Consider the following 54,751-nt stretch of genomic DNA (forward strand, 5'->3'; position numbering starts at 1 on the left):
CCGCCATCGCCCCGGTGGCCGCCACGCCCTACATGCTGGTGGTGCATCCCTCCCTGCCGGTGCGCAACCTGGCGGAGCTGGTGGCCCTGGCCAAGGCGCAGCCGGGGCAGCTCAACTTCGCCTCCACCGGCATGGGCACCGGCCAGCATCTGGCGGGGGAGCTGCTGAAGCGCCTGGCGGGGATCGACCTGCTGCACGTCTCCTACCGCGGCAGCGGCGCGGTGCGGGCGGATCTGCTGACCGGACGCATCAACCTGATGTTCGAGAACCTGGCCCTGACCCTCGGCATGGTGCAGCGGGGCGAGGTGCGCGGCATCGCCGTCACCAGCCCGGAGCGCAGCGCCCTGGCACCCGAGCTGCCGACGCTGAAGGAGCTGGGCTATCCCGGCGCGGAGGTCGAGGGCTGGTTCGGGCTGCTGGGCCCGGCGCGCTTGCCGGCGGAGCAGGTGGTGCCGTTGAACCGGGCGGTGAATGCTTGGCTGGCCACGCCGGCGGCAGGGCAGAAGCTGGCCGGGCTGGGCGCCCGGGTGCTGGGTGGCGGGCCGGAAGCGCTGGCCGATCTGGTGCAGCGGGAGAAGGAGAGGTGGGGGCAGGTGATCCGGGAGGCCGGGATCAAGCCGGAATAGGCCGAGGCGGGCGTCGCGGCGGTGCGGCGCGCGCCCTCAAGCTCCCGGTTTCCAAAGGTCCTTCGGCCTTTGGTGGGGTTGGACGCATTGCGTCCAACCGCGAGAGGGCAGAGCCCCTCTCGGCTATTCGGCCCTGACCCCCGTCTCCTTCACCACCGAAGCCCACACCGCCATGTCCCGCGCCGCGAAGCTGGCGAAGTCTTCCGGGCTGCCGCCCATCGGCTCATGGGAGAACCCCGCCATGCGCCGCCGGATATCCTCCGAGGCCAGCCAGCGATTGGCCTCCGCATTCAGCATTGCGATGATGCGCGGCGGCGTGCCGGCGGGGGCGGAGACGCCGAACCAGATCTCCTCATCGAAGCCCGGCAGCCCTTCCTCCGACAGCAGCGGGATCTCGGGGCTGTCCGGCGCCCGGTTCCGCCCGGTCAGCGCCAGCCCGCGCAGCCGCCCCTCCCGCCGCAGCGGGGCGGAGGCGCCGACATTGTCCATGATGTAGTCGCACTCGCCCTGCGCCACGGCCAGCAGCGCCGGCGGGCTGCCGCGATAGTGGATGGGCTCCGCCGGGAAGCCGCCGCGCAGCTTGACGCGCTCGCCCATCAACTGCCCGCCGCTGCCCAAGCCCACGCTCGCCATGTTCACCCCGGTCCGCTTGGCCCGCGCCCAGGCGAGGAATTCCTGGGTGTTGCGCGCCGGGATGCTCGGCGTGATGAGCAGGAACATGCCGTATTTGTAGGCCAGCATGATGGGCGCGAAGCTCTTCAGCGCCTCGAAGCCCGGGTCGCGCATCACCTGCGGCGCGATGGTCTGGGCGGTGTTGGAATTGAAGGTCAGGGTGTAGCCATCCGGCGGCGAGTTCGCGACATGCGCCAGGCCGATGGTGCCGGAGGCGCCCGGCCGGTTCTCCACCACGAAGGTGCCGCCGAGCGTCCGGGACCAGTGCTCGCCGAGCGAACGGGCGTAGAAATCCTGCGGCGTGCCGGGGGTGGAGGGCATGATGATCCGCACCGGCCGGGCATTCGGATAAGCGGCCTGGGCGCGCAGCAGGCCGGGCGTGGCGAGCAGCCCGGCACTGGCCAGGATGAGCCTGCGTTGCATGGACGTGTCCCCCGTGGCGGGCGCGCGGCGGCGCCGTTCCGGGGAAATATAGGTCAATCGACCAAGCTGGGGAATCGACGCGGCTCGTGCCCCGGCGGCGGGGTCTGAGGGCCGCAGCGATGACATCTTGTGTGCTGTCCCGGCCGGGACCTGGGCCATGGGTAGACGCCCAGGAAGCCGGCCTGCGCCCTTGCCCATGGCCAGCCGGCCGCTCCCGGCCCGCCCGGGCTGCTTCAGTGCAGCGTCTGCGGCATCCGCCCGGGCACCGGCCCCATCAGCCCGCGGTCGATCGCCGCCCGGTAGAGCCGGGCTGCGAAGCCGGGCTTCTCCAGCAGCGCGGCCAGCACCTCCCGCGCCCGGGGCTCGGCCAGGATGCTGTCGATCTCCGCCAGATCGTCGACGCGAAGCTGCCGCGGCACCACCGGCCCGCGCTCCGGCACCGCCCCGGCGAGGAGCTGGCGCAGTACCCAGCCATCCAGCGGCGCCAGCACGCCGCAGGTCATGGCGAGGTCCGGGTCCGGCCAGGCGAGCCGCGCGCCGAAGATGCGGCCGGGCGGCGTGCGCCCGGCCAGGAAGCTGTCCCAGATGACTAGGCGCTCGCCATCCGGCAGGCGCTCCACCGCCGCGCCGCCCGCCGCCTCCGGCCCGACCAGGCGGAAGATCCCGAAGCGGGCGGATTGCAGCGCGGCCAGCATGCGCGCCTCGTCGCCGCCCTCGGCCGGGGGCGCCGCCTTGGCCTGGCGGTCGATGCCCCGCCCATGCTCCCCCAGCGGGTCCAGCACGCCAAGGTCGAAAACGGCGGCGAGCTGGGCTTCCTCCCCCGGCGCCACCGCCTTGCCATCCCACAGGGACAGCGCGCGGGCCTGCTGGGCGATGCTGGCCAGCGGCACGCGCTTCGCCGCGGCGTTCAGGATCTCGCCGCGCAGGCCACGGTAGCGGAGGTAGCGCGCCGAAGCGGGCTCCTCGCTCAATTCGGCACCGTCACGCCCAGGCTCCGGGCGCAGCGGATGATGCTCTCCCAGGTGTCGGGCTGCAGCGGCACGCCATTGGCCAGCCGTTCCTTGCGCAGCTTGGCCTCCTTCTCTCCGGGGGCCAGCACCTCCTCGCCCGGCGTCGCGGGGCGGCAGGACTTCACCCAGGCGACGTAGTCCTGCGCCGCCTGCTTGAAGGCGGCTTCCGTGCCGAAATGCCGCGGCGAGATGTAGATGGAGAGCATGCCATTGGCGATGCGCCCGCGCGCCGTGATGGGCCCGGCGCAGCCGCCACCGGTGAACGCGCCGGCCAGCAGCTCGCACATCAGGGCCAGGCCGCTGCCCTTGTGCTCGCCGAAGGCGCGGATGGCGCCGAGGCCGTTGCCCGGGCTGCGTGGGCCGACCTGCGGATAGTCGCCGTAGAGCGTGTGCGGGTCGCTGGAGAGGGTGCCGTCCGGCTCGATCAGCGAGCCTTCCGGCAGCGGCTTGCCGCCATTGGAGGCGACGAGGACCTTGCCCTCCGCCACCAGGGAGGTGGCGAAATCCAGCACCACCGGCGGGTCGGTCGGGATGCCGATGGAGAAGGGCGCGGTCGAGAAGCGCCGCTCCGTCCCGCCGAAGGGCGCCACCAGCACGGAGCCGGCGACGTTGACGAAATGGATGGAGATGAGCCCCTCGGCCAGGGCCTGTTCGGAATAGGCGCCGATCCGGCCGACATGGCCGGCATTGCGCAGCGCGATCACCGCCGTGCCATGCTGCTTCGCCCGCTCGATGCCGAGCGCGGTGGCCTGGGGCGCCACGGTCTGGCCGAAGCCGAACTGCGCGTCCAGCAGGGCGAAGGCGCCGCCATCCATGACGATCTCGGCCTGCCGGCCGGCGACGACATAGCCCGCCTGCTGCCATTCGACGTAGCGCGGCACGCGGACCACGCCATGGCTGTCATGCCCGGCGAGGTTGGCGCCCAGCAGATGGTGGGCGATGCGGCCCGCCTCCGCCGCGTCGCAGCCGGTGGCGCGGAAGATGCTGGCGACCAGGGATTCGAGCGTGTCGGCGGCGACGAGCACCGGAGGGAGCGTGTCCATGAGGGGCAGTTTTCCCGCAGGGGGGCTGGGATGTCCAGGTTGCGGAAGGGCACGGCCCTCCCCGCCCCGAATGCGCCCTGGAAGGCTGTGCGAGAGCCCAGGGATCCGGCCAATCCGGGGCGCCCGCGAACCACGCAGCGGTTTGCAGGACTTCCAGGCCCGGTCAGCGCCTGAGGAATGCCCCTTCATGGTCCCCCTCGGGCATGGTTCCCCTCGGGCAACGGGGCCCCGCTCGCCATCCGGCGGGCTTGACCCCGTCCTGGCGCCCCCGGCACCTATCCCCCATGGATCAGCAGAGCGAACTGGCCAAGGTGAAGGCCCGCATCCGGGCCCTCGCCGCGAAGACCGTGGAGCGCGGCTGCTCCGAGGCCGAGGCGCTGGCCGCCGCCGCCAAGGTGGGGGAGCTGCTGGAGGTCTATGGCCTTTCGATGAGCGAGGTGGAGCTGCGCGCGGAGGAATGCGTGCAGCGGCGGCTGGATTGCGCCGGGCCGCAGCGCCTCGCCCTGCGCTGGCTGTACCCGGCCCTGCTGCGCTTCTGCGAATGCCGCGGCTGGACCGATGGCAAGGCGGATTTCGTGCTCTACGGGCTGGAGCCCGATGTGCAGATGGCGGAGTACCTGCTGCGCGTCATCGAGGGCGCGCTGGCCTGGGAGGAAGGGCAGTACCGCACCAGCGCCGACTATGCCCGCAGCCGTGCCACGCCACAGACCAGGCTGCGCAGCTTCCGCTACGGCTTCGCCGACCGCATTTCGAAGCGGCTGGAGGCGATGGTGGAGGAGCGGGAGGCGGCGGCGGAGGCACGGCGCGCGGCGGCCGCGCCGGAGATGGCCAGCGCCTCCACCGCCCTGGTGCTGGCCAAGGAGAAGAAGCTGGAGGAGGGGTTCCGCGGCCTCGGCGTGCGGCTGCGCACCGTCTACAGCACGGCGACGGTCAGGGACCGCGGCGCCTATGGGAAGGGTGCGGCGGCGGGCGGCCGCGTGGGGCTTGGCCGGCCCGTGGGCGCCGGCGCCGGCGCCAGGCACCTGCCACGGAAGTGAACCCCCTACCCTTCCTCTTCGGGCGCGCCCCCTGGCGCGTTCGACACCGTCGAACGCGCCTCAAGCGAACGCCGTGGGGTAGGAAGGTTGTCAAGGATGCGGCGAAGCCGCGCCGCGCTTCGCGCGGCGAAGTCCTTGACAGCCTTCCAGCCCCATGGCCCCAGGCAATACTTGCCTTCGACGCCGTCGAAGGCACTGTCATGTGCCTTCGCTGGCGAGGGAGCGGGCGATGAGCCGCGGCGATGCCGCCGCACGCCGCCTCTATGCCTGGGAGGATGCGGAAGTGGCACCCCGCGATACCTCCCACGTGCCCTTCGCCCAATTGCAGGCGCTGGTGGACCATGTCTGGGCCGCCGAGGGGCTGCGCTTCCCGCCGCGCCTGCGGCCCCTGCCCCGCCAGGCGCGCGGCACCGTCGCCCGCGCCAGCCGCACCGCCATCGAGGCACCGCCCGAACTCCCCACCTGGATCCTGCTGCACGAGCTGGCCCATGCCATGAGCAGCACGGCGGAAGGCGCCAGCGACGGCCATGGACCGCTCTTCCTCGGCCTCTACCTGCATCTGCTGGTGCGCCATGCCAGGATGCCGCGGGCGGAGCTGGAAGCCTCCCTCCGCGCCGCCGGCCTCGCCTTCGACCCCAACCCCCGCCCCGCCTTCCTCGGCTGAGCCGCCCCGCGCTACCCTGCCGCCAGCTTGACGGAGGGAACGGACCATGCGGCCAAGAATCGCCTTCATCGGCGCCGGCGCGGTGGGGGGCTATGTCGGCGGCCACCTCGCCCGGCTCGGCCATGACGTGACGCTCATCGACCCCTGGCCGGAGCATGTGGCGGCGATCCGCGCCCGCGGCCTCGCCCTCTCCGGGCTGGAGGCGGAGGAGAACGTCACGGTGCAGGTCCCGGCCCTGCATCTGACGGAGGTGCAATCCGCCTTCCGCCACCGCCCGATCGACATCGCCTTCGTCAGCGTGAAATCCTACGACACGGTCTGGGCCACGCATCTCGTCGCGCCCTATCTGTCGGCAGGCGGCTTCGTCGTCTCCCTGCAGAATTGCATCAACGAGGAGCGCATCGCCTCGGTCGTCGGCTGGGGCAGGACGCTCGGCATGATCGCCGCCACCATCTCGGTCGACCTGTATGAGGCGGGGAAGATCCGCCGCACCGTCGGCCGCGGCGGCGCCGGCCGCACGGTCTTCGCGGTGGGGGAGGTGCATGGCCGCATCACCCCGCGGCTCGAGATGCTGCGGGACATGATCGCCGGCATCGACAGCGTGAAGGCGACGAGCAACCTCTGGGGCGAGCGCTGGTCGAAGCTCTGCGTCAACGCCATGCGCAACCCGACCAGCGCCGCCACCGGCCTGTCCGGCAACCAGTGCGACCAGCACCCGCAGATCCGCCGCTTCGCCCTGCGCATCGGGGCAGAGGCGGTGCGGATCGGCCAGGCGCTCGGCTACAGCCTGGAGAAGATCCAGGCCATGGACCCCGCCCTGCTCGCCGCCGCCGGGGAGGGCGATCCCGCGGCGCTCGAGACCGCCGAGGCGACGCTGCTGGAGAATGGCCGCAAGGCGCAGCGCAGCGACCTGCAGCGCCCCTCCATGGCGCAGGACATGGCGAAGGGCCGCAAGACGGAGATCGACTACATCAACGGCTTCATCGCCGCGGAGGGCAGGAAGGCCGGCCTCGCCGCCCCCGCCAACGCCGCGCTGACCGAGATCGTGAAGCGCGTGGAACGGGGCGAGATCCCGGCGCGGCCGGAGAACATCGCCGGCATCAACATCTGAGGCCGGCCCCGCCCGCGCCAAGGCCGGAGCAGCCGGCATCGCCGGGCGGGAACCTGTTTCCCGGCAGCCCCCGCCGCGGCCTGCGGCCCGGCGGCTGGCGCAACGCCGCACCCGCCGGATGCGCTGCTCCGGATACCCCGCCGCCTGGGGCAAGGCATCCGCTCGGACGAACCCGTCCGAGCGGATATCCTGCTAGAGCAGATCGCGTTCAGGTGGAATCATCTGAACGCGGGAAGATGCTCGCAAAACAACGGCCTGGAGCATGCTGCGTGAGCGCAAGCGAACGCAGCATGCTCTAGCTGTTCGCCCTCAGATAGGCGATCAGGTCGTTGAGCTGCTGCTCGTTGCGCAGCCCGGGAAAGGACATGGAGCCGGCCGGCACCACCGCCTTCGGGTTGGTGATGTAGGGGCGCAGCTGATCCTCGGTCCAGGTCAGCCCGGCTTCCGCCTTGGCGCGCATGTCGGCGGAATAGCGGAAGCCCTCGATGCTCGCCGCCTTGCGCCCGACGATGCCATGCAGGTTCGGCCCGACGCCGTTGCGCCCGCCCGCATCGATGGTGTGGCAGGCGCGGCACTGGTTGAACACGCGCTGCCCGGCAGCGGCATCCTGGGCCGCGGCAGGCAGGGCGAAACCGGCCGCCAGGCCGGCCAGAAGGGTGAGGGTCGCAGCGCGGGCCATGCGGATCGGCTCCCCGGTTGTGGCCGCCGCGACATGAGCTTGGGGCCGCGCGGCGTCAAGCCTGCCCGCTGCCGGCCAGGGCGGCGCGAAGCTCACCCCCAGGGGTTCCGCCGCCCGCCCGTGCTCCACGGCCCTGCCTGGCGCGGCGCCGCTTCCGGCGCCGCCCAGCCCCCGCCCCAGCCGCCCATCCCGCCGCCCGGCGCCATGGCCAGCAGCCGCGCCACCCGCTCCTCGGTCGGCGGGTGAGTGGTGAAGAGGCTGTCCAGCCGCAGGCCGGAAAGCGGGTTGACGATGAACATGTGCGCGCTGGCCGGATGCGCCTCGGCCGTCGGGTTCACGATGCCTTGCTTGTAGTGCTCCAGCTTCTGCAGCGCGCTCGCCAACCAGCGCGGATTGCCGCAGATCTCGGCGCCCAGCCGGTCCGCCTCGTATTCCCGCGCCCGGCTGATGGCCATCTGCACCAGCATGGCGGCGATGGGCCCGACGATCATCAGCAGCAGCGCGCCGATCGGGCCGAAGGGGCTGCGCCGCCCCTCCGCATCCCGCCCGCCGAACAGGAAGCCGAATTGCGCGAGCATGCCGATGGCGCCGGCCAGCGTCGCGGTGATGGTCATCAGCAGCGTGTCGCGGTGCCTGATATGCGCCAGCTCATGCGCGACCACGCCGGCCACCTCCTCCTCGCTCATCAGGTTGAGCAGGCCGGTATTGATCGCCACCGCGGCGTTCTGCGGATTGCGGCCGGTGGCGAAGGCGTTGGGCTGGTCCTCATGGATGACGTAGAGCGCCGGCATGGGCAGCCCCGCCCGCTGCACCAGCCCCTGCACCAGCTGGTACAGCCGCGGCGCGCTCTGCGGGTCGAGCGGCTGCGCATTGTGCATGGAGAGCACGACGCGGTCGCTGTTCCACCAGGCCCAGAGATTGGTGCCGCAGGCGAAGAGGAAGGCGAGCACCATCCCCTGCCGCCCGCCCATGGCGTAGCCGATGCCGAGGAACAGGGCGGTAAGCCCCGCCAGGAGAATTGCCGTCCGCAGATAGCCGCCCATCGATCCCGCCCCCGGATGCCGCGTTGTCCTTGTCGTGTCCCCACCCCTTGCCGGGCGGATGTGCAGGCCCTTGCACCGAGGCCTGCTGGCCAAGCCGGCCCCGAACCCCCAGATGAGAAGCATGACCGAGACTCGACAAGGGGGTGCCGCAGCGCATCCCGCCCGCCTCTCCGATCCCCTGCCGCCGTCCGGCCCGCCGCAGCCCGTGCCGCCGGTGCCGCCCCCGCCGCCGGGGCCGGACCTGCCGGAGGTGCCGATCGAGGACCCGACCGGTCCAGACGTGCCGCTGCCCGGCGACCCCAAGCTGCCCCCCGCCGGGGACCCGCCCACCGACCCGCCCATCCGGGTGAAGGAGATCGGCGGCCCGACCGGGCCGGAGCCGACCCGCTACGGCGACTGGGAGCGGAAGGGCCGGGTCTCGGATTTCTGAAGGGCGCCGGCAACCGGAGCGGTCTCGGGCCGGGCATGCCGGCATGCAACCGGCACTTGGCCTGGACTCCTCCAGAGCACCTGACAGGTTGCGACTCGGACGAGTGCCGGACCGAAGTAGGAACGGTCTGGTGGACTGGCCGGGCCACGGCCACAAGCCCTTGTGGCTCAACCGCTTTCGCCAGCCCGAGTCGCTCATGAGCGATTCGTTCCTGCGACTCGGGCCAGGGGATTGATTCCAGACCCGATCTCACAACCGCCCGGGCCTGCCGATTCAGGCTTCGTTCCAGCCCCTCCCGGCCTGTCCCGGGAAGCCGCCCCTGCCAGGGTCTCCCGGCACGCCGCGGGAGAGGACGGCACGGGCCGCCCGATACCGACATGCAAGGCCGTTCCGGCGCCTCGCACCCCGCACGCAGCGACAGACGCCTCACCCATGCTGGAGGCCGGCGCCGCTGCGGCCTGGCGTTCCCCCCATCGCTACGGAAAGGGTGCGCGCCGCCTCAGCCGCCGGGAGTCGGGTACAGCCCCGGCACCAGCCGGGCGAACATGGCGGCGACGGCGCCATGGCATTCGCAGCTCACGCTCTCGAGCCCCGCGCGGTCCAGCACCAGGATGCGGCTGCGCCGGTGCTGCACCAGCCCCTGGTCCTCCAGCCCCGCCACGATGCGGGTGATGGTGGTGCGGCGCACGCCAAGCGCATCGGCCAGCGCTTCCTGGGTCATCGGCAGCTCCGGCCGCCCGATGCGGTCATGCAGCGCCAGCAGCCGCCGGCAGGTCCGCTGCTCCACCTGATGCAGCGCGGCGCAGGCGGCCGCCTGCATCGCCTGGCCGAGCAGCGCGGTGCGGTAGCCATCCAGCAAGGTCTGCAGGCTGGGCGCCACGGCCGCCGCGTCAGCCAGGCGGGCGGCATCCATCTTCAGCGCCGGCCCGCCGGCCAGCACCTGCCAGCGCAGCCCGGCAAGGCCGGACAGCTCGCCCGGCAGGCCCGCCACGCCCTCGGCACCGATGGTAACCGCCTCCACCATCCGGTTGTCCGCCGTGGCGATCTGCAGCGAGAGCACCGTGGCGTCGCAGGGAAAGATCACGAAGGAAGCGGTACGATCGCCGAATTCCAGCTGGCTGCCCATGGCGAGGATGACGGGCGCGAACTGGGCCTGCAGCAATTCCAGATCGGCGAGCGGCAAGCGATCCAGCAGCCGGTTGCCGGAGCGGCGGACGGTCCAGGATCGGATACCTTCCTCATCCTCTGCACTCGATGAGCCCACCAAGGACCTCCTGACGTATCACACCTAGTTGATAACAAAGAACAACGCTCGCGCCAGAGGGAAATTGCGACTGGCTCGCAATTGGTCGAGCCCGCGCCAGTTGCCGGCGGTCGATCGACCATGCCCACGGTGCCGATTGGTCCTGGCCCGGACATCCCTCTCGCCCCAACGGATTGAAGCCGCCGCAGGCACAACACGCAACCGGAGAGGGAATATCTGCTACGGACTTTCCGCGCAATCCACGGAGCGCTGCGGCTTGCGCCCTCCGCAGGACGGCAGCGTCAGGCCGGATCCTCGGCCACGGGAGGACGAAACACCGCGGCGCCGGCCAGTGGGCGCAGGGCAGGCGATCCGCCCGGCGGCGTCCCCGAAGCCCCTGGAATCAATCGGCAAGCCAGGACCGGCCAGGAGCATTGGCCCGGGCTGCCGGTCAGGCGGAAGCGCCCGACCGGATGTCCTGCGTCAGAAGACACGGCCTCCGGAGCAGCCTGTCTCCGGTCTGGAGCAACCTCCGACCTGATGGGTTACGCCGCGCTCCATCAGGTCGGAGCTAGGCTGCTCCAGATCTTGCGTTTTTTTAGAGCAAGACATCCGATCAGGTGATTCGGCCTGATCGGATATTGCTCTGGCGGATCGCGCCGCAATCCATTCGGCCGGCGGCCGCCCTACCCGGCCGGCAGCAGCGCCAGCAGCGCGTCGGCCGCTTCGATCTCCGCCACCCGCGAGGCTGCCCGTGGCAGCAGCCGGGCCAGGTAGAAGGTGGCGATCGGCGCGTAGCGCGGCTCCAGCGCCGCCGCCCGGGCCAGCATCCAGCCGCCGAGCGTCCAGCCGCAGGCCTCCAGATAGGCGGTCGCCCCCGCCTCGGCCGCTGCCGGCTCCCGCGCCCCGCGTGCCACCAGCCAGGCGGTGGCGCGTTCCAGCGCCGCCACCGCCTCGCCAAGCCGCGGATCGGCGGCCTTCACCTCCGCCAGCAGGGCGCGCATCTCCGCCCCGCCATCGCGCAGCACCTTCCGCCCCACCAGGTCCAGCGCCTGGATGCCGTTCGTCCCCTCATAGATCGGGGCGATTCGCGCATCCCGCAGTACCTGCGCCGCCCCCGTCTCCTCGACGAACCCCATGCCGCCATGCACCTGGATGCCGAGCGAGGCGCACTCCACGCCACGATCCGTGCACCACCCCTTCACGATCGGCGTCAGCAGCGCGACGCGTGCCTCGCTGGCCCCGCCCCGCCGGGCGCGGTCCAGCGCCGCCCCGGCCTCCAGCGCCAGCAGCCGCCCGGCGAGCGTCATGGCGCGGATCTCCGCCAGCATGCGGGCCACGTCGGGGTGGCGGTCGATCGGCTTGCCGCCCTGGAGGCGCTGCGCCGCATAGGCCTCGGCCAGCGCCAGCGCCCGCGCGCCCTGCGCCACCCCCTCCACGCCGACGCCGAGCCGCGCCGCGTTCATCATCGCGAACATCGCCTGCAAGCCGCGATGCGGCTCGCCCACCAGCTCCGCCTCGGCGCCCTCGAACAGCATGACGCAAGTGGGCGAGGCGTGGATGCCGAGCTTCTTCTCGATGCCGCCGCAGCGCAGCGCATTGCGGCTGCCATCCGCCCGCCGCTTCGGCGCGGCGAAGAGCGAGATGCCGCGGGTGCCGGGCGGCGCATCCGGCAGCCGGGCCAGCACCAGGTGCAGCGTGTCCTCGGTCAGCTCGTGCTCGCCCCAGGTGATGAAGATCTTCTGCCCGTACAGCCGGTAGCCGCCCGCCCCGTCCGGCTCCGCCTTGGTCCGGATCAGGGAAAGGTCGGAGCCCGCCTGCGGTTCGGTCAGGCACATCGTCCCGGTCCATTCGCCGCGGACCAGGGGCGGCAGCCAAGCCGCCTGCTGCGCGGGGGAGGCGAAGCGGGCGATCGCCTCGATGGCGCCGGCGGTCAGCAGCGGGCAGAGGCTGAAGGCCATGTCGCCGGTGGTGACCAGTTCGCTCACCGCCATCCACAGCGCCTGCGGCAGCTCCTGCCCGCCCACCTCCACGCCGTTCAGCTCCGCCGGCGCGGCGAGACCCTGCCAGCCGCCCTCGATCCAGGCCTGGTAGGCCGGCTTGTAGGCCGGCGGGGTGCGGACCACGCCGTTCTCATAGACGGCGCCATGCAGATCCGCTTCCCGCGCGCCGGGCCACAGCACCTCCCGCGCGAAGCGATCCGCCTCGCCGATGATGGCGGCGATGTCCGGGGCAGCCAGGGCGCCGCCGGTCAGGCCGGGCAGGTCGATCAGGCGGGTCAGGCCGAAGACCAGATCCTCCGCCGGGGTGGTGGGTGCTGCGGACATGCGTCGCCTCCGTTCTGCGGCGTGTTTAGCATGCCGGGCGGCGACGCAGGACGGGGGACAGCCGATCCCGAGGCGGAACCATCCGCGCTGCGGGCGTTTCCTCCGCCGTGACCCGATCGATCCTCTCCGTTCTCATCCTCCTCGTCATCCTGCTCCTTCTGCTCTGGCTGGCGCCGGAAGTGCCGCTGCTCGGCTTTGCCGCGGCGCTGCTCGCCGTCGCGCTGCGCGCCGCGGCGACGCCGCTGGCCCGGCGCCTGCGCCTTTCCGGCCCGATCGCGGTGCTGCTGGTAGCGGCGCTGCTGCTGGTCGCGCTCGGCCTGGCCGCCTGGGCCGCCGCCGCCCCCCTCACCGCCCAGGTGCAGGAACTGGCGCAGCGCCTGCCGCAGAGCCTGGAGGCGCTGCGCAGCCGGCTCTCCGGCACCGGCTGGGGCGACTGGCTGCTGCGCCAGGCGGAGCCGGGCCATCTGATGCCCAGCGGGGGCGAAGGAGCGGCCGGCGCCGCCGCCGCCGCCGCGCAGGCGGCGAGCTCCACCCTGGGCGGGCTCGGCAATATCGTGCTGGTCGGGCTGCTCGCCCTCTATCTGGCGGCGCAGCCCAGGCCCTACCTGCAAGGGCTGCGCGCCCTGTTCCACCCCTCCCTCGACCCGCAGGTCACTGAGACCCTGGCCGAGGCCGGGGAGTCGCTGCGCGGCTGGCTGCTGGGCCAGGGGGTGGGGATGCTGGTTGCCGGCACCCTCACCTGGCTCGGCTTCTGGGCGCTCGGCCTGCCGCTGGCCGGGCTGCTCGGCGCCATCATCGGGCTGCTGAACTTCATCCCGGTGCTGGGGCCGCTGATCGGCGCCGTGCCGGCGGTGCTGCTGGCGCTGACGGAAGGGCCGAGCCTCGCCCTCTGGACCGCCGGGCTGGTCTTCGCCGTGCAGACGGTGGAGGGCAACTTCCTCACCCCCATGGTCCAGTCGCAGACGGCGGATATCCCGCCCGCCCTGCTGCTGCTGGTGCAGGTGCTGGCCGGGGCGCTGTTCGGGCTGCTCGGTCTCGCGCTCGCCGCGCCGCTGACGGCGCTGGGGCTGGTGCTGGTGCGGCGCGGCTATGTGGCGGGATGGCTGGGGCGGGAGGTGTGATGCCCGGCTCGGTCTCCTGACGTTCCACGCCGGGTATCGCGCGCAGGGCTGGCGCGGCGGCCGCGCGCCCATGGACCGGCATCGGCCAGCATGTCGCGCGGCCGGTAATGGCGGGGGCTTGCCGCCTACAGCTCCGCCTCCCCCCGCAGCACCGGTACGCAGCCGCCGCCGACGCGGGCGAAGATCCTCCCCTCCGCGCTGCGCCGGGCGCTGGCGCGCAGCAGGCTGGGCCGGCCCATCTCCACCCCCTGGGTGATCTCCCAGGCCCCCTCCGCCGCGCCGCTCAGATGCAGCAGGAAGCCGGCCAGCGGCGTGGCCGCGCTGCCTGTCGCCGCATCCTCCCAGGTGCCGGCGAGCGGCGAGAACATCCGCGCCCTGAGCCCCGCCCCCTCTTGCCGGTAGAGGTAGAGGGAGAGCCGCCCGCCCAGCGCCGGCACCGCCGCCAGCGCCCGGTGGAAGGCGGCGAGATCCGGCACCGCCGCCGCCATCGCGGCCTCCGTCACCTCCAGCAGCAGGCGGGGGTTGCCGCCATCGCTCGCCATCACCGGCTGGTGGCGGGCGGTGAGGATCCCCTCCGGCCCGATGCCGGCGCAGGCGGCGGCCAGTTCCACCGGCACCTCCGGCCCGATCCGCAGCGGCTGCGGCGCGCCGATGGTGGCGCCGAGCAGCCGCCCCGCCGCGTCCCGCTCCAGCCGCACCTCCACCAGCCCGGCACGCTCCTCGAAGCGCAGTACCCCGTCCACCGCGCGGTCCGCCAGCACATAGCCGGTGCCGACATTCGGATGGCCGGCGAAGTCCATTTCCGAGGTGCGGTTGAAGATGCGCACCCGGGCGCTGTTGGCCGGGTCCTCCGGCGGCAGGACGAAGGTCGTCTCGCTCAGGTTGAACTCATTCGCCAGGGCCTGCATCTCGGCATCCGTCAGCCCGCGCGCATCCGGAAAGACGGCGAGCTGGTTGCCGCCGAAGCGGCGCTCGGCGAAGACGTCGAGGGTGACGAAGGCGAAGCGGCGCATGGCGGCCCCCTGAGGCTGCGGACCCGGTCAGCCTAGGACATGGCCGGCGGGGCCAGGGAGGGAGGCCGGCGCATGGCAGGGTCCCGCGCCGCCACGCAGGTGCAACGGTCCGACGACCCGCTGCCCGGCCCCTGCCGGCGCGCAGCCCCTCGGGCCGCTTCGCCTGGCTGGTCGGGCAGCGCCGGCGCCAGCCCGGAAGTGCCTGTCAGCCCCGGGTTTCCGGGCCGGGCGGCTTGCCAGCGGCGCGCCATCGCGCCATGTGTCGCCACGCGCAACGCCCCGCGCCGCCGATGCGGGGGCCTGAAGGACCGGCTGCCGTGACCTATGTCGTTCTCGAGAATTGCATCAAGTGCAAGTACATGGACTGCGTCGAGGTCTGTCCGGTGGATTGCTTCTACGTCGGCGAAAACATGCTGGTGATCCACCCGGACGAGTGCATCGATTGCGGGGTGTGCGAGCCGGAATGCCCCGCCGAGGCCATCGTGCCGGACAGCGACGACCGCGCCACCGAATGGGCCGAACTCAACCGGACCTACGCCGCGCAGTGGCCGAACATCACCCGCAAGGGGGAACCGCCGGCGGATGCCGAGGAGTGGAAGGGCAAGCCGGGCAAGAAGGAGCTGTTCAGCCCGGAACCCGGCAAGCCCTGAGCCCGGCCGGGCCATCGCTGGCACCAGGCAAGGCGCTGCCTGGGCAAAGGGTGACTCCGCCCAAAATTAATGCTATCCTTTCAACTTGATGGCGGAGGTCGGTACATGCCGGCATGCCCCCGTCGCGTTCTGTGACACTGCCGCGACATGAATTCCCCATTCGGGGGCACGCGGCGGGGGCGTCGCGCGGCTCGGGCGTGAACCGGACGGATCTCCCGCCATTGGCATGGTCTGGCCGATGCGGGCGGGCGCGCAGGAGGCGCGACAGCCACGCGCCGGGCAGCACCGCAGGAGAGTCGTCCGGCATGAAGGCACCCGCCCGCGCCAAGGCCCCCACCCGGAAGCGAAAGTCCGCCGCCGGCAGCGCCCCTGCCGCCGCCCCCCGGCCGAAACCACCCGCCGCCAAGGCCAAGCAGGTGGTCACCCCCCGGCGCAGCGCCGGCCCCGACAAGCCCCGCGCCGCCACCGGCAAACCCGCCGCCCCGAAGCCCGCGGCCGCAAAGCCCACCGCGCCGAAACCTGCCATGAAATCCGGCGCGAAACCTGCCGCGGCGAAGCCGGCCGCGAAGGCCGCCCCGGCAAAAGCCACCGCAAGGCCGGCCGCCGGGAAACCCGCCGCCGCCAAACCCGTCACCACGAAGCCGGCGACCGCGAAGCCGGCAGCGACTTGGCCCGCCGCCCCGCCGGCGACGCCGAAAGCCGCCACCGCCAAGCCAACCGCGACCAAGCCTGCCATCGCCAAGCCTGCCATCGCCAAGCCAACCGTGACGAAGCCCGCCACCGCCGAGACCACCGTTCCCTCCCAGGCAAAAGCCGCCTCCCCGAATCCCCCTGCCGCGAAGAACCCCGTCTTGACCTCTGCCTCTGCCAAGACCCCGGCGGCCAAGCCGGCCGCCAAGCCCAGCCCGGCGGCCAAGCCCGCCGCGAAGCCGCCGGTCAAGACCGCGCCCAAGGCGGATCTCCCGCCGGAGGCGAAGGATGCCCCGCCGCCGGCGGCGAAGCCGTCCGCCCCGAAGCCCGCCGCCGCCCGCCCGGCGGAGCCGCCGAAGCCCGCCCCCCGGCCCGAACCTGCCGCCATCCGCAGCCCCGGCTTCGCCGAGGCCCAGGCCGCCGCCCCCCTGCCGCCGCCGAAGCTGCCCCCGCCGGCGGCCGAGGCCGGCCGGTCCGCCGCCCCCACCGCCGTCGCTCCGGCCCGGCGCGAGGGCCTTCCCACACCTCCTGCGAGACAGCCTGCCAAACCCGTGGAATTCAAAGCTGGCGACCACGTCGTCTACCCGACCCATGGGGTCGGAACCGTTCAGGGTATCGAGACCATGTCCGCCGCAGGGCATTCCCTGCAGGTCATCGTCGTCACCTTCGAAGAGAACCGGATGACGCTGCGCGTCCCGGTCAACAAGGCCGCCTCCTCCGGCCTGCGCAAGCTCACCGCGCCGGACGCGATCAAGGAGGCGCTGGACACGCTGAAGGGCAAGGCGCGCATCAAGCGCACCATGTGGTCCCGCCGCGCCCAGGAATACGAGGCAAAGATCAACTCCGGCGATCCCGTGGCCATCGCGGAAGTGGTGCGCGACCTGCACCGCAATGCCGGCCAGCCGGACCAGTCCTTCTCCGAGCGGCAGATCTATGAGCAGGCGATGGACCGCCTGGCCGCGGAGATCGCCGCCATCGACCGCACCGACAAGGTGCAGGCGACGGAGAAGCTGCTGGCGCACCTGAAATCCACCTGAGCTCATCCCCATGACGGCGCTGCGCGCCGCCATGGGGGCCTCGGGCGCGCATGAAGGGCGCCTCGCACCGCCTGCCGCGGCAGGGCACATGGCGGTCCGGCCTCGGTGGCCGCCCGCCGCTAGAGCAGATCGCGTTCAGATGGGATCATCTGAATGCGTGAAGATGCTCGCAAAACGACGGCTAGAGCATGCTGCGTGAGCGCAAGCGAACGCAGCATGCTCTAGCGCCACCCCAGCTTCAGCGCCAGCGCCAGGATCCCGAGCGCCGCCACGCCCAGCGCGATGCCCGGGCCGAAGCCGCCGAGCATCAGCCCGATCACCACCGGCCCCAGCGACTGGCCGATGAAGAAGTGGAAGGCGTGCATCGCCACCGCGGAGCCGCGGGCCTCCGGCGCCACCTCCGTCACCCGGGTCTGGATGCTGTTGTGCACCATGTAGAAGCCGACGCCGAGCACGAGTCCCGAGGCGATGAAGAGCGTCGCCGTCGGCGCCAGGCCGAAGCCGAGCAGCGCCAGCCCCGCCAGCACCCCGCCCAGCACCACCATCCGCCCCTGGCCGATCCGCGCCAGCACCGCCTTCACCAGCGCGCCATAGGCGAAGCCGCCGCAGCCGAAGGCGCCGACCGTCAGCCCCGCCTCGAAGGTGGCGCCCGCCGCCTCCGCCAGGCCGCGCTGGCCGAGCAGCAGGGCAAGGTAGGGGAAGGTGCCGAAGACCAGCATCCCCTCCACCAGCACCGCGAAGAACAGCAGCCGCGCCGCCGGCATGCCGAGCAGGGCGCGGTAGCGGCCGAAGGCCCGCACCGGCTCGAAGGGCCGCCGCGGCTCCGGCGGGCCGCCGAAGGGGATCAGCACCAGCAGGAAGGAGGCGAGCAGCGCCACCCCGCCGCACAGGCCGAGCACGCCGCGCCAGCCGAGATAGCCCGCCAGCAGCCCGGCCAGCACGCCGCCGCCGATCTGCCCGCCGATGGCGAAGACCAGCACCCGGCTGAGCGCCACCTGCCGGTCCTTCATCGGCACCGCATCGCCGATGGTCGCCAGCGTCAGCGGCATGATGCCGCCCGCCGCCATGCCGGTCAGCGCCCGCAGCAGCATCAGCGTGTCGAGGCTTGAGGCGAAGGGCGCGATCAGCGCCATCACGGAGAGCAGCAGCAGCGAGAAGCGGATCACCCGCCGCTTGCCCAGCGCATCGCCGACCGGCCCGAGGATCGGCTGGATCAGCGCGAAGGGCACCGCGAAGGCGGAGGCGAGCAGCGCCACCCGGTCCGGCGAGGCGGCGAATTCATCGGCGATGACGGCGATGAAGGGATCGGTCACCCGCACGCTGAGCGCCCCGGCGAAGGCCGTGATGCCGAGCAGCAGGATCAGCCGGGACTGGTTCGGGAGGTGCGGGGTGGACATCGCCGCTGATGTGCACCGCAGCGACGGGGGCGTCCATCCTGCCTGGCGGCGGGGCTGCCATGCCGCCGCTGCCGCTTCTCCGCCGGCATCCCGCGGCCGCGCCGCCGTCCCGGGCCAAGCGGCCGGCACGCGGGGGGCCACCTCCCTGGCATGCGGCGCGCCACGGGCCGCCGCCCGGCGCATCGAGGGAGAGGCCAAGGGGCCTGCCCCGGACACCGCCGGGAGGATAGGCTCCGCGCCCCGGGTCCAGGCCCGAGGGCTGACCCCGCAAGCTCCCGCCGGAGGCGCGCATGCCAGAGACTCAGGTCCTGATCGTCGGTGCCGGCCCCACCGGCCTGGTGCTGGCCATCCAGCTCGCCCGGCACGGCATCGCCTGCCGCATCATCGACCGCGCCGCGGGGCCCGGCGAGGCCTCCCGCGCCATGGCGGTGCATGCCCGCACCCTGGAATTCTACCGGCAATTCGGCTTCGCGGATCAGGTGGCGGCGGCCGGCATCCCGATGGCCACCCTGCATCTCCGCCAGGCGGGGCGGGAGGTGGCGCGGCTCGAGCTCGGCGCGCTCGGCGCCGGGGAAAGTCGCTACCCCTTCATTCTCAGCCTGCCGCAGGACGAGCATGAGCGGCTGCTCGGGGCGCAGCTCTCGGCCCTTGGCCTCCGCGTCGAATGGGGCGTGGAGCTGCGCGCGCTGGCGGAGATCCCGGGCGGACTCCGCGCCACCCTGGCGGGGCCGGCGGGGGAGGAGAGCTGCGAGGCGGCTTGGCTCTGCGGCTGCGACGGCGCCCATAGCCGGGTGCGGCAGGCGATCGGCCTCGGCTTTCCCGGCGGCACCTATGCCCAGCGCTTCTATGTCGCGGATGTCGCCATCGCCGGCCCCGCCCGCCCGGATATCGAGGCGAACATCGCCGCCCAGGGGCTGGCCCTGCTCTTCCCGGTGCGGCGGGCGGGCATGCAGCGGGTGATCGGCATCCTGCCGCCGGAGCTGGGCGATCGGGACGATGTGACATTCGACGCCGTCCGCCCGGTGGCGGAGGCGATGCTCGGCATCTCGGTGGAAAGGGCGAACTGGTTCTCCACCTACCATGTGCATCACCGGGTGGCGGCGGGCTTCCGCCGCGGCCGCGCCTTCCTCGCCGGGGATGCCGGGCACATCCACAGCCCGGCCGGCGGGCAGGGGATGAATACCGGCATCGGCGATGCGGTGAATCTCGGCTGGAAGCTGGCGGAGGTGCTGCAGGGGCAGGCCGCCGAAAGCCTGCTGGAGAGCTACGAGCAGGAGCGGATCGGCTTCGCCCGGACCCTGGTGGCCACCACGGACCGGGCCTTCACCGCGCTGGTCGGCACCGGCCCCGGCAGCCGGCTGCTGCGGCAGGTGGTGCTGCCGCGCCTGGCGCCGCTGCTCCTCGGCATCGGGCCCGTCCGCCGGCGGCTGTTCCGCACCGCCTCGCAGATCCGCATCGCCTATCCGGACAGCCCGCTCAGCGAGGGCCGGGCCGGGGCGCTGGCGGCCGGGGCGCGGCTGCCCTTCCTCGAGGTGCCGGGCGGGGACAGCCATGCGCCGCTGGACGGGCTCGGCTGGCGGCTGCAGCTGCATGGCGAGGCCGCACCGCCCCTCCGCGCCGCGGCGGCGGAGCTCGGCCTGCCGCTCGACACCTTCCCCTGGAGCGCGGCGGCCGGCCGGGCCGGGCTGGCGCGGGACGCCGCCTACCTGCTGCGGCCGGATGGGCATATCGGCCTGGCCTGGGAAGGGCAGGACCCGGCCCGGCTGCGCGCCTATGCGGCAAAGCATGGGCTGCGCTTCGGCCAGGGCGGGTCGCCATAGGGCGGCCCCGGGGGCGTGGCGCCGCCCTTGCGGACACGGGCCGGGGCATGTGCGGCGAGCGCCGCCCAACCAAGCCGGCAGCGCCCCCTGATGGGCCGCAACATCGCCGGCCTGCGCGCCATGGGCGGGAGATGTCGGCTGCGGCGCAAATAGCGCGTGACCATTCGCACCAGTGCGTGATCCTTGGAGCAAACCTTGAGGGAGGCCCCCGCATGGCTGCACGCGCCCAGGATGCCCGCCGCCACGCCCCTGCCACGCTCCGCAACCGGGACGCCATCCTGGCGGTGCTGCGCCGGCACCTGCCGCCATCCGGGCTGGTGCTGGAGATCGCCAGCGGCAGCGGGGAGCATGCGGTGCATTTCGCCGCCGCCCTGCCCGGCCTCGCCTTCCAGCCGAGCGATCCGGACCCCGGCGCCCGGGCCAGCGTCGATGCCTGGGCGCGTGCGACCCGCCTGCCCAATCTCCGCCCGGCCCTGGCGCTGGATGTGCGGGAGACCCCCTGGCCGCTGGACCGTGCGGATGCGGTGTTCTGCGCGAACATGATCCATATCGCCCCCTGGGCGGCGACGCCGACGCTGCTGGCCGGGGCGGCGCGCTGCCTGGCGCCGGGCGGGGCGCTGATCCTCTACGGCCCCTTCCGCCGCGGCGGCGCCCATACCGCCCCGAGCAACGCCGCCTTCGATGCGGAGCTCCGCCGGCAGAACCCGGAATGGGGGGTGCGGGCGCTGGAGGAGGTGGCGGCGGAGGCCGCTGCCGCCGGCTTCGCCGCCCCGCTGGTGGAGGAGATGCCGGCGAACAACCTGATGCTGGTGTTCCGCCGGGTCTGACGGCGGCAGGGAGAGGGCGGGCCGGCGGCTTGGCGCCCCGCCCTCTCCTTGCCGGCGGGGCACCGCGCCAAGGCGGGATCGGTCGAGCCTCGCTCCCTCATCCTGCTCCGGCTCGTTGCCCGGTCGGGCCCCATCCACGGTGCGGCCGATCCGACGGCACCCCATCACGCTCCGGCCTCGGACGGTCCGGCCGCCCGGCGACTCCGCTCGGCGCGAGCCGCCCTATTGCAGATAGCGTGCGCTGAGATGCGCCATGAAATCCGCGGGGTCGAGCGGCTTGCCCGTCGCATGCCGCAGCAAATCCTGGAAGCCGAGGCGCGAGCCCTGGCTGTGCACCTTCTCCCGCAACCAGGCGGTGAGCGGCCGCAGATCGCCCTCGGCGATCGCCGCATCCAGCCCCGGCACCGCCGCCCGCGCCGCCTGCATGAGCTGCGCCGCCGCCATGGCGCCGAGCGTATAGCTCGGGAAATAGCCGAAGGCGCCGTCATGCCAGTGGATGTCCTGCAGGCAGCCCTGCGCATCATCCGGCGGGGCGATGCCGAGCAGCGCCCGGAACCCCTCATTCCAGGCGGCGGGCAGGTCGGCCACCTCAAGCCTGCCCTCGATCATCGCCCGCTCCAGCCGAAAGCGCAGGATGACATGCGCCGGGTAGGTCAGCTCATCGGCATCCACGCGGATGAAGCTGCGCGCGACGCGGCGCCAGTGCCGCGCCAGGTTCTCCCGCGCATAGGGCGCGGCCTCGCCGCCGAAGGTGGCGTGCAGCCGGCGGCCGAGGAAGCCGAGGAAGGCGTCCGAACGGCAGGCCTGCATCTCGATGATCAGGGATTGCGATTCATGCGCCGCCATCCCCGCCGCCTGGCCCACCGGCTGGCGCGCCCAGGCTTCCGGCAGGCCGCGCTCATAGAGGGCGTGGCCGGTTTCGTGCAGCACGCCGAGCAGCGCCTTCCCCACCTCCTGCTCCGCATAGAAGGTGGTGATGCGGACATCGGTGGGGGTGCCGCCGCAGAAGGGGTGCAGGCTCTCATCCAGGCGGGCATGGTCGTAGTCCAGCCCGACCCGCTCCGACATCTCCCGGCACAGGGCACGCTGCTGCGCCACCGGGAAGGGGCCGGGCAGCGGCAGGGGGGCGGGCGCGGCGGCCGCGCGGGCCTCGGCCCGTGGCAGGGCCTCGGCCAGGAAGGTCTCGTAGGCGGTGAAGATCGGCTCCACATCCGCCGCGGCGATGCCGGGCTGGTAGCCATCCATCAGCGCGTCATAGGGGGCAAGGCCGGTGGCGGCGGCGAGCGCCGCGGCGCTCTCCCGCTGCAACCGGACGACTTCGGCGAGGGCCGGGCGGACCAGGGCGAAATCCGCCTTCGCCTTGGCCTCCCGCCAGATCTTCTCGCAGGCGGCGTTGGCGCGGGTGGTCGCCTCCACCAGCGAGGTCGGCAGGCAGGTGGCGCGGCGATGCTCGCGCCGCATCAGGGCGAGGTTGGCGCTTGCCCATTCGCCCTCCGCCGCGGCGGCGGCGAGGTCCTCGGCCACCTCGGGCGCCGTCAGCAGCTCATGCTGCAGCCCGGCGAGGGTGGCGAGCTGCTCGCCCCGCGCCGCGGCGCCACCGGGCGGCATCATGGCGCTGGCATCCCAGTGCAGCATGGCGCTGGCCTCGCCCAATGTGGCGATGCGGGCGAAGCGGGTGGCGAGGCGCTGATAGGCGGGGTTCATGCGGCGGTCTTCCTCTTCTCCATCCCGTCCGGGCGCATCCGGCGCGCCCGGCACCGTCGAAGGCGGTGTCATGGGCCGTCCTCACCGGCAGGCAGCGGCGGCGCGGGCTCGGGCCGCCGCCACAGCGCCGCCAGCACCACCCCCGCCAGCGCCGCCGCCAGCCCATACCAGGTGACGGCATAGCCGAGATGCGGATTGGTCGGCCGCGGCAGCGCCGAGGCGGCCACGGGCAGGGTCGCAGGCGTGGCGCCCGGCGCCGCCAGCGCCACCAGCCCGAAGGGCGCGGGCGGCGGCAGGTCCAGCGCCTGCCCGATCGCAGCGGGGTCGAAGAGGTAGAAGCGCCGCCCCGCGGGATCGTCCTTCGGGCTGTTCCAGTCCCGGCTGTCGGCCGGGCGGACATAGCCGGTGACCGTGACCTCGCCCTCGGGATGGCCGATCGGCCGGTCCCGCTCCAGCGGCACCCAGCCGCGGTCCACCAGCAGGGGCGGCGCCCCCTCCCGCAGCAGCGGCGTCAGCAGACGGGCGCCGAGGGTGGTCCCGCGCAGCTCCACCCCCAGCAGCGCCTCCCGCCCATGGTCGAAGCGGCCGGTGGCGGCGACCTTCGCAAAGGGCTCCGGGCTGGCGGAAAGGGGTTGCGTCGGCCCTGCCTCGGCGGCGGCGATATGGGCCAGCAGCTCGGTCTTCCAATGCAGCCGCCGCACCTGCCAGGTGCCGAGGCCGAGCAGCACCGCCAGCACCGGCAGGGCGGCCAGCGCCAGCCCCCAGCGGCGGCGGGGCGGAGAAGGGGATGCGTCGGGCATGCGCGGCAGATGGCGTCGGGACAGGACGCTGCCTATCCCGGCCGGTGGCGGTAGTTCAGCCCGACCAGCGCCGCCTTCGCCACCCGCATGACCAGCAGCGTCAGCGGCAGCACCAGCGCCGGCCACAGCACCGCATGCACCCAGAGGGGCGGCGAGAATTTGGTGTCCACGAAGAGGGCGGCGATCACCGCCACGGCGCCGGCCACGAAGATGCCGGCCACCGCCGGGCCGTCCCCCGCGTCATGGGCGCGGAGATCGAGGCCGCAGACCGGGCAGGCCTCCCGCACCTCCAGCACCCGGATGAAGATCGGGCCGCGCCCGCAACGCGGACAGCGGCCCAGAAGCGCTGCCGGCACCAGCGGTGCCGGCCCCGTGGCGGACATCTCAGTGCTCGGCGATCTCGCCGGCGCCCCACCAGTAGATGCAGACGAAGAGGAACAGCCACACCACGTCCACGAAGTGCCAGTACCAGGCGGCGGCCTCGAAGCCGAAATGCCGCTCCGGCGTGAAATGGCCCTTCATGGCGCGGATCAGGCAGACCAGCAGGAAGGTGGTGCCGACCAGCACGTGGAAGCCGTGGAAGCCGGTGGCGAGGAAGAAGGTGGAGGGATAGATGCCGCCGGTGAACTTGAACGGCGCCTCCATGTACTCCACCGCCTGGAAGAAGGTGAAGCTGGCGCCCAGCACCACGGTCAGCGCCAGGCCCTGGATCAGCGTCTTGCGGTCGCCATTCAGCAGCCCGTGATGCGCCCAGGTGACCGTGCAGCCGGAGAGCAGCAGGATCATCGTGTTCAGGAAGGGCAGGCCGAAGGGGTCGAAGGTCAGCACGCCCTTGGGCGGCCAGATCGCCACCTCGGCGCCCGCGACATGGTTCGGGTAGAGGGCGAAGTGGAAATAGGCCCAGAAGAAGGCGACGAAGAACATCACCTCGGAGGCGATGAACAGCGTCATGCCGTAGCGCAGGCCGATGCGCACCACGGGGGTGTGCATGCCGGGGGTGTGCGCCTCCCGGATCACGTCCCGCCACCAGAAGAACATGGTGGAGAGGACGCCGATGATGCCGAGGTAGAGCATCCAATGGATGCCGTAATGCGCCAGCAGGATGATGCCGAGGACCAGCGCCCCGCCGGCGAAGGAGCCGATGAGCGGCCAGGGCGAGGGATCGACCAGGTGGTAGGGGTGCTTGTGCAGCGGGGCGGGTTCCGCCGCCGCCATATCCGTGGTGCTGGCCATCGCGCGTCCTGACAGAGTGGTCCGGTGCCCACGGGGCCCCGGTGCAGTGTGCCGCATCAATCCTCAAAACCCGGCGGCGATCAAGGGTGGGGGCGGGAAATTCCGGCATCCGGGGGCGGTTCGGCCGCCCATGGGCGCGCCGGCCGCGGGGAAAGCCCGGCACAGGCCTGGAGCGCGATCGGTTGCGGCCGGACCGAGCGGAACCACGACCCACACGGCCGGACAGGGAGCCGGCGCAGGAGGGCGGCACGAAGCGCGGCCGATCCCGCCCCGGTGTGCTGGCCGCCCGGCTCGCCGCCTCTCCGGCGAAGCGGGCAGGCAGGCGGGCCGTTCAGCTGGAGGCGGGCGGCCCGAGGACGCCATCCGCCGGGCTGCGGGGCCGGGCCGCCAGCGGCAGGGACCTTCGCCCCGGGCTGCAGGGGCCGGCCTGCGGCTTCGCGGCCCGGTGCGGGAGAGGCGGCGCGCTCAGGGCGTCGCGCGGATCGCCGAGCCCACATGCGGCCCGGCATTCGCCAGCGCCCCGCTGCGCTCCGCATCGTCCAGGCTGCGGAAGAAGGTGTAGCTGATTGTGATGGTGCGGATGTCCCGGGTGTTCGGGTCCTCCGCCATCTTCGGATCCACCCAGAAGGAGATGGGCATGTCCACCTCCTGCCCCGGCGCCAGGGTCTGCTCGTTGAAGCAGAAGCAGGCGGTCTTGTGGAAATACTTGCCCACCACCTCGGGAGTGACGTTATAGGTGGCGACGCCCGTCACCGCCTGCTGCGACAGGTTGGCCGCCTGGTAGAAGGCCACGCCCTCCTCCCCCACCCGGAGGGAGGTGGCGCCCTGCATCGGGGCGAAGCGCCAGGGCAGGTTGGGCTGGGTGTTGGCGTTGAAGCGGATGGTCACCACCTGCTCCCCCGCCCCCGGCGCGGCGGGGCCGCCCACCTGCACCGTGCCGTTATAGCCGGTGACCTGGCAGAAGATGCGGTAGAGCGGCACGGAGGCGAAGGCGAGGCCGACCATGCCGACGACGAGGCCGGCGACGCCGATCCCCATCAAGCGGTTGCGGCGGCGGAGCGTTGCGGGATCCATCATGCGCCTCATTGCAACATGGCCGCCCGGGGCGGCGGCCGAAAACCTGCCCGGAGCATTGCCGGATCAGATGGGATCACCTGACCGGATGTCCGCCCGGACCGCAGGATGCCCGGGGCGAGACCCCTGCCCGGCCCGGCGGACCGGGCGCTTGACCGGCGGCCCAACAAGGCGTTCCGGCAGGGCCGGACGGGCCGTGGCGCCCCGGCGTGGCGCCTAGCAGCCGCTCAGCCGCCCCGCAGCACCCGGGCCGTGCTGATGAAGAAGAACAGCACGACCAGGATCAGCAGGGCGCCCAGCACCGCCCAGTTCTTCTGCCGCCGGCGGCGGTAGAATTCCGCCTTCTCCTCCGGCGTCATCGCAGCACCAGCCGGTCCACCACCACGGCCAGGAACACCAGGGCGAGGTAGGCCAGGGAATAGCGGAAGGCGCGCCGTGCCGGGGCGTCGCCGGTCAGGCTGCGCCCCTCGGCGTCCTGGCGGTCCCGCCAGACGCGGAGGGCATGGTAGACGAAGCCGGCGCCGAGCAGCCCCGCCACCGCGGCGTAGAAGGGCCCGGCATAGCCGAGCAGGCTGGGCAGCAGGCTGATGGGCAGCAGCAGCAGCGTGTAGAGCAGCACCTGCTTCCGCGTCTCCCGCGCGCCGCGGGTCACCGGCAGCATCGGCACGCCGGCGCGGGCATAGTCCGCATGGGCGTAGAGGCTCAGCGACCAGAAATGCGGCGGCGTCCAGAAGAAGATGATGGCGAAGAGGATGACGGGATAGACGCTCACCTCCCCGGTCACCGCCGCCCAGCCGATCACCGGCGGGAAGGCGCCGGCGGCGCCGCCGATGACGATGTTCTGCGGCGTCCGGCGCTTCAGCCAGATGGTGTAGATGAAGACGTAGAAGAGGATGGAGACGCCGAGCGTCGCGGCCGCCACCCAATTGGTCGCCAGCCCCATGATGGCGACGGAGGCGGCGGCGAGGCCGACGCCGAAGGCCAGCGCGCCGCCAGGGGCGATGCGCCCGGCCGGAATGGGCCGGGACTTGGTCCGCCGCATCACCGCATCGATGTCGCGGTCGTACCACATGTTGATGGCGCCCGCCGCCCCGGCGCCGAGCGCGATGCAGAGCATGGCGGCAACGGCCAGGGCGACGGGAAGGCGCCCCGGCGCCACCAGCAGCCCGCAGATGCCCGTCAGCAGCACCAGGGACACCACCCGGGGCTTCAGCAGGGCGACCCAGTCGGAGACCTCGGAGAGGTCGGTGTCGATCGGCGTGGCGGCGGCGGCTGCGTCGGACATGGTGGCCCTGTTTACGGCCTTGAAGCAGGAAACGCCACACCTTGCGGCGTGGCGTTCCGGGTCCGGTTCCGAGGGCCGGGGCGCTCAGCGCACCCGCGGCAGCTCCTCGAAGGTGTGGAAGGGCGGCGGGGAGCTGACCTGCCACTCCAGCGTCGTGGCGCCCTCGCCCCAGTAATTGTCCGCCACATGCTCCTTGGAGGTGAAGGTCCTCCAGCAGACATAGAGGAAGACGAGCACCGAGGCGCCGGCGAAATAGGCGCCGATGGAGGAAATGAAGTTCCAGTGGGCGAAGGCGTCCGGATAGTCCGGGTAGCGGCGGGGCATGCCCTGCGCGCCCAGGAAGTGCTGCGGGAAGAAGATCAGGTTGGCGCCGATGAACAGCAGCCAGAAATGCACCTTCCCCCAGAATTCCGGGTACTGCTTCCCGCTCATCTTGCCGATCCAGTAGTAGAAGCCGGCGAAGATGGAGAAAACGGCACCCAGCGACAGCACGTAGTGGAAGTGCGCCACGACGTAATAGGTGTTGTGCAGCACCACGTCCACGCCGGCATTGGCCAGCTTCACGCCGGTGACGCCGCCGACGGTGAACAGGAAGATGAAGCCGATGGCCCAGAGCATCGGCAGCTTCAGCTGGATGGAGCCGCCCCACATGGTGGCGATCCAGGAGAAGATCTTGATGCCCGTCGGCACCGCAATGACCATGGTCGCGGCCATGAAGTAGGCCCGGGTATCGACGTCGATGCCCGAGGTGAACATGTGGTGGGCCCAGACCACGAAGCCGACCACGCCGATCGCCACCATGGCGTAGGCCATGCCGAGGTAGCCGAAGACCGGCTTGCGGCTGAAGGTGGACACGATGTGGCTGATGATGCCGAAGCCCGGCAGGATCATGATGTAGACTTCGGGGTGGCCGAAGAACCAGAACAGGTGCTGGAACAGCACCGGGTCGCCGCCGCCCTCGGGCTTGAAGAAGGCCGTGCCGAAGTTGCGGTCGGTGATCAGCATGGTGATGGCGCCCGCCAGCACCGGCACCGCCAGCAGCAGCAGGAAGGCGGTCACCAGCATCGCCCAGACGAAGAGCGGCATCTTGTGCAGCGTCATGCCGGGCGCGCGCATGTTGAAGATGGTGGTGATGAAATTGGCCGCGCCCATGATGGAGGAGGCACCGGCCAGGTGCAGCGCGAACAGCGCCAGGTCCATCGAGATGCCGGGGTGGTAGGCGATGTCCGACAGCGGGGTGTAGATCGTCCAGCCCGCGCCGGCGCCCTCGCCGACGAACAGGCTGGCGACGCCCATCATGAAGGCCGGCACCAGCAGCCAGAAGCTGATGTTGTTCATGCGCGGGAAGGCCATGTCCGGCGCGCCGATCATGATCGGCACGAACCAATTGCCGAAGCCCCCGATCAGCGCCGGCATGACCACGAAGAACACCATGATGATGCCGTGGGCGCTGACCACGGCGTTCCAGGCCTGCCCGTCGGAGAAGATCTGCATCCCCGGGGTCTGCAGCTCCATGCGCATGAGCAGGGAGAGGACGTAGCCGACGATCCCGGCGATGACCGAGAAGATCAGGTAGAGGGTGCCGATGTCCTTGTGGTTCGTGCTGAAGAACCAGCGCGCCACGAAGCCCGGCGCGTGGTCGTGATGACCATGCTCGTCGTGATGGGTCGCGGTTGCCATGGGATCAGTCCCGCCTCGTCTCGCTCGTTGCCAGGGCAGCCAGCTGCGGCGCCGCTTCCGGTGCCGCGGGGGTGGCCGCCGCGTATTTCTTCTTCGCTTCCTCGACCCAGGCCTGGAACTCGGCCGGGGACACGGCGCGGACCTGGATGGGCATGAACCAGTGGTTGGTGCCGCAGATCTGGTTGCACTGGCCGTAGAAGGTGCCGGCGCGGTCGGCGCGGAACCAGGTCTCCAGCGTCCGGCCGGGGATGGTGTATTTCTGCACGCCCAGCGACGGGACGAAGAAGCTGTGGATCACGTCCTGCCCCGTGGTCAGCACCCGGACATTGGCGCCCACCGGGATCACCAGCGGCTCGTCCACCGTCAGGTTGCGGAGCTGGCCCGGCTGCAGCTCCTCGGTCGGGATCGGCCGGCTGTCGAAGGCGAAGCCGCCATTGTCCGGGTAGGCGTAGTGCCAGTACCACTGCCGGCCCTGGACGTTGATCGTCAGGTCCGCCTCGCGCGCCCGGTCCTCATAGTAGATGAGGCGGAAGGAGGGGATGGCGATGATGATCAGGATCAGCACCGGCACCACCGTCCACGCCACTTCCAGCAGCGTGTTGTGGCTGGTGCGCGACGGCGTCGGATTCGCGCTCTCGCGGAAACGCCACACCGCATAGGCCAGCAGCGCGGTGACGAAGATGGTGATGACGATGATGATCCACAGCACCAGCGTATTGAAGTCGTGGATCGCTTCCTTCACCGGGCCGCCCGCGGCCTGCAGCCCCACCCCCCAGGGCACCGGCGCGCCGAAACTCGTATGCGTCTCTCCGGTCACGCCCCCGGAGGCGCCCTGCGCCAGGGCCTGCCCCATGCCGAGCAGGGCCGCGGCTGCCAGCCCCATCGCCTTGCCGATCCAACGCCCGATCAACCGATGCATCCCGTATCCCGCCCGGACGCGCCGGCGCGCGCCGCCCTGATGCCTCCACAGCCGCGGCCGCCTTGCAATGCAGGGCGGGCCAGCCGGCGCGTCGCGTCCCCTGCCGGAGCAGGGGGGGAGCGATGCAGGCGGGACCATAGTCGGGCCGCAGCAGCCTCACAAGTCAGGCTGGGCGGGGCGCGGGCGGGTTACATGGCGGCACGCGCGGGCGCCGCAGGCGGGCCGGTGGCTCAGCCGCCGCCCTCGGCCTCCGCATCCACCTCCGCCACATGGTCCACCATGTCGGAGAGCATGGAGCGGATGTGTTCGTCCTGCACCGCGTAGAAGACCTGACGGCCGCGGCGATCCGCCTGCAGCAGCCGGGCGGCGCGCAGCAGCCGCAGATGGTGGGAGACGAGGGAGGCGGAGATGCCGAGGCGCTCCGCCATCTCCCCCACCGCCGCCGGCGCATCGAGGCAGGCGAGAATGATTCTCAGCCGCGTCGGGTCACTCATCAGGCGGAACATCTCCGCCAATTCGACAACCTGGTCGTCGCCGATCCGCTCCCGCCCGCGCATGTCGCCTCGCCTCGCCCAGCCCCTACAGTCGCGCTGCGGCAGCGCCAGGGCAAGCGAAGGCTTGACAGGACGCGCCATGGGGCACACTTGCGGTCATGTTCTAAACGTTTGAAAAACAAGGGACAATTGAACAGTTGAAGACCTGTTCACGCATCCCCTCCGCCGGCGCGCCCGAATCGCGCCGCCCGGGGCGTCATCCATGCTGAACCGGCCGCAATCCGCCACGGCGGAGGACGGCGTCAGCCTGCCGGAAATCCATCGCAGCGTCGGCGTGCCGCATGCCGGCGGCTGGCTGCGCCGGCTGCTGGCCTTCGTCGGCCCCGGCTACCTGGTGGCCGTCGGCTACATGGACCCCGGCAATTGGGCCACCGCCCTCGCCGGGGGATCGGCCTTCGGCTACACGCTGCTGACCGTCGCGCTGGCCTCCTCGCTCATGGCCATGCTGCTGCAGGCGCTCTGCGCCCGGATCGGCATCGCCACGGGGCGGGATCTGGCGCAGCTCTGCCGGGAGCGCTTCCCGAGGCCGGTCGGCTACGGGCTCTGGGGGCTGGCGGAAATCGCCATCTGCGCCACCGACCTGGCGGAGCTGATCGGCACCGCCATCGCGCTCGAGCTGCTCTTCGGCATTCCGCTGCTGCTCGGCGTCATCCTCACCGCGGCCGATGCGCTGCTGATCCTCTGGCTGCAGCATCGCGGGGTGCGCTGGCTGGAGGCGCTGGTGGCCGGGCTGATCCTGCTCATCTTCGGCTGCTTCGCCGCCCAGCTTGCCCTGGCCCATCCGGATTGGGGGGCGGTGATGCGGGGCTACCTGCCCTCCCTCTCCATCCTGACGGAGCAGGAGCAGCTCTACATCGCCATCGGCATCCTCGGCGCCACGGTGATGCCGCACAACCTCTACCTGCACACCGCCGTGGTGCAGTCCCGCGCCGTGGGGACCGGGCCGGCGGCGCGGCAGGAGGCGATCCGCTTCGCCACCATCGACAGCACGGTGGCGCTCTGCCTGGCCCTGCTGGTGAATTCCGCCATCCTCATCACCGCCGCCGCGGTCTTCCACGCCGGCGGCCGGACGGAGGTGGCGGAGATCCAGGAGGCGCATGCGCTGCTGGCGCCCATGGTCGGCACCACCGCGGCGGCCACGCTGTTTGCCGTGGCCCTGCTGCTCTGCGGGGTGAATGCCACGGTCACCGCCACCATGGCCGGCCAGGTGGTGATGGAGGGGTTCCTCGGCCTGCGGATGCCGCCGGTGCTGCGGCGGCTGGTGACGCGGCTGGTGGCGATCGTCCCCGCGGTGGTGGTGACGGCCTTCTACGGCCCCTCCGGCACCGCGCAGCTGCTGATCCTCTCCCAGGTGGTGCTGTGCCTGCAGCTTCCCTTTGCCGTGGTGCCGCTGATGCTGTTCGCCAGCGATGCGCGGCGCCTGGGCGAGCTGGCCGCCCCGCGCTGGCAACTTGTGCTCGGCTGGCTCGCTACCACCGTGATCCTGGTGATGAACGCCAAACTCCTGTGGGACGCCATCACCGGTTGAGAGTCGTGCGAGGTGCCTTGATCAGCAGACTCGGACCGGGGTCCGGGGACCGGTCCGGTCCCCGGCGGGGGCATGGGGGCAGCGCCCCCATCTTTCTCTTCTTTCTCCTGTGGTGCACCCCCGCCCTCGCCCAGGACTGGGCGCTCTGCCGCCAAGCCATCGCCGCCGCCGAGCCCGCCTCCGGCCTTCCCCGCGGCCTGCTGCTGGCCATCGCCATGGTGGAGACCGGCCGCCAGGACCCCGCCTCCGGCCGCCTCGCCCCCTGGCCCTGGTCCTGGAATGCGGGGGGCGAGCCCGGCTTCGCCCCGAGTCGCGCCGCCGCCGAGGCGGAGGTGCGCGCCCTGCTGGAAGGCGGCCGCCGCTCCATCGATGTCGGCTGCATGCAGATCAACCTGCTGCACCACCCGGACGCCTTCCCCCGCCCGGAGGACGGCTTCGACCCGGCGCGCAACGTCGCCTATGCCATCCGCTTCCTGAAGGCGCTCTACGCCCGCACCGGCCACTGGGGCACCGCCATCGCCCAGTACCATTCCGCGGATGAGGAGCGGGGCGCCAGCTATCAGAGCCGGGTGGCGATGGCCCGGCTGGCGGCCGCCTGGAGCCAGGGGGGCAGCGTGCCGCTGCGCGCCGCCATGCGCGGCCTCTGCGCCGCCGGGCGGCAGCCGGTGCTGGTCTTCCGCCGCGGCGCGCCGCGGCCGCATCTGGCCTGCGGCGGCGTCAGGCCAGGGCGCGGTTCGGCACGCGCACCAGGGTGAACAGGCCGAAGGGCTGGCAGGGGGTGATCTCCACCGCCTGGCGCGGATCGTCCAGCAGGTCGCCCAGGGCAAAATCCGGGTGCCAGCCCAGCACGCGGGAGAGCGGCGCCAGGGTCCGCTCCGCCCACCAGCGCAGCCCGCCCTCGGCGGCGAAATGGTTCACGAAGAGCAGCTCGCCCCCCGGCCGCACCACCCGGCGCATTTCCCGGAACAGGCGCCGGGCATCCGGCACCACCGTCGCGGTGAACATGGCCACGGCGATGTCGAAGCTGCCATCGGCGAAGGCCATGGATTCGGCATCCATCTCCACCAGGCCCTCGACGTTGCGCAGCTTCTCCTGCTGCACCCGCTCCTTGGCCTTGGCCAGCATGTCGCGGGAGAGGTCGATGCCGACGACGTTCTTGCGCGGGTCGTAGAGCGGCAGGGCGAGGCCGGTGCCGACGCCCACTTCCAGCACGTGCCGGCCCGGCAGCAGATTCACGGCCGCAACGGCGCGGCGGCGGCCGGCGGCCGAGACGCCGCCGAAGACGCTGTCATAGATGCCCGCCCAGCGGCGATAGGCCTCGCGCACCGCATCGGTGTCGAGCGCCGCGCGGGGGTGGCCCAGCTTGCGATCGGCCACCTGGAGCCTTGCGTGGGAAATGATCCCTCTCCCCCGAATTCTTGAAGGCTTCGCTAGACCAAGCGGGACTCCGACGCAAGCCGGGTTTCAGGTGGCGCCGGGCCGCCGGTCCGGCAGCGCCACCAGCACCCCGCCCCCGGCAATGACCAGCGCGCCCGCCAGCGTCCAGCCATCCGGCCAGTCGGCAAACACCAGAATGCCGGCGAGAGTTGCCCAGATCAGCTGCGTATAGGAGAGCGGGGCGAGCAGGCTGACCGGTGCCCTGGCATAGGCCACCACCATGATCCCATGCCCCAGCGCCCCCAGCAGGCCAAGGGCGACCAGCAGCACCCAGTCCAGCGCGCCGGGCCAGACCCAGACCAGGGGCTGCACCAGGCTGGTGGCGATGCTCGCGGCGAAGCCGGTGTAGAGGATGGTGGTGCGCGGGTCGTCGATCGCCGCCAGCTTGCGCGTGAGAATGGCATAGACCGCGAAGAGGCTGGCCGTGCCGAGCGGGAAGAGCGCGGCCCAATGCATGCTGTGCCCCCCGGTCAGGAAGGGCGGGCGCACCGCCAGCATCACCCCGAGCAGGCCGATCAGCACCCCCGCCCAGCGCCGGGGCGAGACCTTCTCCCGCAGCCAGACGGCGGCGAGCGCCACGGTAAGCAAGGGGGAGGCGAAGCCGATCGCCGTGGCATCGGCCAGCGGGATATGCACCAGCGCGTTGGAGAACAGCCAGTTGGAGCCGGCCAGCATCAGGCTGCGGGCGATCTGCAGGCCGGGGGCGCGGCTGCGCCAGGGCAGCCGGCCCATGGTGAGGCGGAACATCAGGGCGACGGAGAGCAGGCTGAACAGGAAGCGCGCCCACATGAGCTGCGGCACGGCAAAGCGCGCCGTCAGCAGCTTCAGCAGCGTGTCCATGCAGGAGAAGGTCGCCAGCGCCAGAAGCATCAGCGCCGCGCCGGCAAGCCGGCCGTTCACCGGCCGGTTGGGGTATGGGGCATGGGGTGCATCATGGCGGGCGAAACGGTAGGGGCAAGGGGCTCCGCCCCGTTGGCGGCAGTGCCGCCGCCCCCCGCCGAAGCCAGGACCTGCCCCCGGACCCCGGTCCGAGTTCCGGTGGAGCCCAGCCCAAGGGGTCCAGGGGCCCTTCGGCCCCTGGGGGAGAGCGCGAGAGGGGCAGCGCCTCTCTCGCCCCCCTTTGCACGGGCCGCGCCTGGGTCCAGGCTAGGTGGTATGTGGCCGCCCCCGCCCCGCGAACTCCCGGTTCGCCGCTTCTCCGCCCTGCCCTCTGGCCTGCGCCAGCCGCGCCGCACCGCCTGGTCGGACGCCAACCGCGCCGGCGCGGCCATCGACAGCTTCCTGGAAGGCCCCTGCTTCGACGCGGCGGGCGCCTTCTATGTCAGCGACATCCCGAATGGCCGCATCTTCCGCGTGAAGGGGGAGGCCTGGGAGCTGATCGCCGAGTATGAGGGCTGGCCGAACGGCCTCGCCGCCCGGGAGGGCGAGCTGCTCATCACCGATTACCGCCACGGGCTGCTGAGCCTCGCCCCCGCGACCGGCGCCATCGCCCCGGTGCTGGAGAATGTCCTCTCCGAGGGTTTCCGCGGGCTGAACGACCTGGTGGTGGACGCCGCCGGGAACATCCTCTTCACCGATCAGGGCCAGACCGGGCTGCAGGACCCCTCCGGCCGGGTCTGGAGGCTGGGCGCGGATGGCCGGATCGACCGGCTGATCGGCAACGGTCCCAGCCCCAACGGCATCGCGCTGAACGCCGCCGGCACCCATTGCTACGTGGCGATGACAAGGAGCTGCGAGGTCTGGCGCTTCGCGCTCCGCGGCGATGCGGTGGTGGGCAAGGCGAATTGCTTCTTCCGCGTCCCCGCCGGCACTTCCGGGCCGGATGGCATGGCGGTGGATGCGGCGGACAGGCTCTTCATCGCCAATCCCGGCCATGGCCAGGTCTGGGGCGTAGACCCGCATGGCATGCCGCTGTTCCGCCTGGACTGCACCGGCTTCGGCCGCATGCCGACCAATTGCTGCCTGACGCCCGATGGCCGGACCCTGCTGATCACCGAGAGCCAGTCCGGCACGGTGCTGGCCGCGGACATCCCGTTGGGCTGACGAGGCGCCTCCCTCCCCGCCCGTGGGGAGGAGCGCGCCCATTCATTGCTGCGCCGCGGCGGGCGTGCGGAGTCTCGGGAAGCTTGCGTATCCGCTTCCCATGCGGGCGCGCATGCGGCGTCGCGGGATCGGGTTGGCGCTGCGCCCAAGCAGCCTGTCGCCCATCGTTCTTCCGCGACTTTGCTGCCGAATGAGATGCAAGGTCGCGGAAGACAAGCGAATCCGGTCCCGCGAAGAGGTGCGGCGTCTTCGTAGGAATTCCTGGCGCCCCCATCAAACCCACGACCACCCGGTGTCCGTCCGCGGCTTTCCCGCAGAAGGCTATGCGGGATCTTCGGAGTTCAACGAATCCGCCCCCCCGTGAAGGCGCGCAGCGACTTCGTGGGGAAAAATCAGTGCTGGACGAACACCGCGCAGGGCGCCTCCCGCAGCAGCCGGCGCGTGCTGGTGCCCAGCAGCAAGGCCCGCAGCCCGGTCTTGCCGAAGCCGCCCATCACCAGCAGCCGCGCCGGCAGCCGGGCGGCCTCGGCCAGCAGCAGCTCCGCCGGATGGCCGCCGACCACAGGCCATTCCGTTACCGCCAGCCCGTGCCGGCGCAGATAGGCGGCGCCCTCGGCCGCCAGCCGCCCGGCCTCCTCGCGCTCGGCATGCGCGGCCAGCAGCGTCACCGGCGCGCCTTCGGCCAGCCCCAGCAGGGCGAAGCTCTGCAAGGCCCGCTGTGCCGGCAGGGAGCCGTCATACCCCACCAGCACCTGTCCCTCGGCGGGTGCCCCGGGCGGCACCACCAGCAGCGGCCGCGGCCCGTCCTTCAGCAGCGCCTCCACCACCGGGGCCAGCCCGTCCTCATTCTCCTCCCGCCCCAGCGTGCTGTCGCGGCCGAGCAGGATCAGGTCATGCGTCGCCCCCGCCCGCAGCAGGGCGGGCTCCGGCGCCTCCTCCAGCCGCAGCTCGGCGAAGGGCAGGCCGGCGGCCGCCTGCCGCGCCGCGTCCAGTGCCGCCTGCGCCTCCGCCTCCAGCCGCGCCGCCAGCACGGCGTTGCGCCGCTCCGCGAAGGCGGCGCCGCCCACCGGCACCGGCTCCTCCGCATCCCGGCTGTGCGGCCGGTCCAGCACCACGGCCAGGGTCAGCGCCGCGCCCAGCCGCCGCGCCAGACCGATGCCCAGGTCCCGGGCCGCCTGCGCCCCCGGCGTATCGTCCAGCGCCACCAGGATGCTGCGCAGCATGCCGCCCCTCTCCCCGTCCCGGCCGCTGGCCGTCTCCGCCAGCGCCGCAAGCCTTGCCGCCAGCCTAGAGCAGATCGCCGTAGGGCGGCATCGCCCGAAGGCGTGAATCTGCTGTGCAAACAAAGGCGTAGAGCGTTTTCGGTGAACGCATGTGAACCGAAAACGCTCTAGCCCGCCCGCCGCCAGAGCAGGAACAGCCCGGTGCAGATCACCAGCGCCAGGGCGAAGCTCAGCAGCGCCGCCCCCGGCCCGCCCCAGGCCGCGGCCAGCCCCGCCACCACCTGCAGCACCGCCGCGCCGCCGAAGAAGGACATGTTCTGGGCCGAGAGCGCACGCCCCGCCAGCTCCGCCGGCACCAGCCGCCGCACCTCGTCGAAGCAGAGGATCTGGAAGGAGATGACGCAGCCGATGACAAAGAACATCGCCGCATCATAGGCCGGCGGCAGCGCCGCCCCTTCCGGGCCGCCCGCCACCAGCGCCACCAGCATCAGCGCCACCGTGAAATGGCTGCCCGCCAGCAGCAGCACCGGCCGCCCCGCCGCCCTTCCGATGGCGCCGCAGATGACCGGCGCCAGGGTCATCGCCAGGGCGAAGCCCAGCAGGATGTTGCCTGCCGCCAGCCGGTCCAGCCCCTTCGTCTCCATCAGCCAGGGCCCGCCCCAGAGGCCGCGGATGCCGTACATCACCGCGAAGCTGGCGAAGGCGATGGCCATCATCGGCCGCAGCGGGCGGGAGGCGGCGAGCGCCAGCACCGCCCGCGCATCGCCGAGCACGCTGGAGCCGGCGGCCCGCGCCGGCCGCCCCCCCGGCACCGTCGCCGCCACGGCGAGGAAGGCGAGCGCAGCCAGCCCCGCCGAGACCCAGAAGCTGGCCCGCCAGCCCGCCCAATCCACCAGCACGGCCAGCGGGCTGGCCGAGAGCAGCAGGCCGGAATTGCCGAAGGTGAGGATGATGCCGGACCAGATCATGAAGCGCGAAGGCGGCACGTTGCGGGCGGCGAAGGTCATCGGGCACATCAGCATGCCGGAGCAGCCGAAGCCGAGCAGCGCCTGGGCCAGCACCATGCTGCCCGCCCCCGGCGCCAGCGCCGCCAGCACCGCGCCGCCGCCCGCCACGGCGAAGAGGGAAAGCGAGGTGCGGCGCACCCCGAAGCGGTCCAGCCCGACCCCCACCGGCACCATGCCGAAGGCGAAGGCCAGCGGGTAGACGGCCGCCATCAGCCCCAGCCCCTCGGGCGAGAGCAGCAGATCCCGCTGCAGCACATCGGCCGCAAGGGCGGGAATCGAGCGCACGGCATTGGCGAAGACATGGCCGAGCGTCAGCGCCAGGATCGGCACTGCGTATCCGCCGCGTTGCGGCAATGTTTCCTCCCAAGCTTTCCTGCGGCGGCGTTGAGGGAGGGCTTTGCCCTCCCTCAAACTCCCACCCGCCAAAGGCCGAAAGGCCTTTGGAAACCAATGGCTAGACTTAAGGGTTCCAAGGGCCCTTCGGCCCTTGGCGGGTGGAGCCCGAGGAGGGCAGCGCCCTCCTCGGACACTCCGTCAGTTCCTGAACAGCTTGCCGGGGTTGAGGATACCCTTCGGATCGAAGCTCTGCTTGATGCCGCGCATCACCGCCAGCGCCTCGGCGCCGTGCTCCTCCTCGAGGAACTCCCGCTTGCCGAGCCCCACGCCATGCTCGCCGGAGCAGGTGCCGCCCAGCGCCAGGCCACGCGCGACGATCTTCCGGTCCAGCTCCCAGGCGCGGTCGAGGCCCGCCGGGTCGTTGGGGTCGAACAGGATCACCTGGTGGAAATTGCCATCCCCCACATGCCCGACGATGCAGGTGGTGAGGCCGGAGGCGATCGCATCCTCCTTGGCCCCGACGATGGCATCGGCGAGCCGGCTGATCGGCACGCAGACATCGGTGGTGATGCCGCGCAGGCCGGGGATGAAATTCACTGCCGCCCAATAGGCGTCGTGCCGCGCCTTCCACAGCTTGTTGCGCGCCTCGGCATCCGTCGCCCAGGCGAAGCCCTCGCCACCGAGATCGCTGGCGATTGCCTCCACCGCCTCCGCCTGCTCCTTCACCCCGGCCTCGGTACCGTGGAATTCCAGAAACAGCGTCGGCGCCGGGCGGAAGCCCTCCAGCTTCGAGTATTTGATGCAGGCTTCCATCTGGTCCGCATCCAGCAGCTCGATCCGCGCCACGGGGATGCCGGACTGCATGGTGAGGATGGTGGTGTTCACCGCCGCGGCGAGGTCCGGGAACTGGCACACCGCCGCCGACATCGCCTCCGGGATGCCGTGCAGCCGCAGCCGCACCTTGGTGATGACACCGAGCGTGCCCTCCGAGCCGATGAAGAGCCGCGTCAGGTCGTAGCCATTGGAGGCCTTGCGCGCCCGCCCGCCGGTGCGGATGACGCGGCCATCCGCCAGCACCACTTCCAGCCCCAGCACATTCTCCCGGATCGTGCCGTAGCGCACCGCATTGGTCCCGCTGGCGCGCGTGGCGCACATGCCGCCGATGGTGCAATGGCTGCCGGGATCGACCGGGAAAAACATCCCCTGGTCGCGCAGGAACTCGTTCAGCTGCTGCCGCGTGACGCCCGGCTCGATCAGGCAGTCCATATCCTCGGCATTCACCTCCAGCACCTTGTTCATGCGCGAGAGGTCGAGCGAGATGCCCCGCCGCACCGGGTTCACATGCCCCTCCAGCGAGGTGCCGGCGCCGAAGGCCACCACCGGCACGCCATGCTGATGGCAGAGGGCGAGGATCCGGCTCACCTCCTCCGTGCTCTCCACGAAGGCGACGGCATCCGGCAGGGTGGGCGGCGTCTGGTCCTCGCCCCGGCTGTGCTGCTCCCGTACCGCCTGGGCGGTGGAGAGGCGATCCCCGAGGAACTCCCGGACGGCGGCGATGACGGCGTCCACCGGACGCGGGGTGATGGTGTTCATGGAGGGGTCCTCATCCCGCCTTCGCGGGGCTGTCAAGCATCCCGCGCCAGCGGGCATGTCAAACAATGCGGGCCGCCGCCGCCGGCGGTAAACAGCGAAAGCGGCGGGTCCAGGACGGTCAGCCCCTCCGCCCGCAACGCCGCATTCAGATCGCGGCTCTCCGCCGCTGAGATCACCCGCCCCTCCCCCAGCGCCAGGATGTTGCAGCCGAGCTGCATGGCGGCGCGGTAGGGCACGTTGAGGCAGCTTATGCCATGGGCGCCGAGCCAGGCCACGAAGCCGGGATCCAGCACGTCGAGGCAGGCCGCGGCGAGCCCCGGCGCCGCCAGGCAGAACAGCACGTCGAGATGCAGGAAATGCTCGTCGAAGGTCTCGATCCGCACCTCCCAGCCCTCCGCCCGCAGCCAGCCCGCCAGCTGCTCCGCCCCGGCGAGGTCGGTGCGGCCGCCGCTGGCGCCGATCAGGGCGAGGCCGGGGCGGAGGATATGGACGTCGCCCCCTTCCAGCGTCCCGGCCGAGCTCTTGCGCCAGAAGCGGCTCCCCTGGCCCTCGTGCCAGTCGAGCAGATGCGCGTATTCTCCCCGCCGTTGCGGCCGTTCGAGCTGGCAGAGCACCGGGCCGCGATGCGTCACCACCACGGAATCCCGGGTGTAGGCCATGTAGGGCAGGTGCGGCTGGGGCGGCAGGAGATGCACGCGGGCGCCGCCCTGCTCCAGCGCCGCCACCAGCTCCCGGTGCTGGGATTGCAGCCCCTGCAGGTCGGCCTCGCCCCCGCCGGCCAGGGTCCGGCGGGCGATGCTGTTGGTCGGCAGCCAGCGGTAATGGTCCGGCGGGCAGACCAGCACCTCCCTGAGCCGGCCGGTCTCGGAGGCGACGATCCATTCGGGCATGGGCCGAGCCTGCCGCGCCCGGGCCCCGGCGTCCAGACGGGGCCTTGACCCCGGCTGGCCGAGGCGCCTATGCGTGACCTCGGCGGCGCGAGCTGCTCCTCGCGATTTGTCCGGCCAGCTTGCGGCGAGGTCCTTCGGGCGCCCCATCAGGGGCGAAAACAAGCGCGCTAAACGGCCGAGGGATGGCGCCCGCCATCCCCCGCCCCGTGCAGGGGGCCGGACGCCGTGCATTTGCAAGGTGCCCGTGATGCCGAAGACCCTGCCCAAACGCCCGCTCCGCCCCGCCACCCTGCTCGTCCGCGGCGGCACCAACCGCAGCAACCATGACGAGACGGCCGAGGCGCTCTTCCTCACCTCCGGCTTCGTCTATGACAACGCCGAGCAGGCCGAGGCGACCTTCGCCGGCACGGCGCAGCATTTCCAGTATTCCCGCTTCGGCAACCCGACGACGGCAATGCTGGAGCAGCGCCTGGCCGCGCTGGAAGGGGCGGAGGCCTGCCGGCTGACGGCCACCGGCATGGCCGCGGTGCATGCCGCCATGCTCTCCCATCTGAAGGCCGGGGACCGGGTGGTGGCGTCGCGCGCGCTCTTCGGCTCCTGCCACTGGATCGTCTCCACCCTGCTGCCGCGCTACGGCATCGAGGGCGTCTTCGTCGATGGCGGCGACCTGGCGCAATGGGAAGCGGCGCTGGCGAAGCCGACGGCGCTGGTGCTGCTGGAGACGCCCTCCAACCCGATGCTGGAGCTGGTGGACCTGCCCGCCGTCGCGGCGCTGGCGCACCGGGCCGGCGCGCTGGTGGTGGTGGACAATGTCTTCGCCACGCCGCTGCTGCAGAAGCCGCTGCAGCTCGGTGCCGATGTCGTGGTCTATTCCTGCACCAAGCACATGGACGGCCAGGGCCGCGTGCTGGGCGGCGCCGTGCTGGGCAGCAAGAAGTGGGTGGATGAGGTGCTGCAGCCCTTCATCCGCAACACCGGCCCCTCCATCAGCCCCTTCAATGCCTGGGTGATCCTGAAGGGGCTGGAGACGCTGCATCTGCGCGTCCCCGCCATGTGCCGCAGCGCCGCCGCCATCGCCGAATTCCTCGGCGGCCGGAAGGAAGTGGCGCGCGCCCTCTATCCCTTCGCCGAGAGTCACCCGCAGCATGCGCTGGCGAAGCGGCTGATGACGGATGGCGGCACGCTGGTGACCTTCGACCTGAAGGGCGGGAAGGAGGCGGCCTTCCGCTTCTGCAACGCGCTGCAGGTGATCGACATCTCCAACAACCTCGGCGATTCCAAGTCGATGGTGACGCATCCGGCAACGACGACGCATATGCGCATCGGCGCGGAGGAGCGCGCAAAGCTCGGCATCACCGATGGCACGATCCGGCTTTCGGTCGGGCTGGAGGATGTCGCGGACCTCATCGAGGATCTCGGCGCCGCGCTGGACGCCGCCTGAGTCCCCACGACGGCGCTGCGCGCCGCCGCGGGGGACCCCATAGGCGCCTGGCGAGCGGCGCCTCGCACAGCCTGGCGCGGCGAAGCCGCGCCAGGGCAATGGGCGGTCCGGCAAGAAGACTGCGCCTTCGCGATCACAAGACGGCGCTTCGAAGCGACAGCGGCGGGGCATGGGCGAAGGCGGCCATGCGCATATGCCAGGGTGCGCCTGCCGCGCAGCCCTGGCGTGAACCCGGCACCAGGGAGCATGTGGCGCCCGACCGGAGCGGTCAGCATCGGGCGAGGCATCCACGCGCAACTGGCGCCCACCCGCCCCGCCATGGCAGGCTGGCACCGGGGAGACACTTCGCATGGCACTCGACACCTGGGCGGCCTTCCTCGCCGCCTCCACCCTGCTGCTGCTGATCCCGGGGCCGACCATCCTGCTCGTCATCGGCCAATCGCTCGGCGGGGGAAGGCGGGCGGCGCTGCCGCTGGTGGCCGGCGTGGCGCTCGGCGACCTCGCCGCCATGTCCCTCTCGCTGGCCGGGCTCGGCGCCCTGCTTGCCGCTTCCGCCACCCTCTTCACCGCACTGAAATGGGCCGGCGCCGCCTATCTCCTCTGGCTCGGCGTGAAGCTCTGGCGCGCCCCCGTCGCGGCGGCGGCGCCGCCCGCCGCCCCGCCCCGCCGCGCCTTCCGGGACGCCTATCTGGTGACGGCGCTGAATCCGAAGAGCATCGCCTTCTTCGTCGCCTTCGTCCCGCAATTCCTGGACGCGACCGCGCCCTGGCTGCCCCAGGCGGCGATCATGGTGGCCAGCTTCGTTGTCCTCGCCGCGCTGAACGCGCTGGGCTACGCGCTGCTGGCCGGCCGCCTCTCCGCCGCCATCGCCCGCCCCGGCCTGCGGCGCGGCATCAACCGGCTCGGCGGCAGCATGCTGATCGGCGCCGGCCTCGCCACCGCACGGAGCTGACGCCATGGCCCGCAGCCCCGAGGACTACTCCGCCGTGACGCGCGACATCCGCGTCACCATCCGCACCTTCTTCCTGGCCGACCAGTCGGAGCCGGAGCGCAGCCACTATGTCTGGGCCTATCGCGTCACCATCGCCAATGAGGGACGGCAGACGGTCCAGCTCCTGAAGCGCACCTGGCTCATCACCGATGCGCAAGGTCGCACCCAGCGCGTGCATGGCGACGGCGTGGTGGGCGAGCAGCCGGTGCTGGAGCCGGGGGAGAGCTTCGAATACACCTCCGGGACCCCGCTCTCGACACCCTCGGGCTTCATGCGCGGCCTCTACCACATGATCGACAGCGGCTCCGGCGAGCCCTTCGACGTGACCATCCCGAGCTTCAGCCTGGACAGCCCGCACGAGCCGCACCGCGTGCATTGAGCATGTGCCCGCGCCGTTCAGCGCAGCGCAGCGCGGAGGGTGGCGAGGAAGGCGCCGAGGCCGAGCAACGCATTCGCGGCATGCGACCATTCCCAGTCGCGCCGCAGCCCCTCCCAGCCCGGTGGCAGCATGGTCCAATTGGCCGTCGCCTGGTTGGCCGGGAAGGTCCAGGCGAAGAACACGCCAAGCCCGGCCAGCAGCAGCGCCGCCGCCAGCAGCGCGGGCCAAGCCGCGCGCCCTTCCCGCCGCAGCCGCCAGGCCAGCGCCAGCTCGGCGAGGATCGCGGCAATGGGCAGCGCGCCGAGCATGGCCCAGCCATCATAGGCCCGCTGCGCCGCGAGATAGGACTCCGGCGCCAGCGTCAGCTTGTTCGGCAGGGCGAAGAGATGCGCGCCGCCCGGGATCAGGGCCAGCGCGGCGAGCAGCAGGGCCAGGGTGCGCATGCCGCGAAAAAGGCAAGCGGCCGCCCCGGTTTCACGCCGCGCGGCGGATAAAGCCCCCGGCCAGCACGCGGTCGCCGTCATAGAGCACGCAGGCCTGGCCGGGCGCCGCGATCGCCGGCGCCTCCGGCCGCACAAGCAGCGTGGCGCGTGCCGCATCCCATTCGGCCGTGGCCGGCTGCGGCACTTCCCGCGCCCGCAGCTTCACCTGGCAGGAGACGGGCCCCGCCGGCGGCGGGCGCAGCCAATTCACCTCGGCCACCTGCACCTCGACCTGCGGCAGCGCCGCCCGCGGCCCCACCACCACGCGCCGCCGCCCCGGCTCCAGCGCCGCGACATAGAGCGGCTGTTCGCCATCATAGGAGGCGGTGCCGAGCCCCCGCCCCTGGCCCACCGTGTAGCGGGCGATACCCTCATGCCGGCCGAGCACGCGGCCATCCAGATGCACGATCTCGCCCGGCTCCGCCGCTTCCGGCCGGTGCTTCGCCACCACCTCATGGTAGCGGCCGGCGGGGACGAAGCAGATATCCTGGCTGTCCGGCTTCTCGGCGACGCTGAGGCCGAGCCGCGCCGCCTCCGCCCTGACCGTCGCCTTGTCCGGGAAGCCGCCCAGCGGGAAGCGGCTGAAGGCGAGCTGCGCCGGCGTCGTCAGCGCCAGGAAGTAGCTCTGGTCCCGCGCCGGATCGGCGGCGCGGTGCAGCTCCGGCCCCGACGCGCCCTCGACGCGCCGGGCATAATGCCCGGTCGCCAGCGCCTCCGCGCCCAGGTCGCGGGCCAGCGCCACCAGATCGTGGAACTTCACCGTCTGATTGCAGCGGATGCAGGGAATCGGCGTCTCCCCCGCCGCGTAGCTGGCGGCGAAATCCGCCACCACCGCGTCGCGGAAGCGCGTCTCCCGGTCCAGCACGTAATGCGGGATGTCGAGGCGGTCGGCGACGCGGCGGGCATCCATGATGTCCTGCCCGGCGCAGCAGGCGCCCTTCTTCTGCACGGCGGCGCCATGGTCGTAGAGCTGCAGCGTGGCGCCGATCACCTCATGCCCCTGCTCCTTCAACAGGCCGGCGACCACGCTGCTGTCCACGCCGCCGGACATGGCGACCAGGATCCTCATGGCGTGGTCCCCCCGCAGGCGGGGATGACGGAGAAGGGGAACAGCCGGAAGGCGCCCTGCATGGCTAGAGCCCGTCCAGCCCCTGCTGCCAGAACCGCGCCTCCAGCCGCGCCGCCTCGCTGAAGGTGGCGCTCAGCATCGGGAAGCGGGCATGGCCGCCGAAGCTCTCGCCCAGCGCGTCGATCCGCGCGGCCGCGGCGCGGGCCATGGCCTGGTAGCCGGGATCGGCATAGGTATCGATCCAGCTCTGATAGGGATTGCCCTCCCGCCGGCGCTTCGGGTCGGCCAGGATGCGCAGCGCCACCTCGCCATAGCCCACCGTGCAGGGCGCCAGCGCCACCTCGAGGTCGAGGATGTCGCCCGCCAGCCCGCGGTCGATGACGTAGCGGGTGTAGCTGACCGTCTCGGCGCTTTCGGGCGTCGCCCGCACCTCGGCTTCCGGGATGCCCCATTCCGCGCAGTAGCGCAGGTGCATCAGCGTCTCCGACAGGATGGCGGAGATGGCCGCGGTCTTGTCCCGCATCGCCTCGATGCTCTCGGCCTTGAAGACCGCCAGCGCCTTGGCCCGGGCGAAATGGATCAGGAAGAGGTAGTCCTGGATCAGGTAGCGGCGGAAGGCCGCCAGCGGCAGCGTGCCGTCCGAAAGGCCCTGGACGAAAGGATGCCAAGTATAGGCCACCCAGTCCCGCGCGCAGCCATCCCGCAGCCGCCGGTACAGCCCGCCCGCAGACCCGAAATCTTCCCAGGCGGTCATGAAGAGCGGCTCCGATTCACGCTCCGCTCCTCGGCCCTCCGGGCCTGCGGGGCTCCGCGCTCGGAGAACCAGCCGCGGCTCCGCTTCACGCTCCGCTCCTCGGCCCTCCGGGCCTGCGGGGCTCCGCGATCGGAGCCGTCAGCCACCGGCATTCCGCGTGCCGGCGGGCAGCTTCACCACCAGCCCGTCCAGCGCCTCCGTCATGATGAGCTGACAGCCCAGCCGGCTCGTCTCCTGCAGGTCGAAGGCGAGGTCGAGCATGTCCTCCTCATCCTCGGTCGGCGCCGCCAGCTTGCCGAACCAGGACGGGTCCACGATCACATGGCAGGTGGAGCAGGCGAGCGAGCCTTCGCAGGCGCCCTCGATATCGACGCCGTGCTTGTGCGCGATCTCCAGCACGGAAAGGCCCAGGGGGGCATCGACTTCCCGGCGGGTCCCGTCACGCTCGACGAAGGTCATCTTGGGCATCTAGGGGCGCGCTCCCGCTGCGAGGGCCTGACGCCAGGCCGCGGCAAGGGCTGCCGCAGCCTGGTCCACATCGGCAGGCGAGGTAAAGCGCCCGATCCCGATCCGCAAGGTCGCGCGTGCCTCGCGTTCCGAAATCCCAAGGGCCCGGAGCACATAGGAGGGCTCGACCTCTGCCGAGGAGCAGGCCGAGCCGGTGGAGACGCAGACATCCGGCGCCGCCGCCATGATCGCCTGCGCATCGGGCCAGATGGTTTCGCCCTGCCGGGCGATGCCGGGGAAGGTGAGGTTGAGATTGCCCGGGACGCGCCGTTCCGCATCCCCGTTCAGCCGGACCTCCGGGATCTCCGCCCGGAGCGCCGCCAGGAACCGGTCCCGCTGCCCGGCGATGCGGCCGGCATCCAGCATGCCCTCGATGGCGGCGAGCCGCGCCGCCTCCCCGAGCCCCACGATCAGCGGCGCCGGCAGGGTGCCGGAGCGCAGCCCGCGTTCCTGCCCGCCGCCGGAAAACAGCGGCGCCAGCCGCACCCGCGGCCGCCGCCGGACATAGAGCGCCCCGATCCCCTTCGGCCCGTAGATCTTGTGGCCGGAGAGGGAGAGCAGGTCGGCCTGGAGCTCCGCCACATCCAGCGGGATCCGCCCCGCCCCCTGGGCGGCATCGGTGTGGAACAGGGCGCCGGCCGCCTTGGCGATGGTGCCGATCTCGGCCAGGGGCTGCACCACCCCGATCTCGTTGTTCACCGCCATGATGGTGACGAGCAGGGTGCGGTCATCCACCGTCTCCCGCAGCCGGTCGAGGTCCGCCAACCCATCCGGCCGCACCGGCAGCACCACCGGCTCGAATCCCTCGGCCGCCAAGTCACGGACGCTCTCCAGCACGCATTTATGTTCGGTGGCCAGCGTCACGATCCGCCGCCGCTCGCCGCCCTGCTGCGCGGCGAAGCGCGCGGCGCCCTTGATCGCCAGGTTGTTGGATTCCGTGGCGCCGGAGGTGAGGATGATCTCCCGCGCCTCCGCCCCGATCAGCGCCGCCACCGCCTCCCGCGCCTGCTCCACCGCTGCCTCGGCGGCGCGGCCCAGCACATGCTCGACACTGTGCGGGTTGGCGAAATTCTCCTCCCACCACGGCCGCATGGCGGCCAGCACCCGCGGGTCCACGGGCGTGGTGGCGTGGTTGTCGAGGTAGATGGGGCGGTTCGGGCGCATTCCCGGAGTCTGGCCCCTCAGGCCGCGCTTTTCGAGAGCCGTCGGCGCATGGCCGACCACGCCTCCAGGAAACGCTCCGCCGCATCCTCCGGCGCATTCCAGGGCAGCGAGACGCGGATGCCACACCCGGCCAACTCCCCGAAGCCCATCGCCGCCAGCACATGGCTGCGCGCCACCTTGCCCGAGGAGCAGGCGGCCCCGGCCGAGACCCGCACCCCGGCAAGGTCGAGCGCGATCACCTGGGTCTCCGCCGCCACGCCCGGCAGGAGGATGAGGCTGGTATTGGGCAGCCGCGGCGCCCCCCTGCCCGCGATCACCCCCTCGCCCGGCAGCCCGGCCTCGATCCGGTCGCGCAGCGCGGCGAGGCGCGCCGCCTCCCCCGGCTCCGGCACCGCGGCGGCCATGCCGGCGAGGGCGGGCAGCGGCTCCGTCCCGCCCCGCTTGCCGCGTTCCTGCCCGCCGCCGGCGATCAGCGCCGGCAGGTGCAGGCCGGGCCGCAGCAGCAGCGCGCCGGCGCCGGGCGGCCCGCCCAGCTTGTGGCCGGACAGGGCGATGCTGTCCGCCCCCACCGGCAACGCCCCGCGCCCGGCCGCCTGCACCGCATCCATGTGCAGCAGCGCGCCATGCGCCCGGCAGAGCGCCGAGACCTCGGCGATCGGGTGCCGCACTCCGGTCTCGTTGTTCGCCGCCATGGCGCAGACCAGGGCGGGCGGCCCTTCGGCCAGCACCGCCTCCAGCGCCGCCAGGTCCAGCGTGCCATCCGCCAGCACCGGCAGCACCGTGGCAGCCGGACCTGCAGCGGCCAGCACGGCGGGGTGCTCCGTCGCCCCCACCAGCACCCGCCTGCCCTGGCCCAGCCCATGGATGGCCAGGGCATTCGCCTCCGTCCCGCCAGCGGTGAACACCACCTCGAAGCCAGGCGCGAAACGCGCCGCCACCGCCTCCCGCGCCGCTTCCAGCAGCCGGCGCGCGCCGCGCCCGGCGGCATGGACGGAGGAAGGGTTTCCCCCCGCCTCGAGCGCCGCCAGCACCGCCCCCCGCGCCGCGGGGCGGAGCGGCTCGGTGGCGTTGGCGTCCATATATAAGGTCATGGGCAGCAGCCTATTCGGCCGGCGCGGCCATCCGCGGCGGCAGGGGCGGGACGGCCCGCCCGGCAATGCCCCCGCCGCAGACATCGGCCAGGGTCACATGCGCCAGGAACAGCCGGATCTGCTCCCCAAGCTCCTCCCACAGGTCATGGGTCAGGCATTTCTGCCCGGCGAGGCAGCCCGGCGCCCCCTCCTCGCAGCGCGTCGCCTTCAGCGGCTCGTCCACCGCCTCGATGATCTCGGCCACCGCGACCTCGCAGGCCGGCCGGGCCAGCCGGTACCCCCCGCCCGGCCCGCGGGCGGAACAGACCAGCCCGGCCCGGCGGAGATGGCCGAACAACTGCTCGAGATAGGCGAGGGAGAGGTGCTGGGCCTGGGCGATCTCCGCCAAACTGACCGGGCAGCCCTCGCCCCGCCGCAACTTCCCGGTGTGAGCCGCCTGGCGGATCGCCAGCTCGACCATGGCCATCACGGCATATCGACCGCGGGTTGAAAGCCGCACGGCTCAACCCCCTAGCATTTGGCGCAATCCGGGGCGATGCCGCACAGCTTACGCAGGAAGTTGAGGGCCATTCCTTGAATCCGTTATGAAACTCGTCGCTGACTAACTATATTCTGGTCGCCCCCGGGGTCCGGGAGCCTGTCCGGGGGCGCCTGAACAAGAACCATTGCGACGTGGTCCCGATTCGGTGACCCCCTCAAGGGGCATCGGCCTGGGAAGCTATTTTACCCGACTGTCCCAGTCAACCATTGGGGCAAGGCCGGGGCGGCGCGATGGGAATTGGGCAGGCGGCGGGCTCGGTCGACGCTCCGTGGCTGCTGCCGTCACGGGGCCACGGCCGGGCCAGCCAGGACTTCCCCACCAAGCGTCGGTGCGCGCTTGGCTTGTCGGTGGTGCGGCAACATGCCCTCCTCCGGCAGCCCAGGCGCGCACGGCCAACCGGAATTGGACCCAAGGGACGATGCCTGAGGTCATGTTCGCCGGCCCCGACGGCCGGCTCGAAGGCCGCTACCACCACTCGAAGCAGGCGAATGCGCCCGTCGCCCTGCTGCTTCACCCCCACCCGCTGCATGGCGGGACGATGAACAACCGGGTCATCCACGCCCTGTACCAACGTTTCCAGGCGATGGGGTTTTCTACCCTGCGGTTCAATTTCCGCGGGGTGGGCCGCAGCCAGGGCCGCTATGATGGCGGGATCGGCGAGATCTCGGATGCGGCGGCGGCGCTCGACTTCCTCCAGGCAGTGAACCCCAACGCCAACAGCCTCTGGGTCGCCGGCTACTCCTTCGGCGCCTATGTCGGCATGCAGCTGCTGATGCGCCGGCCGGAGATGGGCGGCTTCGTCTCCATCGCCGCCCCAGCCAGCCATTACGATTTCGGCTTCCTCGCCCCCTGCCCCTGCAACGGCCTGATCCTGCACGGGGCGGAGGATGAGCTGGTGCCGGAATCCTCCGTGAAGAAGCTGGTGGACAAGCTGAACACCCAGCGCGGCATCAGCATCGACTACCGGGTGATGCCGGGCGCCGGCCATGTCTTCACGCCGGAGCAGACGGAGAAGGTGGTGGATGCAGCGGAGGACCATGTGCTCTCGCGCATGAACCGCAGCCGCATGGCGCTGGCCGCGGATTGAGCGGCCGGCCCTAGCGCCGGATGGCGGCGGCGCCCCCGCCGCCGCCGCGCCGGATCCCAACGATGACCCGACGCCATTTCCTGCTGGGCACCGCTTCCCTCGCCGCGTCCTTCCTGCCCCGCCCCTGGGCCGGCTCCGCCGCGGCCGATCCGCCGGGCGAGGTGCTGACCATGGTGGTCGCCTATGCCGCCGGCGGCAGCACCGATCTCGGCGCCCGCAGCCTGGCGCGCTTCCTGGAACGGGACATCGGCCAGAAGGTGGTGGTGGTGAACAAGCCCGGCGCGGGCGGGGAGGCCGGCTTCACCGCCCTGGCCCGGGCGGCGCCGGATGGCAGCACCTTCGGCATCGTCAATACCCCGCCCCTGCTGACCCTGCCGCTGGAGCGCCGCACTCGCTACCAGCCGGAGCAGCTCGCACCGGTCGCCGGCATCGTGGACAATCCCAACGCCATCTTCGTGCCGGCGGAATGCCCCTGGATGAGCCTCGCCGATCTGGTGGCCGCGGCGCGGGCGAAGCCGGAGGGAATCAGCTACGGCACCACCGGTACCGGCTCAGACGACCATCTGGCGGCGCTGGCGCTGGAACGGCTGGCGGGGATCAAGCTGCTGCACGTGCCGCAGGCCGGCGCGGCGCAGGCCAAGCAATCCTTGGCCGCACGGCAATTCACCTTCGCCGTGCTGAACCTGGCCGATGCGGTGCCGGAGGTGCCGCAGGGCCAGTTCCGCCTGCTGGCCCAGGCCGCCGCCACGCGCAGCCCCCTGGCGCCGGAGGCCCCGACCTTCCGCGAGGCCGGCTACGACCTGGTGGAAGGGGCGCTGCGCGGCCTGGCCGTCCCGGCGGGCACGCCGGCGCCAGCGGTGGAGCGGCTGGCCCGGGCGGCGGAGCGCGTGCTGGCGCTGCCGGAATTCCAGGCCCTGGCGCGGCAGCAGATGCTGCCCCTGCGCTTCGCCGGCCCCGCCGAATTCGCCGCCGAGCTCGCCACCCGCCGCGCCCGCTACCAAGCCATCTGGAACGACCAGCCCTGGCGGGACTAGTTCCCCACGAAGTCGCTAGCGCGCCTTCGTGGGGGCCCCGGGAGGCGCTGGGGGCCGGAGGCTTCGGCACAGCCTGCCGCGGCAAAGCCGCGGCAGGACAGCGGGCGGTCCGGGCTGCGACGGGCCGTGGAATGCCAGGCATGGGAGGGCGGCACGTGGCGACGATCAATTGCGACATGGGGGAGGGCTACGGGCCCTGGCGAATCGGCGACGACGTGGCGCTGATGCCGCTGATCGACTTGGCCAATGTCGCCTGCGGCTTCCATGCCGGCGATCCCTCCTGGATGCGGGCGACGGTCAGGCTGGCGAAGCGGCATGGCGTCGCGGTCGGCGCGCACCCCTCGCTGCCCGACCGCCAGGGCTTCGGCCGGCGGGAGATGGCAATGGGGCGGGAGGAGCTGGCGGATGCGCTGATCTACCAGATCGGCGCCCTGGCCGGCATGCTGCGCGCGGAGGGCATGGCGCTGCACCACATCAAGCCGCATGGCGCGCTCTACGGCATGGCGGCGCGGCTGGATCCCGTGGCGCAGGCGGTGTGCGACGCGGCGGACGTGTTCGGCGTGCCAATCCTCGGCATGCCCGGCACGCTGCATGAGAGCGTCTACCCCACCCGCGGCCACCGCTTCGTCGCGGAGTTCTATGCTGATCTCGACTATGCCGATGGCGGCGGGCTGATCATCACGCGCGAGCACGCGCCGGTGGACCCGGCATTGGCGGCGGAGCGCTGCGCAAGGGCGCTGACGTCAGGCCTCGCGGCAAGCCTCGGCGGCGTGGATGTCGTCGTCGGCCGCGACAGCATCTGCCTGCATTCGGACACCCCGAACGCCGTGGAGGTGGCCCTCGCTGTCCGAGGTGTCGTGCGCTGACTCAAGGTTTCCAAAGGCCCTTCGGCCTTTGGCGGGAGGAGTGTGAGGAGGGCAGAGCCCTCCTCACGATTGACGGATGGCTTCCGCCAGCCCCCGCACCTGGTCCAGCACCAGCCTGACCGTCTCCGGCCTTGCCCGCCCCTGCTCGTCCAGGCTCGCCGCCAGCGTATCCACCAGCGCCGTGCCCACCACCGCGCCATCCGCCAGCTTCGCCGCTTCCGCCGCCTGGGCGGGGGTGCGGATGCCGAAGCCGATGGCGATCGGCAGCTCAGTATGCTTGCGCAGCCGCGGCACCGCCTCGGCCAGGCTGGCGCTGCTGGCGCTTTTCGTGCCGGTGATGCCGGTGATGGAGACGTAGTAGATGAAGCCGCTGGTCGCCGCGAGCACGCGCGGCAGCCGCGCCTCGTCCGTCGTCGGCGCCACCAGCCGGATCAGGTCGAGGCCCGCTGCCCTGGTCAGCGGCTCGATCTCGTCGGCTTCCTCGGGCGGCACGTCCACCACGATCAGCCCATCGACGCCGGAGGCAGCGGCATCGGTGCAGAAGCGCTCCGTGCCATAGGCCAGGATGGGGTTGTAGTAGCCCATCAGCACGATGGGGGTGGTGCTGTCCTCCTTGCGGAAATCCCGCACCAGCGCCAGCACGCCGGCCAGCGTCGCCCCCGCCTTCAGCGCCCGCAGCGCGGCGCGCTGGATGGAGGGGCCGTCCGCCATCGGGTCGGTGAAGGGCACGCCCACTTCGATGAGGTCGGCCCCGGCCCCCGGCAGGCCGCGCAGCAGCGCCAGCGAGGTGGCCGGATCCGGGTCATAGCCCTGGAGATAGGTGACGAGCGCGCCGCGCCCCGCCGCCTTCAGCTCCGCGAATTTGGCAGCGATGCGCGATGCCTGCTGGGGCCGGTTCACGCTCGGCTCCTCGCCACGCTGCGGTGCTCCGCGATCGGACCCGGTCACAGCTTCACCCCGAGATGATGCGCCACGGTGAAGATGTCCTTGTCCCCGCGGCCGCTGAGGTTGAGGACGATGATCCCGTCCTTCTGCATGGTCGGCGCGCGCTTGATCACCTCGGCCAGGCCATGCGCCGATTCCAGCGCCGGGATGATGCCCTCGAGCTTCGAGCAGAGCTGGAAGGCGGCCAGCGCCTCGTCATCCGTGGCGGTCACGTAGGTCACGCGGCCCGCCTCATGCAGCCAGGAATGCTCCGGGCCGATGCCGGGATAGTCGAGGCCGGCGCTGATCGAATGCGCCTCGATGATCTGGCCGTGGCGGTCCTGCAGCAGGTAGGTGCGGTTGCCATGCAGCACGCCGGGCTGGCCCCGGTTGATGGAGGCGGCGTGCTCCTCGGTATCGACGCCACGGCCGGCGGCCTCGACGCCGTACATCGCGACGCCCTCATCATCGAGGAAGGGATGGAACAGCCCCATGGCGGAGGAGCCGCCGCCGACGGCGCAGACCAGCGCATCCGGCAGGCGGCCCTCGGCGGCGAGGATCTGCTCCCGCGTCTCGATGCCGATGACGCTCTGGAAGTCCCGCACCATGGCCGGGTAGGGGTGCGGGCCGGCGACGGTGCCGATGCAGTAATAGGTGTCCGCAACGTTCGCCACCCAGTGGCGCAGCGCCTCGTTCATCGCATCCTTCAGCGTCGCGGCGCCGGAGGTGACGGGGACCACCTCGGCGCCCAGCAGCTTCATGCGGAAGACGTTGGGCTGCTGCCGCTCCACATCGGTCGCGCCCATGAAGACGGTGCAGGGCAGGTCGAACAGCGCGCAGGCGGTGGCGGTGGCGACGCCATGCTGGCCGGCGCCGGTCTCGGCGATGATGCGCGTCTTGCCCATGCGCTTCGCCAGCAGGATCTGGCCCAGCACGGCGTTGATCTTGTGCGCGCCGGTGTGGTTCAGCTCTTCCCGCTTGAAGTACACCTTCGCGCCGCCGAGGTGAGCCGTGAGGCGCTCGGCGAGCCAAAGCGGGCTGGGCCGGCCGACGTAATGCGTCAGCAGGTAGCGCCACTCCCGGTCGAATTCGGGGTCCCGCTTCGCGGCCTCATAGGCCGCCTCCACCTCGAGGATGAGCGGCATGAGGGTTTCGGCGACGAAGCGGCCGCCGAACTGGCCGAAGCGGCCGCGTGCATCCGGGCCCTGGCGGAAGGTGTTGGGCAGAGGCTTGTTCACGTGTCGTCCCCGTCCGAAGCCCTGGCTCATAGAACAGGCGGGGCGGAGGGGGAAGGCGGACCGGCCTGCGGCAAAGAGGAAGGGCCACGCTCTCCTCCTTGGGCGCAGCGCGCCAACCCCACCCGCAAAGGGGCGAAGGACTGATTTCAACCCTTGCGTCCGTGGTTGAGCCACGGGGCCCGAAGCGCTCGGCTCGCGGAGGGATGGCTGAGCCCCTCTGGATCACCCACCCCGCGCCGCCGCACGAAGGCCGCGATCCTTGCCGGGTCCCTCACCGCCGCGCCTTCTCCACGCCCGAGGACACATCCGCCCCTTGTCGCCCCGCTCTGGCGCAGCGCCTCTCCCACGCTTCCCGGCGTCAGCCCGCCCGCCAGCAGCCAGGGGTGCGGAATCACCCGCCCCGCCGCTAGTCGAAGGGCGCGGCATTGCCACCGGGCAGGGTCGCGCCGGGCGGCGGCGTCGGGAGCGAAGGCGCGCATGGTGGCCCGCGGCCCGGCGTGGCCGCCAGCGGTGCCAATCGGCCCCGGTCGAGACGGCGCCCTCGCGCCGCCGGGACAGGCCCGGCGGCGGCCCCCGGCACCAGGCGCGGCCGGCTCAGGCCTCCGCTGCCTCGAAAGGTTGCGGCGAGACCCGCAGGACGGTCAGGACGCGCTCATGCCCTTGCTGCGTGGGCCAGCGGATGGACCGGCCGGCGGACAGGCCAAGCAAGGCGGCCCCCACGAGGGTGAGCACCGAGATGCGGCCCGACGCGATATCGGCTTCATGCGGATAGACGAGCTGGACATGGCGCACCACGCCCGTCGCCTCGTCACTGTACTCGACATAGGAATGCATCGCGACCACGTCGGGCGGCATCTTCTCGGGCGGCAGCAGCCGGGCACGATCGATCTCGCCGAGGAGGCGCTCGGCCACCTCGGGGGACCGCTGCGACGCGGCAGCGGCAAGGCGCGACAGGCGCTCCTCATCGGCGGTGGAAAGGATGATGGGCGGAGCGGCATGGGCCGTCGCGCGCCG

55 protein-coding genes (1 of these 55 cut by a window edge) are annotated in these 54,751 nt (G+C 72.1%); 19 read left to right on the forward strand and 36 right to left on the reverse strand.

Annotated elements, in window-relative coordinates; all coding sequences use genetic code 11:
• The coding region (locus NJ376_RS15735) for a Bug family tripartite tricarboxylate transporter substrate binding protein (protein ID WP_252954235.1) at positions 1 to 626 on the forward strand (626 nt) is incomplete at its 5' end.
• A gap of 123 nt (positions 627 to 749) precedes the next feature.
• On the opposite strand, the gene NJ376_RS15740 is transcribed toward NJ376_RS15735, so the two are convergent.
• The 3 genes from NJ376_RS15740 to NJ376_RS15750 all read right to left on the reverse strand — a co-directional run bounded on the left by NJ376_RS15740 (position 750) and on the right by NJ376_RS15750 (position 3,774).
• On the reverse strand, positions 750 to 1,721 hold the full coding sequence (locus tag NJ376_RS15740; RefSeq protein WP_252954236.1) for a Bug family tripartite tricarboxylate transporter substrate binding protein: 972 nt from the start codon (positions 1,719 to 1,721) through the stop codon (positions 750 to 752).
• Positions 1,722 to 1,954: 233 nt separating this feature from the next.
• Positions 1,955 to 2,692, reverse strand: a complete 738-nt coding sequence (locus tag NJ376_RS15745) for a hypothetical protein (protein ID WP_252954237.1) — start codon at positions 2,690 to 2,692, stop codon at positions 1,955 to 1,957.
• Positions 2,689 to 3,774: a malate/lactate/ureidoglycolate dehydrogenase gene (locus NJ376_RS15750; protein ID WP_252954238.1), complete on the reverse strand. Its 1,086-nt coding sequence runs from the start codon at positions 3,772 to 3,774 to the stop codon at positions 2,689 to 2,691. The genes NJ376_RS15745 and NJ376_RS15750 overlap by 4 nt, the downstream gene beginning before the upstream one ends.
• Positions 3,775 to 4,058: 284 nt before the next feature.
• Here NJ376_RS15750 and NJ376_RS15755 point away from each other — a divergent pair, with 284 nt between their 5' ends.
• The 3 genes from NJ376_RS15755 (at position 4,059) to NJ376_RS15765 (ending at position 6,586) form a co-directional block, all read left to right on the forward strand.
• The gene (locus NJ376_RS15755) at positions 4,059 to 4,811 is read left to right on the forward strand and encodes a DUF7168 domain-containing protein (RefSeq protein WP_252954239.1); all 753 of its coding nucleotides are present in this window, start codon (positions 4,059 to 4,061) and stop codon (positions 4,809 to 4,811) included.
• A 229-nt stretch (positions 4,812 to 5,040) separates the two neighbouring features.
• A complete protein-coding gene (locus NJ376_RS15760) occupies positions 5,041 to 5,475 on the forward strand; it encodes a hypothetical protein (RefSeq protein ID WP_252954240.1) in 435 nt (144 codons plus the stop codon).
• Positions 5,476 to 5,521: 46 nt separating this feature from the next.
• Positions 5,522 to 6,586 (forward strand): ketopantoate reductase family protein, encoded by a 1,065-nt coding sequence (locus NJ376_RS15765; protein ID WP_252954241.1) that lies wholly within the window; start codon positions 5,522 to 5,524, stop codon positions 6,584 to 6,586.
• Positions 6,587 to 6,881: 295 nt separating this feature from the next.
• Here the strand turns inward: NJ376_RS15765 and NJ376_RS15770 are convergent, their stop codons facing one another.
• Both NJ376_RS15770 and htpX read right to left on the reverse strand, forming a co-directional pair.
• Entirely contained in the window at positions 6,882 to 7,265 is a 384-nt protein-coding gene (locus NJ376_RS15770) for a c-type cytochrome (protein WP_252954242.1), read from the reverse strand.
• Between the two features lie 92 nt (positions 7,266 to 7,357).
• Positions 7,358 to 8,308 (reverse strand): zinc metalloprotease HtpX, encoded by a 951-nt coding sequence (gene htpX / locus NJ376_RS15775; RefSeq protein ID WP_252954243.1) that lies wholly within the window; start codon positions 8,306 to 8,308, stop codon positions 7,358 to 7,360.
• A gap of 121 nt (positions 8,309 to 8,429) precedes the next feature.
• On the opposite strand from htpX, the gene NJ376_RS29340 reads away from it, so the two are divergent.
• Positions 8,430 to 8,738: a succinate dehydrogenase assembly factor 4 gene (locus NJ376_RS29340; RefSeq protein WP_370288313.1), complete on the forward strand. Its 309-nt coding sequence runs from the start codon at positions 8,430 to 8,432 to the stop codon at positions 8,736 to 8,738.
• Positions 8,739 to 9,237: 499 nt separating this feature from the next.
• Here NJ376_RS29340 and NJ376_RS29345 read toward each other — a convergent pair whose 3' ends face one another.
• Both NJ376_RS29345 and NJ376_RS15790 read right to left on the reverse strand, forming a co-directional pair.
• Positions 9,238 to 10,002, reverse strand: coding sequence for a Crp/Fnr family transcriptional regulator (locus NJ376_RS29345; RefSeq protein ID WP_252954244.1), 765 nt, complete (start codon positions 10,000 to 10,002; stop codon positions 9,238 to 9,240).
• Positions 10,003 to 10,667: 665 nt separating this feature from the next.
• On the reverse strand, positions 10,668 to 12,308 hold the full coding sequence (locus NJ376_RS15790; protein ID WP_252954245.1) for an acyl-CoA dehydrogenase: 1,641 nt from the start codon (positions 12,306 to 12,308) through the stop codon (positions 10,668 to 10,670).
• A gap of 107 nt (positions 12,309 to 12,415) precedes the next feature.
• Between NJ376_RS15790 and NJ376_RS15795 the strand changes: the two genes are divergently transcribed.
• Entirely contained in the window at positions 12,416 to 13,429 is a 1,014-nt protein-coding gene (locus NJ376_RS15795) for an AI-2E family transporter (RefSeq protein ID WP_252954246.1), read from the forward strand.
• A 125-nt stretch (positions 13,430 to 13,554) separates the two neighbouring features.
• Here the strand turns inward: NJ376_RS15795 and NJ376_RS15800 are convergent, their stop codons facing one another.
• Positions 13,555 to 14,442, reverse strand: a complete 888-nt coding sequence (locus tag NJ376_RS15800; protein WP_252954247.1) for a PhzF family phenazine biosynthesis protein — start codon at positions 14,440 to 14,442, stop codon at positions 13,555 to 13,557.
• A 317-nt stretch (positions 14,443 to 14,759) separates the two neighbouring features.
• On the opposite strand from NJ376_RS15800, the gene fdxA reads away from it, so the two are divergent.
• Complete coding sequence (gene fdxA, locus NJ376_RS15805; RefSeq protein WP_252954248.1) at positions 14,760 to 15,092, forward strand: ferredoxin FdxA; 333 nt, start codon at positions 14,760 to 14,762, stop codon at positions 15,090 to 15,092.
• Here the strand turns inward: fdxA and NJ376_RS15810 are convergent.
• Positions 15,067 to 16,044, reverse strand: a complete 978-nt coding sequence (locus tag NJ376_RS15810) for a hypothetical protein (RefSeq protein ID WP_252954249.1) — start codon at positions 16,042 to 16,044, stop codon at positions 15,067 to 15,069. The genes fdxA and NJ376_RS15810 overlap by 26 nt on opposite strands.
• Positions 16,045 to 16,333: 289 nt before the next feature.
• Here NJ376_RS15810 and NJ376_RS29350 point away from each other — a divergent pair, with 289 nt between their 5' ends.
• Positions 16,334 to 16,819, forward strand: coding sequence for a CarD family transcriptional regulator (locus NJ376_RS29350; RefSeq protein WP_252954250.1), 486 nt, complete (start codon positions 16,334 to 16,336; stop codon positions 16,817 to 16,819).
• A 221-nt stretch (positions 16,820 to 17,040) separates the two neighbouring features.
• Here NJ376_RS29350 and NJ376_RS15820 read toward each other — a convergent pair whose 3' ends face one another.
• The gene (locus tag NJ376_RS15820; protein WP_252954251.1) at positions 17,041 to 18,216 is read right to left on the reverse strand and encodes an MFS transporter; all 1,176 of its coding nucleotides are present in this window, start codon (positions 18,214 to 18,216) and stop codon (positions 17,041 to 17,043) included.
• Between the two features lie 290 nt (positions 18,217 to 18,506).
• On the opposite strand from NJ376_RS15820, the gene NJ376_RS15825 reads away from it, so the two are divergent.
• Both NJ376_RS15825 and NJ376_RS15830 read left to right on the forward strand, forming a co-directional pair.
• Positions 18,507 to 20,036 (forward strand): FAD-dependent monooxygenase, encoded by a 1,530-nt coding sequence (locus NJ376_RS15825; RefSeq protein WP_252954252.1) that lies wholly within the window; start codon positions 18,507 to 18,509, stop codon positions 20,034 to 20,036.
• A gap of 212 nt (positions 20,037 to 20,248) precedes the next feature.
• Positions 20,249 to 20,863 carry a DUF938 domain-containing protein gene (locus NJ376_RS15830; protein WP_252954253.1) on the forward strand — a complete coding sequence of 205 codons (615 nt, stop codon included), beginning with the start codon at positions 20,249 to 20,251 and terminating at the stop codon, positions 20,861 to 20,863.
• Positions 20,864 to 21,085: 222 nt separating this feature from the next.
• On the opposite strand, the gene NJ376_RS15835 is transcribed toward NJ376_RS15830, so the two are convergent.
• The 10 genes from NJ376_RS15835 to NJ376_RS15875 all read right to left on the reverse strand — a co-directional run bounded on the left by NJ376_RS15835 (position 21,086) and on the right by NJ376_RS15875 (position 30,193).
• Positions 21,086 to 22,567 (reverse strand): carboxypeptidase M32, encoded by a 1,482-nt coding sequence (locus tag NJ376_RS15835; protein WP_252954254.1) that lies wholly within the window; start codon positions 22,565 to 22,567, stop codon positions 21,086 to 21,088.
• 68 nt (positions 22,568 to 22,635) lie between these two features.
• Positions 22,636 to 23,367: an SURF1 family protein gene (locus NJ376_RS15840; RefSeq protein ID WP_252954255.1), complete on the reverse strand. Its 732-nt coding sequence runs from the start codon at positions 23,365 to 23,367 to the stop codon at positions 22,636 to 22,638.
• 32 nt (positions 23,368 to 23,399) lie between these two features.
• Positions 23,400 to 23,750 (reverse strand): DUF983 domain-containing protein, encoded by a 351-nt coding sequence (locus NJ376_RS15845; RefSeq protein WP_252954256.1) that lies wholly within the window; start codon positions 23,748 to 23,750, stop codon positions 23,400 to 23,402.
• Between the two features lies 1 nt (position 23,751).
• Positions 23,752 to 24,600, reverse strand: coding sequence for a cytochrome c oxidase subunit 3 (locus NJ376_RS15850; protein ID WP_252954257.1), 849 nt, complete (start codon positions 24,598 to 24,600; stop codon positions 23,752 to 23,754).
• A gap of 465 nt (positions 24,601 to 25,065) precedes the next feature.
• On the reverse strand, positions 25,066 to 25,677 hold the full coding sequence (locus tag NJ376_RS15855; RefSeq protein WP_370288315.1) for a cytochrome c oxidase assembly protein: 612 nt from the start codon (positions 25,675 to 25,677) through the stop codon (positions 25,066 to 25,068).
• A gap of 224 nt (positions 25,678 to 25,901) precedes the next feature.
• Positions 25,902 to 26,033, reverse strand: coding sequence for a hypothetical protein (locus NJ376_RS28775; protein WP_256476386.1), 132 nt, complete (start codon positions 26,031 to 26,033; stop codon positions 25,902 to 25,904).
• Positions 26,030 to 26,959 (reverse strand): heme o synthase, encoded by a 930-nt coding sequence (locus NJ376_RS15860; protein WP_252954258.1) that lies wholly within the window; start codon positions 26,957 to 26,959, stop codon positions 26,030 to 26,032. Before NJ376_RS15860 ends, NJ376_RS28775 begins: the two co-directional genes overlap by 4 nt.
• Positions 26,960 to 27,043: 84 nt before the next feature.
• Positions 27,044 to 28,639 carry a cytochrome c oxidase subunit I gene (gene ctaD / locus NJ376_RS15865; protein ID WP_252954259.1) on the reverse strand — a complete coding sequence of 532 codons (1,596 nt, stop codon included), beginning with the start codon at positions 28,637 to 28,639 and terminating at the stop codon, positions 27,044 to 27,046.
• A 4-nt stretch (positions 28,640 to 28,643) separates the two neighbouring features.
• Positions 28,644 to 29,558 carry a cytochrome c oxidase subunit II gene (gene coxB, locus NJ376_RS15870; RefSeq protein WP_252954260.1) on the reverse strand — a complete coding sequence of 305 codons (915 nt, stop codon included), beginning with the start codon at positions 29,556 to 29,558 and terminating at the stop codon, positions 28,644 to 28,646.
• A 230-nt stretch (positions 29,559 to 29,788) separates the two neighbouring features.
• The gene (locus tag NJ376_RS15875; protein ID WP_456309433.1) at positions 29,789 to 30,193 is read right to left on the reverse strand and encodes an ArsR/SmtB family transcription factor; all 405 of its coding nucleotides are present in this window, start codon (positions 30,191 to 30,193) and stop codon (positions 29,789 to 29,791) included.
• Positions 30,194 to 30,314: 121 nt separating this feature from the next.
• Here NJ376_RS15875 and NJ376_RS15880 point away from each other — a divergent pair, with 121 nt between their 5' ends.
• Positions 30,315 to 31,640 carry an Nramp family divalent metal transporter gene (locus tag NJ376_RS15880; protein ID WP_252954261.1) on the forward strand — a complete coding sequence of 442 codons (1,326 nt, stop codon included), beginning with the start codon at positions 30,315 to 30,317 and terminating at the stop codon, positions 31,638 to 31,640.
• A gap of 17 nt (positions 31,641 to 31,657) precedes the next feature.
• A complete protein-coding gene (locus NJ376_RS15885; protein WP_252954262.1) occupies positions 31,658 to 32,395 on the forward strand; it encodes a transglycosylase SLT domain-containing protein in 738 nt (245 codons plus the stop codon).
• Here the strand turns inward: NJ376_RS15885 and NJ376_RS15890 are convergent.
• Both NJ376_RS15890 and NJ376_RS15895 read right to left on the reverse strand, forming a co-directional pair.
• Positions 32,358 to 33,017, reverse strand: a complete 660-nt coding sequence (locus NJ376_RS15890) for a class I SAM-dependent methyltransferase (RefSeq protein ID WP_252954263.1) — start codon at positions 33,015 to 33,017, stop codon at positions 32,358 to 32,360. The genes NJ376_RS15885 and NJ376_RS15890 overlap by 38 nt on opposite strands.
• An 87-nt stretch (positions 33,018 to 33,104) precedes the next feature.
• On the reverse strand, positions 33,105 to 33,977 hold the full coding sequence (locus NJ376_RS15895; RefSeq protein WP_252954264.1) for a DMT family transporter: 873 nt from the start codon (positions 33,975 to 33,977) through the stop codon (positions 33,105 to 33,107).
• Positions 33,978 to 34,232: 255 nt separating this feature from the next.
• Between NJ376_RS15895 and NJ376_RS15900 the strand changes: the two genes are divergently transcribed.
• Positions 34,233 to 35,120: an SMP-30/gluconolactonase/LRE family protein gene (locus tag NJ376_RS15900; RefSeq protein ID WP_252954265.1), complete on the forward strand. Its 888-nt coding sequence runs from the start codon at positions 34,233 to 34,235 to the stop codon at positions 35,118 to 35,120.
• Positions 35,121 to 35,512: 392 nt separating this feature from the next.
• Here NJ376_RS15900 and NJ376_RS15905 read toward each other — a convergent pair whose 3' ends face one another.
• The 4 genes from NJ376_RS15905 to NJ376_RS15920 all read right to left on the reverse strand — a co-directional run bounded on the left by NJ376_RS15905 (position 35,513) and on the right by NJ376_RS15920 (position 40,169).
• Positions 35,513 to 36,343 (reverse strand): universal stress protein, encoded by an 831-nt coding sequence (locus tag NJ376_RS15905; protein ID WP_252954266.1) that lies wholly within the window; start codon positions 36,341 to 36,343, stop codon positions 35,513 to 35,515.
• A gap of 167 nt (positions 36,344 to 36,510) precedes the next feature.
• Positions 36,511 to 37,704: an MFS transporter gene (locus NJ376_RS15910; RefSeq protein ID WP_252954267.1), complete on the reverse strand. Its 1,194-nt coding sequence runs from the start codon at positions 37,702 to 37,704 to the stop codon at positions 36,511 to 36,513.
• Between the two features lie 180 nt (positions 37,705 to 37,884).
• Positions 37,885 to 39,279 carry an FAD-binding oxidoreductase gene (locus NJ376_RS15915; protein ID WP_252954268.1) on the reverse strand — a complete coding sequence of 465 codons (1,395 nt, stop codon included), beginning with the start codon at positions 39,277 to 39,279 and terminating at the stop codon, positions 37,885 to 37,887.
• A gap of 32 nt (positions 39,280 to 39,311) precedes the next feature.
• Entirely contained in the window at positions 39,312 to 40,169 is an 858-nt protein-coding gene (locus NJ376_RS15920; protein ID WP_252954269.1) for a dimethylarginine dimethylaminohydrolase family protein, read from the reverse strand.
• 247 nt (positions 40,170 to 40,416) lie between these two features.
• Here NJ376_RS15920 and metZ point away from each other — a divergent pair, with 247 nt between their 5' ends.
• The 3 genes from metZ to apaG all read left to right on the forward strand — a co-directional run bounded on the left by metZ (position 40,417) and on the right by apaG (position 42,980).
• Positions 40,417 to 41,610: an O-succinylhomoserine sulfhydrylase gene (metZ, locus tag NJ376_RS15925; RefSeq protein ID WP_252954270.1), complete on the forward strand. Its 1,194-nt coding sequence runs from the start codon at positions 40,417 to 40,419 to the stop codon at positions 41,608 to 41,610.
• Between the two features lie 349 nt (positions 41,611 to 41,959).
• The gene (locus NJ376_RS15930) at positions 41,960 to 42,562 is read left to right on the forward strand and encodes a LysE family translocator (protein ID WP_252954271.1); all 603 of its coding nucleotides are present in this window, start codon (positions 41,960 to 41,962) and stop codon (positions 42,560 to 42,562) included.
• Positions 42,563 to 42,566: 4 nt separating this feature from the next.
• Positions 42,567 to 42,980 (forward strand): Co2+/Mg2+ efflux protein ApaG, encoded by a 414-nt coding sequence (apaG, locus tag NJ376_RS15935; RefSeq protein ID WP_252954272.1) that lies wholly within the window; start codon positions 42,567 to 42,569, stop codon positions 42,978 to 42,980.
• 17 nt (positions 42,981 to 42,997) lie between these two features.
• On the opposite strand, the gene NJ376_RS15940 is transcribed toward apaG, so the two are convergent.
• From NJ376_RS15940 to NJ376_RS15970, 7 genes are all read right to left on the reverse strand, one after another.
• Complete coding sequence (locus tag NJ376_RS15940; protein WP_252954273.1) at positions 42,998 to 43,423, reverse strand: hypothetical protein; 426 nt, start codon at positions 43,421 to 43,423, stop codon at positions 42,998 to 43,000.
• 31 nt (positions 43,424 to 43,454) lie between these two features.
• Positions 43,455 to 44,531 carry a tRNA 2-thiouridine(34) synthase MnmA gene (gene mnmA / locus NJ376_RS15945; protein WP_252954274.1) on the reverse strand — a complete coding sequence of 359 codons (1,077 nt, stop codon included), beginning with the start codon at positions 44,529 to 44,531 and terminating at the stop codon, positions 43,455 to 43,457.
• A gap of 64 nt (positions 44,532 to 44,595) precedes the next feature.
• Complete coding sequence (locus NJ376_RS15950; protein ID WP_252954275.1) at positions 44,596 to 45,285, reverse strand: TenA family protein; 690 nt, start codon at positions 45,283 to 45,285, stop codon at positions 44,596 to 44,598.
• 138 nt (positions 45,286 to 45,423) lie between these two features.
• On the reverse strand, positions 45,424 to 45,753 hold the full coding sequence (locus tag NJ376_RS15955; protein WP_252954276.1) for a ferredoxin family 2Fe-2S iron-sulfur cluster binding protein: 330 nt from the start codon (positions 45,751 to 45,753) through the stop codon (positions 45,424 to 45,426).
• Positions 45,754 to 46,956: a cysteine desulfurase family protein gene (locus NJ376_RS15960; protein ID WP_252954277.1), complete on the reverse strand. Its 1,203-nt coding sequence runs from the start codon at positions 46,954 to 46,956 to the stop codon at positions 45,754 to 45,756.
• Between the two features lie 17 nt (positions 46,957 to 46,973).
• Entirely contained in the window at positions 46,974 to 48,047 is a 1,074-nt protein-coding gene (locus tag NJ376_RS15965; protein WP_252954278.1) for a cysteine desulfurase family protein, read from the reverse strand.
• A gap of 10 nt (positions 48,048 to 48,057) precedes the next feature.
• Positions 48,058 to 48,546: an Rrf2 family transcriptional regulator gene (locus NJ376_RS15970; RefSeq protein WP_252954279.1), complete on the reverse strand. Its 489-nt coding sequence runs from the start codon at positions 48,544 to 48,546 to the stop codon at positions 48,058 to 48,060.
• A gap of 460 nt (positions 48,547 to 49,006) precedes the next feature.
• On the opposite strand from NJ376_RS15970, the gene NJ376_RS15975 reads away from it, so the two are divergent.
• The 3 genes from NJ376_RS15975 to pxpA all read left to right on the forward strand — a co-directional run bounded on the left by NJ376_RS15975 (position 49,007) and on the right by pxpA (position 51,575).
• Complete coding sequence (locus NJ376_RS15975; protein ID WP_252954280.1) at positions 49,007 to 49,675, forward strand: alpha/beta hydrolase; 669 nt, start codon at positions 49,007 to 49,009, stop codon at positions 49,673 to 49,675.
• A gap of 62 nt (positions 49,676 to 49,737) precedes the next feature.
• A complete protein-coding gene (locus NJ376_RS15980; RefSeq protein WP_252954281.1) occupies positions 49,738 to 50,709 on the forward strand; it encodes a Bug family tripartite tricarboxylate transporter substrate binding protein in 972 nt (323 codons plus the stop codon).
• A 155-nt stretch (positions 50,710 to 50,864) separates the two neighbouring features.
• Positions 50,865 to 51,575, forward strand: a complete 711-nt coding sequence (gene pxpA, locus NJ376_RS15985) for a 5-oxoprolinase subunit PxpA (protein WP_252954282.1) — start codon at positions 50,865 to 50,867, stop codon at positions 51,573 to 51,575.
• A 63-nt stretch (positions 51,576 to 51,638) separates the two neighbouring features.
• Here the strand turns inward: pxpA and trpA are convergent, their stop codons facing one another.
• The 3 genes from trpA to rnk all read right to left on the reverse strand — a co-directional run.
• Positions 51,639 to 52,475, reverse strand: a complete 837-nt coding sequence (gene trpA / locus NJ376_RS15990; protein WP_252954283.1) for a tryptophan synthase subunit alpha — start codon at positions 52,473 to 52,475, stop codon at positions 51,639 to 51,641.
• Positions 52,476 to 52,519: 44 nt separating this feature from the next.
• Positions 52,520 to 53,737 carry a tryptophan synthase subunit beta gene (trpB, locus tag NJ376_RS15995; protein ID WP_252954284.1) on the reverse strand — a complete coding sequence of 406 codons (1,218 nt, stop codon included), beginning with the start codon at positions 53,735 to 53,737 and terminating at the stop codon, positions 52,520 to 52,522.
• 594 nt (positions 53,738 to 54,331) lie between these two features.
• A protein-coding gene (gene rnk, locus NJ376_RS16005; protein WP_252954285.1) for a nucleoside diphosphate kinase regulator crosses the window boundary here: on the reverse strand, positions 54,332 to 54,751 show its 3' portion. Its footprint extends 30 nt past the window's final position; the window shows 420 of its 450 coding nt (coding positions 31-450); its start codon lies off the right edge, out of view; the stop codon is at positions 54,332 to 54,334.

The sequence above is a fragment of the Siccirubricoccus soli genome, from assembly GCF_024178315.1.
In the GTDB taxonomy this organism is placed as follows: domain Bacteria; phylum Pseudomonadota; class Alphaproteobacteria; order Acetobacterales; family Acetobacteraceae; genus Siccirubricoccus; species Siccirubricoccus soli.

Bases quoted from the DNA above. Each gene is read 5' to 3' on its own strand.
- NJ376_RS15740 (WP_252954236.1), bottom strand. From the start codon at position 1,721: ATGCAACGCAGGCTCATCCTGGCCAGTGCCGGGCTGCTCGCCACGCCC.
- NJ376_RS15750 (WP_252954238.1), bottom strand. From the start codon at position 3,774: ATGGACACGCTCCCTCCGGTGCTCGTCGCCGCCGACACGCTCGAATCC.
- NJ376_RS15755 (WP_252954239.1), top strand. From the start codon at position 4,059: ATGGATCAGCAGAGCGAACTGGCCAAGGTGAAGGCCCGCATCCGGGCC.
- NJ376_RS15760 (WP_252954240.1), top strand. From the start codon at position 5,041: ATGAGCCGCGGCGATGCCGCCGCACGCCGCCTCTATGCCTGGGAGGAT.
- NJ376_RS15765 (WP_252954241.1), top strand. From the start codon at position 5,522: ATGCGGCCAAGAATCGCCTTCATCGGCGCCGGCGCGGTGGGGGGCTAT.
- NJ376_RS15770 (WP_252954242.1), bottom strand. From the start codon at position 7,265: ATGGCCCGCGCTGCGACCCTCACCCTTCTGGCCGGCCTGGCGGCCGGT.
- htpX (WP_252954243.1), bottom strand. From the start codon at position 8,308: ATGGGCGGCTATCTGCGGACGGCAATTCTCCTGGCGGGGCTTACCGCC.
- NJ376_RS29340 (WP_370288313.1), top strand. From the start codon at position 8,430: ATGACCGAGACTCGACAAGGGGGTGCCGCAGCGCATCCCGCCCGCCTC.
- NJ376_RS15790 (WP_252954245.1), bottom strand. From the start codon at position 12,308: ATGTCCGCAGCACCCACCACCCCGGCGGAGGATCTGGTCTTCGGCCTG.
- NJ376_RS15800 (WP_252954247.1), bottom strand. From the start codon at position 14,442: ATGCGCCGCTTCGCCTTCGTCACCCTCGACGTCTTCGCCGAGCGCCGC.
- NJ376_RS15820 (WP_252954251.1), bottom strand. From the start codon at position 18,216: ATGTCCACCCCGCACCTCCCGAACCAGTCCCGGCTGATCCTGCTGCTC.
- NJ376_RS15825 (WP_252954252.1), top strand. From the start codon at position 18,507: ATGCCAGAGACTCAGGTCCTGATCGTCGGTGCCGGCCCCACCGGCCTG.
- NJ376_RS15830 (WP_252954253.1), top strand. From the start codon at position 20,249: ATGGCTGCACGCGCCCAGGATGCCCGCCGCCACGCCCCTGCCACGCTC.
- NJ376_RS15835 (WP_252954254.1), bottom strand. From the start codon at position 22,567: ATGAACCCCGCCTATCAGCGCCTCGCCACCCGCTTCGCCCGCATCGCC.
- NJ376_RS15840 (WP_252954255.1), bottom strand. From the start codon at position 23,367: ATGCCCGACGCATCCCCTTCTCCGCCCCGCCGCCGCTGGGGGCTGGCG.
- NJ376_RS15845 (WP_252954256.1), bottom strand. From the start codon at position 23,750: ATGTCCGCCACGGGGCCGGCACCGCTGGTGCCGGCAGCGCTTCTGGGC.
- NJ376_RS15850 (WP_252954257.1), bottom strand. From the start codon at position 24,600: ATGGCCAGCACCACGGATATGGCGGCGGCGGAACCCGCCCCGCTGCAC.
- NJ376_RS15855 (WP_370288315.1), bottom strand. From the start codon at position 25,677: ATGATGGATCCCGCAACGCTCCGCCGCCGCAACCGCTTGATGGGGATC.
- NJ376_RS28775 (WP_256476386.1), bottom strand. From the start codon at position 26,033: ATGACGCCGGAGGAGAAGGCGGAATTCTACCGCCGCCGGCGGCAGAAG.
- NJ376_RS15860 (WP_252954258.1), bottom strand. From the start codon at position 26,959: ATGTCCGACGCAGCCGCCGCCGCCACGCCGATCGACACCGACCTCTCC.
- ctaD (WP_252954259.1), bottom strand. From the start codon at position 28,639: ATGGCAACCGCGACCCATCACGACGAGCATGGTCATCACGACCACGCG.
- coxB (WP_252954260.1), bottom strand. From the start codon at position 29,558: ATGCATCGGTTGATCGGGCGTTGGATCGGCAAGGCGATGGGGCTGGCA.
- NJ376_RS15875 (WP_456309433.1), bottom strand. From the start codon at position 30,193: ATGGCGCGTCCTGTCAAGCCTTCGCTTGCCCTGGCGCTGCCGCAGCGC.
- NJ376_RS15880 (WP_252954261.1), top strand. From the start codon at position 30,315: ATGCTGAACCGGCCGCAATCCGCCACGGCGGAGGACGGCGTCAGCCTG.
- NJ376_RS15900 (WP_252954265.1), top strand. From the start codon at position 34,233: ATGTGGCCGCCCCCGCCCCGCGAACTCCCGGTTCGCCGCTTCTCCGCC.
- NJ376_RS15905 (WP_252954266.1), bottom strand. From the start codon at position 36,343: ATGCTGCGCAGCATCCTGGTGGCGCTGGACGATACGCCGGGGGCGCAG.
- NJ376_RS15915 (WP_252954268.1), bottom strand. From the start codon at position 39,279: ATGAACACCATCACCCCGCGTCCGGTGGACGCCGTCATCGCCGCCGTC.
- NJ376_RS15920 (WP_252954269.1), bottom strand. From the start codon at position 40,169: ATGCCCGAATGGATCGTCGCCTCCGAGACCGGCCGGCTCAGGGAGGTG.
- metZ (WP_252954270.1), top strand. From the start codon at position 40,417: ATGCCGAAGACCCTGCCCAAACGCCCGCTCCGCCCCGCCACCCTGCTC.
- NJ376_RS15930 (WP_252954271.1), top strand. From the start codon at position 41,960: ATGGCACTCGACACCTGGGCGGCCTTCCTCGCCGCCTCCACCCTGCTG.
- apaG (WP_252954272.1), top strand. From the start codon at position 42,567: ATGGCCCGCAGCCCCGAGGACTACTCCGCCGTGACGCGCGACATCCGC.
- NJ376_RS15940 (WP_252954273.1), bottom strand. From the start codon at position 43,423: ATGCGCACCCTGGCCCTGCTGCTCGCCGCGCTGGCCCTGATCCCGGGC.
- mnmA (WP_252954274.1), bottom strand. From the start codon at position 44,531: ATGAGGATCCTGGTCGCCATGTCCGGCGGCGTGGACAGCAGCGTGGTC.
- NJ376_RS15950 (WP_252954275.1), bottom strand. From the start codon at position 45,285: ATGACCGCCTGGGAAGATTTCGGGTCTGCGGGCGGGCTGTACCGGCGG.
- NJ376_RS15955 (WP_252954276.1), bottom strand. From the start codon at position 45,753: ATGCCCAAGATGACCTTCGTCGAGCGTGACGGGACCCGCCGGGAAGTC.
- NJ376_RS15960 (WP_252954277.1), bottom strand. From the start codon at position 46,956: ATGCGCCCGAACCGCCCCATCTACCTCGACAACCACGCCACCACGCCC.
- NJ376_RS15965 (WP_252954278.1), bottom strand. From the start codon at position 48,047: ATGACCTTATATATGGACGCCAACGCCACCGAGCCGCTCCGCCCCGCG.
- NJ376_RS15975 (WP_252954280.1), top strand. From the start codon at position 49,007: ATGCCTGAGGTCATGTTCGCCGGCCCCGACGGCCGGCTCGAAGGCCGC.
- NJ376_RS15980 (WP_252954281.1), top strand. From the start codon at position 49,738: ATGACCCGACGCCATTTCCTGCTGGGCACCGCTTCCCTCGCCGCGTCC.